The following is a 57,671-nucleotide window of genomic DNA, read 5'->3' on the forward strand; positions in this document are numbered from 1 at the left end:
CGGGGGGCGAGATCCCCGAGGATGCACCGCGGCCCGCGCCCAAGCCCGCGGTCCCGGCAACCCCCGGCGGCACCAAGGCCAAGACCACCTTCCAGATGGAGCGCCCCCAGGGCCGGGCGAAATGCACCGCGGCCAACGGGCGGCTGGAGATCCGGTTGGAGAGGGATTTCTCGGCGCTGGAGCGGCGCAAGCTGGAGCAGGCCGTGCGCCTGTTTCTGGACCAGCTCGACTGAAAAAACCTCCCCCGCGGGGAAGGTTTCGGGGCGCAGGCGACCGAGGGAGGGCGGCCGCCCGCGCCGAACCGGGCCGGTCAGACAGGATCGGGAGAGGGATCAGGCGGTATGCCGCGCCCCCCTTGGCCCGGCGAACAGCCAGATCAGGAAGCCGATCAGCGGCAGGATCAGCACCAGCAGGCACCAGATCACCTTGCGGCCGGTGGTGGCGTTGGACGAGATGATCGACACGAACGCCCAGATGTTGAGAACGAGGAGGATGAAGCCTCCGATGCCGGTGATTTCAATATCCATGGGGGTCTCCTTTGACAGGGTACAGGGTCAGGCGGGGCGCACTTCGGTGCAGCTCTTGAGCACCTGGTCGCCATCTTCCTGTTCGATCAGCAGGGCAGGGGTGTCGTCGCTGCCGTGGCGGGTGACCTCCGAGCCCTTGAGGGTCCTGGTCACCGTTTCGGTATAGATCTGGGTGATCTTGCCCTCGGCGGTGCCGTTGCCCCAATCCCAGGCGACCTGTTGTCCGGTTTGAAACGCCATGTTGTCCTCACTGGTTGCGCAGAGCGTCGATGAGGTCCGCCTTGCTCATGTCGGACCGGCCCTGGATGTCGAGTTCCTTTGCGCGGTCGTAGAGCTCCGATTTGGTCCACTCTTCATAGGGTGGGGCGGACCCGCCTTTGGACGCGGGGTTTTGGGTGTCGGAGGCCTGTGCATTGGCGATCCGGGCGGCCTTCGCCTTGGAGGCACCGTCGTCGCGCAGGGCCTCGTAGGTGTCGTCATCCTTGATCTGGGGGCCGTGGTCGCCCATGGCATGTCCTCCGCAGCTTGCATGTCGCGGGTGTAACGCGTGGGTGGCGGCAAGGTTCCCGGCTCAGGCGTCTTTCAGGGCCTTGGCGGCGGTCTCCAGCGCCTCGGGCGTGCCGGCGAGCAGCAGGCAATCGCCCGGACAAAGCTCTGTCTCGGGATCGGCTAGGGCTTCGACCCCGTCGCGGATCCGGGCCACGGGGCGGGTGTCGTCAGGCAGGTCCAGCCCGGAAACCTTCCCCGCGGGGAAGGTTTCGGGCAGGGTCACTCGGCTGGGGACTGTTGCATTAATCGGGTGAGTACACACCGGATCTTTTCGAAAGCCTGCCATAGCTCGTTGCCGGATCACACAGAGCGATTCTGACCAAAACACTTAGCTCGATGTTCAAACCACGACCCTCTGGCGGCATCGATGAACGCAAGCATTGGCGGCGGCGATCCTCTCTCAATGAATCGAGAAGGTCCCTGTCGCTGGATCTGATCACAACGGTCTAATCCTTGATCCGCCACATCCTGAATCGTCCTTGTTGCGTCACTTCTCGGATCAGGCCTCGCTCTTCCATCCATGCGAGGTTCCTTTGAACAGCCGCGCGACTTGCGCCTGTTAGGGCCTCCGCCATCGGGGCCGACACCAAAGGCCACTCTGTCAACACAGACCGAAGAGCAGCCGGAGTTCTGCCCGAAAGCTGAGACATGGCTCCTTCCGCCCGAACACTCCATGTTTGGGTACCATCTAGATGGCGCATCGCCGTCAGAATTGCGCTGTTCATCCCATCCAGCCAGCGGGCCAAACGTTCGGGTGGCAAGCCCGAAACACGCAGCCCCCCTGCCCCGCCCATGGCGAGCGGTGCGAAGACGGCGCCGCTTCCGTCTCTGGCCGCGATCCTGGACGCCGTGACGGCGGCTTCGATCTGGTCGCCCTGCCCACCGAGACCCGCCAGACTCCAGAGATGAAAGCCCATGCAAGCCCGCGTGATCGGGTGGAGCTCGCCCGCAGCCGCCATGACGTCCAGCCATCCAACCGCGCGATCTTTGAAGCGTTCCGCGCTGTCTTCAATGTTCTCGGGATCGCGGCGATCCAGGAAGGCGGCCAAGTCAGCCTTCGGTCCGGGACCGCCTGTCAAGCGCCGAACAGCCCATCCAACGCGTGCCAGCGCATCCGGGTCATCCTGTGCACCCGACAGCCGCATCGATATCCAGAGCGCCAGACGATCAGAACTCACCCGGTCCCCTGCGAACCAGCTAAGATCCGCCGCCTCGATAAGAGCGAGGCGGTGCCGCCAGCCTTCAGGACCGCGCAGTAGCCGGTCATCCAGAGCACCCAGGCGTCCAGCGACCCGTGCCAGTCGCGCAGCGTGAATGCCTTCTGCCTTTGCCCAGTCATCTACGACAGCAGTGTCTGGCGGTTCCGCCCGTGGCCCGGGAGGCAAATCATCCGGTTCTTCCTCGAGTGGCCCAGGCAGAAACCAGAGATCGTCTTCGTGAGCCTCTTCATCCTCCTCGATGGTGTTGAGGGGGTCATCGAAATCATCAGTCAAAGTAGAGGCTTGCATATTCATATATGCAAAATACTGAAGTTTTGCACATTACCCAAGTGATTTTGTGGCGGTTGCCGTCGCTCTTTATATAGTACGCGCGCGCGACTGCCGGTGAAGCCTCTCAGACCGCGCTCAGCGCAAGGAAACCAAGGAATTTTGGATGAGCACGATCAGAGAGCGCCTGCTTGCATTTGTTTACAAATGGTCGTTTATTATTGATATCTTAAATTGCAAACGGCCCGATTTCATGTCCCTGATAGGCTATGCCCGTGTTTCCACAGAGGATCAGACCCCCCTGCCCCAGTCGGAGGCCCTTCAATCTGCGGGATGTTCCGAGATTTTCGAAGAACACGCCTCAGGCGGCAATCGCGCGCGGCCGGTGCTTGCGCGGGTCTTGGAGCGCATTAGCAAGGGCGACACTCTGGTTGTCGTTCGGATCGACCGGCTTGCACGGTCCTTGTCGCACTTGCTGGAGGTGATCGAGCGGTTGGAAGCCAAGGGAGCTTTTTTCCGCTCCCTGCAGGATCCAATCGACACCGCATCGCCGCAGGGCAAGTTCACGCTGCAGGTTCTGGGCGCCGCGGCCGAGTTCGAACGTGCCCTGATCCGAGAGCGCACCAAGGCCGGGCTTGCCTCGGCACGCGCCAAGGGTCGCGTTGGTGGCAATCCTGGGCTTCGCAACAAAGACCCCGCTGCGCTGCGCAAGGTGCGGCTGGCGCGACAGGATGGCTATATGGAGCGACTGAACGAGACCGCGCAGGATTGGGTGCCCCATGTGCGCCGCCTGCGCCCCGATATGGCTTGGGAAGACGTGCTGCGGATCATTAATGGCCCCCTGCCCCACGGCCGCCATTGGACGCAAAGCCGCCTGCTCCGCGCCGTGAAAGCCTACGTCCGGGACGGGTTCCTGCCCGCTGAAGTGCTTGGGCGCGCTGGACGCCGCGAAACTGACGACCGCCTGCCTGCGATTGTCGCTGCAATAAAAGGTGCTGACCCCGAAATCACATTGCAAGCGATTTGCGACCGGCTGGAAGCTATGCGCGAACGCACCCCCCGAGGTCGCACGAGCTGGCAGCCGTCGTCGGTCAAGATGTTACTCGAACGAGCAGAGCGATTGGAGTTGTTTGACCAAGGTACCTAACCGCGAAGCTCACCACCCCCTGCAATACCCTGCGGGCATGCGCCCGCCTACCCTTCCGCCCCTATGCGCGCCCGCACGAAGCCCAGGAACGCCTTGTCGGCGCTGCGCAGGCGCGGACGGCCCGATCCGGCCCAGTACGCGCGCCAGTCCGCCTCCAGCCCGTAGACATCCCAGCCGGGTGCCAGCGCCCGGGCCTCCTCCAGGGTCTCGGCCCGCAGGGGCGGCAGGGCCGCACCCAACCCGGGGCCCGCGTCCTCCACCAGCCCGCCGCGCAAGGCAAACGCGATCTTGTCGCCCGGCACCTCGACCATCTCGTAATCGGGCAGATGATCGGCGGCGATCATGTCGCGCAGCATCTTGCGAAACACCCGGCGCGGGGAGGCCGAGCCCGACTTCTTCAAGAGCAGGTCCACCGACACCACCCAGCGCGCCTGCCGGCCACAATGCTTGCGCGCCAACTCGTAGATCCGCCGCTCCAGGGGCTTGCGCAGCCGGAAGTAATCCCGGCTCAGCGTCAGCACCGATTTGCTGACCACCGCATTGAAGAGCCATTCCGACAGCGTCACGCTCACGCTCACCATCCGCCCGCCGCGCGCCTTGCGCACGATCTCCCAGCTCTCGATCAGCCCGAAGCCGCGCGTCACCTCCTGCCCTCCGGTGGTCAGGTTGGTGGTGATCCGCGTGCCTGCCAGCCGCTCGAACGCCTCGCGCAGCCGCCGATACGCGTCTCCGGATGTCTCGCGGTTCGTCGCCACCAGCAAATCATGGGCCTTGATCTGGAGCGTCCGGCTCACCGCGCGCCCCGCGTTCAGCGCCGCCATCAGCTGGCTGATGCAGAAGATCAGGATGTCCTTGTCGTGGATCGTGGCCAGCCCCTTGACGCTCGGGGTCACCTCGATCTCCACCCCGTTATGGGCATAGGACAGCACCCGCCTGTCCGGCCGGGTAGCGAGGCTGAACACCGGGTGCTCCATGGTCGCGAGATCATCCTTGGGGATCGCGTCGAAGATATCGCAGACGAAGAAATCCGCCTGACGATACCGATCCGGCGCAAGCCCGCGCCCGGCGTTGGAGATACTCAGATCCGATGTCACTGCCCGACTCAGATTTATCGTGGTTTTAGTGACACCACGCTAGGGTTATCCACAGCGCCCGGCAACCGCCTGCATCGGGGGTTCGGAGTCGCGCGAGCGTGGGATCGGAATCGCTTTATCGAGGGTTCGGAGTCACCTGCGTCGAAAAAACCACCATAACCCACTGTTCCAAAGGGAGTTCTCAAACCGGCCGGATCGCTTAACACATATATAACACGACTCTAACAGGGCTGTTTTTTTCCAGCACCCTCTCCCCAGACCCCAGAAACAGGGCCAAACCTGCGGAAATTGCTGAGAAAACCGCAGTGGTGATGTGGTTTTCCTTTCATGTGCGGTGTTTTTGCGTATATTTACCAAAACAGCGAACATGAGGCCGTCATGGCACGGGATCCGGCAGAGCAGCAGCCCCCCTATTTCAACATCGACCCGGACGCGGCTCTGGCCGAACTGGGGCCGCCCACGGACAGCGCGGGCTTTGCCGCCATCGCCGAGGCCTGCGCACGCGGCCGCACGGACCTCGCCTCAAGGGGGCTGAACGAAGCGGGGCGCAAGGAGCTGCGCCTTTTCTCCACATGGGAGATCACCCGCTACCTGATCCCCGTCGCCCAGGCCCATTTCCGACGCGTGCTGAAACAGAACCCCGACCTGCCCCAGGGCCGCAGCGAAACAACCGGCGGCGCCAAATGGTTCACCCTCGACGAGGTGCTGACCTTGCGCGCGCATTTCGCCGCCGGGGGATCGAAGGCCAAAGAATACCGCCCCTACCGCCCCGAGGGGCTGCCCGCCAAGCTTGTCGCCGTGGCCAATTTCAAGGGCGGGGTGGGCAAGACCTCCACCGCCGCGCATCTGGCGATGTCCGCCGCGCTGGACGGCTACAAGGTGCTGGTGCTCGATCTCGACAGCCAGGGCTCCATGACCTCAATCTTCGGCGGCCAGGTCGCCGATGAATGGGCCACGGTCTTTCCGCTGCTGGCGCGCCACTACGCCCGGCACCTGCGGGGCGAGAACCAGCGCCGCATGGACAGGGGCGAGCCGCCCATCCCCTTTGACGACACCCTGTCGGAGGCCCTCGATGTCACGGCGCAGAGCCTGATCCAGCCCACCCATTGGCCCAATATCGACCTGATCGGTGCGCAGCTGAACCTCTACTGGGCCGAGTTCCAGATCCCCGTCTGGCGGATGCAGGCGCGGACCTGGAAGCTCTGGGATGCGCTCACCGAAAGCCTGGAGGCGGACGGCATCCTCGACGCCTATGACCTGGTGTTCATCGACACGCCCCCGGCCCTTGGCTACCTGACGATCAACGGGCTTGCGGCCTCGGATATCCTTCTGGTGCCCATGGGGGCCTCGTTCCTGGAATTCGACAGCACGGGGCGGTTCTTCGACATGCTCCATTCCACCTTCCACTCCATCGAGGAAGGCGAGAACATGGCCGCCCGCGCCCTCGGCCGGGACGAGCTGGCGTTCGAATGGGACGCGGTCCGCGCGGTCGTCACCCGCTATGACGGCGCCCAGCAGGCGGAGCTTGCCGGGCTGATGCAGGCCTATCTCGGTCGCACCCTCAGCCCCCACCGGCAGGATTTCACCGCCCTGATCGGTCAGGCAGGCGAGCAGGTTTCGGGCATCTACGAGGCCGATTACCGCGACTTCAACCGCGAGACCTATGTCCGCGGGCGCGAGACCTTCGATGCGACCTATGCCGCGTTCAAGCGGCTGCTCATGGGCGTCTGGCGGCGCGAGGAACTGGCCGCGCGGGAGCGGGCGGCGTGACCGCGACAGGCTCTAAACGGCGGTTTAGAGCCTGGTGGGCGTGTGCAACGCGCGCTGGCCTTACCCGATTTCAAGACAGATCTGCGAGGCCCTGAGGCCAATATTCCTCACGGAGAGACATCATGGCGAAACGCAAACGGCTCACCCCCGCGCAGCCCGGCTTTTTGGAAACCAAATCCGCAGGCGCCGACCCCGGCCCCGGCCTGACCCCCGGTTTCGCCGCGCAACAAACGCCCGTGGCCCATACGCCCCCCGCCCCGCCGCCCGCACCCCCCATCGCCCAGGTGGCCCGCGACAGCTCCGCCTCCGCGGCCCTGGCCGAGGTCTCGGCAGAGCTGGAAAGCGCTCGCGCCGAGGGCCGGCTGATCCAGGCCCTGCCCCTGCACTCCATTCGCCGCGATCACCTGGTGCGCGACCGGCTGCTGGTGGACCCCGACGAGATGATCGTGCTCAAGCAATCCCTGCGCAGCCGCGGCCAGCAGACCCCGATCGAGGTGGTCGATCTCGGCCCGGAGGCCGAGCCCCGCCGCTATGGGCTGATCTCCGGCTGGCGGCGCCTGACCGCCCTGGACGAGCTGCATGGCGGCACCGGCGAGGCCCGGTTCGGCACGGTCCAGGCGATCCTGCGCAGCCCCGAGACCGCCGAGGCCGCCTATACCGCCATGGTCGAGGAAAACGAGATCCGCGTTGCGCTGAGCCCCTATGAGCGCGCGCGCATCGTCGCGAAATCCGTCGAACAGGGGGTCTTTCCCAGCACGAAACAGGCGCTCCAGACCCTGTTCGCCGCCGCGTCACGGGCCAAGCGATCCAAGATCGGGTCGTTTTTGCCCGTGGTCGCGGCGCTGGACGGGGTGCTGCGCCATCCCGCGGCCCTGACCGAACGGCTGGGCCTGCGGCTGTCGAAGCTGCTGGAGGACGATCCGGAGCTGGGCCGCGACTGGCGGGTGCGCCTGCGCAAGGCCGAGATCGAGGATGAGCCCGCCGCCGAGATCGCCTGGCTGGAGGCCGCGGCGGCCGAGGCCGAAGCGGGCCCGGGGGCGTCGGCGCAACCCGCGTCGCCCCCTGAGACGGGCACTCGGACAGCCCCCGCGGCGGCGCCGGACACACCGCCCGCCCCGCCTGCCCCGTCCGCGGCGAAACCGGCCACGCCCGCGCCGGAGGGTGCCCGGGAAATCATCAAGGGCGTCTATCTCGAACAGGGCGGCGGCTTCATTCACCAGACCCTGACCCTGTCGGGGCCCAAGGTGGATGCGGCCTTCAAGGCCCGGCTGATCGCCTGGCTCCAGGACCAGTCCTGACACCCTGCCCGGGTGTTTCGCTGCGAAACATTCCAAAAATTGAATGTTTCGCATGCGAAACAAATCTCTAGAAGCCATTGAAAACAAACGATTTCGCAAAAAAATTTGTCGGCAGATTTTGCGTCCGCTGCGAAACATCGCCGAATTTGGCCCCGATTTCGCCCCGTTTGCCGCCCTGAGACGCCCGCCAGATCGGGCGCATCCCTCACCCCGGCGGTGGCCCCGCCTTCCCGGCTCGGCGCATTTTCGCAGATGCAGCATCTCCTGCCTTGTGCCGTAACGTCAGCATCCGTTAGAAGAAATCGAGAGAGAATAGGGCAATTGGTGAATTTGGCGGCAAAGTCGGGGGTGGGCTTGAGCCGCGATCCCACCGTCACGTTTTATGCAGTATCCTGAGGGCGGGGTAGTGTGAATGGATTGGGTTGCAGCGTGCTGAACTTCGTCAAATCCCTGACATTGGGACAGAAGGCGATCACCTTGCTGGTGGTGGACCTGGTGCTGATCCCGCTTGCCCTGATCGTCACCTTCGCCTTGCAGCCGATCCCGGTGTCGCCCGGCGAAACCATTGCGCTCATCCTGCCGATCCTGCCCTACCTGCTGGCCGCCAGTGCGCTCGTCGCCTTCTGGCTGGGCATCCCCTATATCCGGCTAAACGCCTACGAAGCCCGGGCCGTGGGCAAGACCGCCCAATACGCGGCGGCCAACGGGCTGATCGCGCTGGTGCTGAGCAAGATCGCCGGGCTGGGCCTGACCACCGGGCTCTACGTGATCTTTGCAGGCTGTTTCTTCCTGTTCTCCGCCGCCAGCCGGGTGGTGATGCTGCAGATCCTGACCGCGATCTACCGCCGGGACGAAGGGCATACCCGGGTGATGATCTACGGCGCGGGCACCACCGGCACCCAGCTGGTTTCGGCGCTCAACGCCCACAAGACGATCTACCCGGTGGCCTTCGTCGATGACAACGCCGCGCTGCACGGGCTGACCGTGGCCGGGTTGCCGGTGCATTCGCCGGTGCGCATCCGCGAGCTGGTCCGCGACAAGCAGATCGACCGGGTGCTGCTGGCGGTGCCGTCGCTGAGCCAGCCGAAACAGGCGCAGCTGGCGCGCCGGTTGCAGAAACTCGGGCTGGAGGTGCAGGCCCTGCCCTCCTTTTCGCAGCTGATCGGCGAAGAGGAACTGGTCGACAAGCTCAAGCCCGTCGAAAGCCATACCTTCCTCGGCCGACAGCAGGTCTGCACCGAGCTCGAGCGCGGCTGCGAAAGCTATGCGGACCGGGTCGTGCTGATCTCCGGGGCCGGGGGCTCGATCGGGTCGGAATTGTGCCGGCAGGTGCTGGCCTGTCGCCCTGCGAAACTCGTGCTCTACGAGCTCAACGAACTGGCGCTCTACAACGTGGACATGGAGCTGCGCTCCCTGGCGGAGGTGACCGGGACCGAGCTCGTTCCGGTGCTGGGCTCGGTAACCGATCCGCGCCAGGTGCGCGGGGTACTGGCAGAGCACAAGGTGCAGGTGGTCCTGCATGCCGCCGCCTACAAGCATGTCCCCCTGGTGGAGGCGAACCCGCTGGCGGGGCTCGCCAACAACGTCTTCGGCACCCAGACCCTGGCCCGGGAGGCCGCCGAATACGGGATCGAGCGGTTCATCCTGATCTCGTCGGACAAGGCGGTGCGGCCCACCAACGTGATGGGCGCGTCGAAACGGCTGGCCGAGCTGGTGATCCAGGACCTGGAGACCCGGTATACCGGTACGGTCTTCACCATGGTGCGCTTCGGCAATGTGCTGGGCTCGTCAGGCTCGGTCGTGCCGCTCTTCCAGGAGCAGATCCGCCGGGGCGGGCCGGTCACCGTGACCGACCCCAAGGTGACGCGCTATTTCATGACCGTGCAAGAGGCCGTGCGCCTGGTGCTGACCGCGGGATCCATGGCCCGGGGCGGCGAGGTCTTCGTGCTCGACATGGGGGCCCCGGTGCCGATCGTGCAGCTCGCCCGCCAGGTGATCGAAAGCGCGGGCTACACCGTGCGCGACGATGCCACCCCGGACGGGGATATCGAGATCGTCTTCACCGGGCTGCGGCCGGGCGAGAAGATGTTCGAGGAACTGACCATCACCGACGACCATATCGGCACCCGCCATCCCAAGCTGTTCTGTGCCCGCGAGCAAAGCCTGTCGGAGATCGAGATCGCCGGCATCCTGCGCAGCCTGCGCCAGGCCGTGGCCTCGGGCGATCCGGATGCGGGCCGGGCGGTCATCACCCGTTGGGTCGAAGGCTACGTGCCCGGGGTCAAAAGCGTGCCGTTGTGAGCCTGCGGGCTCCATGCGTGGGGGCAGGGCAGGGCGCATGCCCGCGCGAGACGGGGCAGGGTGCATGCATCCGCGAACCCACACAGCGTGCGCGCAAGCGCGCAACAGCCACCGCCCAACTGCCCCTGCCGTCGAGAAATTCCTTGATGCCGACCGGTCCGGAAGGCACCCCTTCTTGAAAAGAGGAAATTGGATCGCGTGCCCGGTCCGCATCGCCATGGGTCATCTGTCGCTTCTCTCCGTCCTTTCCGCATCCGGATCCCTTCCGGGGGGCGGGGACATGCGCGCGGGTCGTTTCGCGGCGAAATACCGCCTGGCGCGGGGCGGTCTGCTGGCGCTGTTGCTGTCGGTCTCCGCCGCGGCGCTGCAGGCCCAGAGCACCGAGCAGCTGCTTGCGGTGCAGGGCCCGTCCGAGCGCGGGGCCAGCGCCGCCGCTGCCGGGCCCGAGGGCGCGTTCCGCCCCAGCCCCGAGACCATCTTTCGCCAGCCGAGCCTGAACTTCTACGGGGTGCCGGGGTTGATCGACCTGCCCTCCGGCGAGGCCATGCCCGACGGCCAGCTCGCGGTGGGCGTGTCGACCTTCGGCGGCACCACCCGGACCACGCTCAGCTTCCAGCTCACCCCGCGCATCTCGGGCAGTTTCCGCTATTCGGCGATCCGCGACTGGGACAGCGACGGGTTCGATACCTATTACGATCGCAGCTTCGATCTGCGCTTTCTGGCCCTTGAAGAGAGCCGCTTTCTGCCCTCGGTGACCATCGGGTTGCAGGATTTCGCGGGCACCGGGATTTATGCCGGGGAATACATCGCCGCCACCAAGACTTTTGCCGGGGGCCTCAAGGGCACGGTGGGCCTCGGCTGGGGCCGGTTCGGCAGCGCGAGCTCCTTCGGCGGGCTGATTTCCGACGAGCGGCCGGCCTTCGATCCCAACGATACCGGCGGGGAGCCGAGCACCGACCAGTGGTTTCGCGGCCCGCAATCGGTCTTTGCCGGGATCGAGTGGCAGCCCACGGACCGGCTGGGTCTGAAGCTGGAATATTCCACCGATGCCTATGAGGCCGAGACCGTCGACCGCGACGTGTTCGAGCGCGAGTCGGACTGGAATTTCGGGCTGGAATACCAGGTCAGCGAGGACTGGCGGCTGGGGGGGTATTACCTCTATGGGGCCGAGTTGGGCGTGATGGCGCAATTCCAGCTCAACCCGCGGCGCCCGGCGGTGCCGATGCGGGTGGCGGCCCCCGACCCGGTGGACCCGCGCCCGGACCGGGCGGCCAACCCGACCCTCTGGTCGGCGGACTGGATCACCATCCCCGGCGCGCAGGAGACCCTGCGCGACGCCCTGGAAGCGCCGCTCGCCGCGGAAGGGATCGAGTTGCAGGCGCTGGCGGCCACGGGCACCAGCATCGACCTGCGCTATCGCAACGCGCGCTACCTGTCCTCGGCCAACGCGGTGGGGCGGGTGGCGCGGGTGCTGGCCCGGGTGCTGCCGCCCTCGATCGAGACCTTCCACCTGACCCCGGAGGTGTCGGGCATGCCGGCGAGCCGGATCACCCTGCGCCGGACGGCGCTGGAGGAGCTGGAATTCACGCCCCAGGCCGGGGCGCGGCTGCTGGCGCAGAGCGAGATTTCCGAAGCGCCCCCGCTGCCGGAGACGGCGGTGGCCTCCGAGACGGTCGCGCCGCGCTTCTCCTGGTCCCTGGGGCCCTACCTGGAGCAGAGCTTCTTCGATCCGGACGAGCCCTGGCGGTTCGAGATCGGGCTGGATGCCAGCGCGTCCTATCAGATCACGCCGAACCTGAGCCTGTCGGGGTCGATCACCAAGGAAATCGTCGGCACCATCGCCGACAGCACGCGCGTGTCCAACAGCCAGTTGCCCCCGGTCCGTTCGAACGGGGTGCTCTATGCGCGGGAGGGCGATCCGGGGCTCGACAACCTGGTGCTGGCCTATACGTTCCGCCCCGGTCAGGATCTTTATGGGCGGGTCAGCGCGGGCTACCTGGAATCCATGTTCGGCGGGGTCTCGGCGGAGCTGCTGTGGAAACCCGTGGACAGCCGCCTGGCCCTGGGGGTGGAGCTGAACTATGCCCGCCAGCGGGATTTCGACCAGCGCCTCGGCTTCCAGGATTATGACGTGATCACCGGGCATGCCTCGGCCTATTACGCGTTCGGGGATGGCTACCTGGGGCAGGTGGATGTGGGCCAGTACCTGGCGGGCGACAAGGGCGCGACCTTCACCCTGTCGCGGGAATTCGGCAATGGCTGGAAGCTGGGCGGGTTCTTCACGCTGACCGATGTCTCGGCCGAGGAATTCGGCGAGGGGTCGTTCGACAAGGGGATCATGCTGACGATCCCGGCGGGCTGGATCCTGGGCCAGCCGAACCGCACCGCCCTGTCGACCACGATCCGGCCCCTGCAGCGCGACGGCGGCCAGCGGCTGGAGGTGCCGGGGCGGCTTTACGACCCGGTCCGCGCGCAACATGCCCGCGCCCTGACGCGGCAATGGGAACGGGTATGGCAATGAGCGGGCATCGGATCGCGCGGCGTGCGCTGCGAAACGCACCGGGCGCCGGTCGGGGGCTGAAAGCGGCTCTTCACAAGGGGATCGGCCGGATCGGCGGGGCCTTGGCGCTGGGGCTGCTGCTGGCGGGTTGTGCGTCTGACAATATCGCCGAGGATGCGGATCTGTGGGATGACCTGGTCGCCGTGGTGCAGACCCGCCTCGAGCCGGACCCGGCGGCCGGGACGGAGACCCGGATCACCCGCGCGATGCTGGCCGGTGTCACCGACCCGCTGATCCGGGTGACGCGCCTGCCCGACGGGCCGGTGGCCACCCTGGTGCCTGCCGCACGCGGCGGCCCGGCGGCGGCGCCGCTGATCACCTGGCGCGGGCGCGATCCGGTCACGCTGACCACCCGGGGCGGGCTTCTGGTGGCGACCCGGGGGCTGGGGCGCGACCTGATGTCTTCGGACCTGCGGGGGCTGGCTCAGGCCCTGCGGGCGGGTGGCGGGCGCTACGCACGGTCCCATGTGGTCCTGGTGGGCAATACCGATGCCCTGACCCTGAGTTTCGACTGCACCCTGCGCGCCGAGGGGGCCGAGACCATCACCATCCTGGAGCGCAGCGTGGCCACGACCCGCTTCACCGAGGCCTGTGCGGGGCCGACGGGGACATTTGGCAACACCTATTGGCGCGGGGCAGGGGACGGCACCCTGTGGCAGTCGCAGCAATGGGCGGGGCCGGACTTCGGCCATGTCCGGATCGAACGGCTGATCAAATAGGCATTTGCCTGCCGACGTGGCAGGAATGTCGCGAAAAACCGCTAAAACCTTCGCGATCTGCAGGGTTCGCCATTGTTCGGGACGGGTTCCCTCCGTACTCTGGTGCGAATTCACGAATCTTACGGGGTAAGTCATGAAAACTGTTTCCACACTCGTCGCGAGCGCGGCCCTGGCCGCATCGGTCGTCGCACCGGCCTTCGCGGAAGAGACCAAGACCATTCCGCTCAACGTCACGGTGTCCACCCAGGCGACAGAGGGTGCTCTGGCGGCCGGGGGTCTCGGGACCGTCGGGGGCGCCGCCTTCGGGGCGGTCGTGGTTGCCGGTTTCGTTGCGGCAGGCTCCAACGGCTCCAGCAGCACCACCACCACCGAGTGAGATGGTGCGGCCCGGGGCCCGGTCGGGTCCCGCGCCGGTATCACAGATCCGGGGCAGCGATACCCCTGGCGCGGGTCCCTTGCGGGGTCCGCGTCTGTCGTTACGAGGGCGGCTGCGCCCTGTGCCGCAGGTGACCCCGGCGATCTGCCCCGATAACCTGCGAGCAGGGCCCTGGGCCCCTTGCCTCTGGACTGCGCGGACGGACCCTTCATGAAAATTGCTGTTGCCGGGATCGGGTATGTCGGGCTGTCCCTGAGTGTGCTGCTGGCCCAACGCCACGAGGTTGTGGCGCTCGACATCTCTCAAGAGCGGGTGGCGCGGCTGAACGCGGGGACCGCGCCCATCGCCGATCCGGAGATCGAGGCGTATCTGGTGGAAAAGACACTGGATCTGACCGCGACCACCGACCCCGCCACGGCCTTTGCCGGGGCGCGGTTCATCGTGGTGGCCACGCCCACCAGCTATGATCCCGAGACCAACCGGTTCGACACCTCGTCGGTCGAGCAGGTGGTCGAGACCGCCCTGGCCCTGGCGCCCGAGGCCACCATCGTGATCAAGTCGACCATTCCGGTGGGCTTCACGCGCGCCTTGCGCGACCGGCTGGGGGTGGAGAACATCCTGTTCAGCCCCGAGTTCCTGCGCGAGGGAAAGGCCCTGTGGGATAACCTGCACCCGTCACGCATCGTGGTCGGCGGCGCGGGGGAGGCGGCCCGGGTCTTTGCCGATCTGCTGGTGGAGGGGGCGCTGGACAGGGACGTGCCGGTGCTCTTCACCCGGCCCACGGAGGCCGAGGCGATCAAGCTTTTCGCCAACACCTATCTCGCCATGCGGGTGGCCTATTTCAACGAGCTCGACAGCTATGCCCTGGCGCACGGGCTCGACAGCCGGTCGGTGATCGAAGGGGTGTGCCATGACCCGCGGGTGGGCAACCATTACAACAACCCCTCCTTCGGATACGGGGGGTATTGCCTGCCCAAGGACACCAAGCAGCTTCTGGCGAATTACGCCGCGGTGCCCCAGAACATGATCTCGGCCATCGTGGAGGCCAACACCACCCGCAAGGATTTCATCGCCGAGCAGGTGCTGGCGCTGGCCCCCAAGAGCGTGGGCATCTACCGGCTGGTGATGAAGGCGGGCTCGGACAATTTCCGCGACAGTTCCATCCAGGGGATCATGAAGCGGCTCAAGGCCAAGGGGATCGAGGTCACGGTCTTTGAGCCCGAACTGCCCGACGAGACCTTTTTCAACTCCCGGGTGGAGCGGGATCTCGCGGCCTTCAAGGCCGGCGCGGACGTGATCGTGGCGAACCGGATGGACGACGCGATCCGGGACGTGGCGGAAAAGGTGTTCACTCGGGATCTTTTCGGGGAGAGTTGAGAATATGACATCCTATATCATGACCGCCGCGCAACAGGCGCCGGATGGTGATGCCAAGGACCTGAAACAGGCTCTTCAAAAGGCTTTTGAGAGGCATGCGGGCCGTCTTCCCGCTGATGGATCAGAGGTGATGTCCTCGATCAACGCCTCGGTGGCGGTCCGGCTCTTTGCCTTGATGTACATGCGCGGTGTGCAGCATCGCCTGATGCCGGATAACGAGAGTGCGGTCCTGTGCGAGGCTTTGTGCAAGACGGTCTGCGAGGTCGAGATCACCGATAAGTTCGACGACATGTTCGTGTCGAACTTCGTGCTGGGGCTGATCGTGTTTCTCGATCTTGTGCAGGATGATTTGCACCCTGACACGCGGGCCGGCCTGGTTGCTAAGATCGCCGAATGCCGGGACTGGTTGTCCGAGGCGCGTCATCGCAAGGTATTCGGCACGCGCGAGACCGAGGGCACCTATGCCTGGAATCACTCCGCCTGCGCGGCGGCGGGCCTGGCGCTGAGCGTGATCTGGACCCGGGATAGCCAGGCGGACTGGACCGACACAGACTTTCACGATGTGGATTTCGGGCTGCGCCGGATCGAAGACTATTTCCTGCACGGCATCCGCGAAACAGGGGTCCCCTATGAGGGGTTCTATTACTGTGGCGCGGTGTTTCGGGTGCTTGGCCCCTTCGACATTCTGGTGCGCAAGGACGCCGAGGTAGAACGCCGCTATCGGCGCATCCGGGATCGTCACAAGCGTAAGCTTGGCCAGTTGCTGGACTGGTACGAGAGTGGCACCATCGTCAACCAACGCGCGCTGCTCAGCTACAATCATTCGCTTTATGACGCTCACCCGGCGGTGAACGGTTTTCTGACCTTCTTTCGGTCCGAGTTCGAGGTAAAGGCGGGCCGCATGTGGTCTCGGCTGATGGCGAAAGGCACGTCCCTGCAATTCGTCGAGCGCAGCCGGGACTGGGGCGACAACACTCTGCACGAGGCTTTGTTGTTCCTGCATCCCAAAGGCTATTCAGCACCGCGTAACAAGGTGCAGACCCTTCTGTCGCGGACCGAAGGCTATGGGCTGCTGGTGTCGGAGGACGCCTCCAGCCGACTGTTCGTGAAGGCCAGCAAACTGCTGATCGGGCCGCATAACCAGTCTGATGCGGGCCATGTCAGTTGGGTCTGTAATGGTGATGCGGTGTTGATCGACGCCGGGCCGGGCCGCAAGGTGCGCGATGCGTCGAAGAAGTGGGCGGAGTATTCCAAGGGCACCTACCGGACCGAAGGCAGCGGCGCTTCGTCCTATGGCCATAACGCCGTGCTGATCGACGGGCGGGGGCAGTTGCCCTCTGGCGAGGGGGACGGCATCGAGGGGCGCCTAAGCTATGTCCGTCAAACCGAAGATTTCTGGTTGCTCGGGACCGATGCCAGGGCGGCCTACAATAAGGATGAGTATAACCCCGTCCAGGTGGCCGATAGGCATGTGGCGTTTTCCAAGGCGGCGGGCGCCTATCTGATCCTGATCGACCGGGTGGTACCGCAGGCGCCGGGGACCCATCGGTTCCAGCGGCTTCTGCAGTTTGCAGACCCCGCGCAGGTGGTTGAGGAGGATGGTCCCGGCCGAATGGCGGTGACCAGCGGGGGCACGGTCTATGACCTGTGGACCCTGAGCCCGACCGGGCCCCTGAGCACGGTCTACGAGGAAGAGAAATTCCAGATGCCGATCAAGACCCGGGGCGTGCTGGCCCATGGGGTCGAGGCCGAGGACCTGTGGATGTATACGGTCCTCGCCGCCCGCGGGAGTGCCGGGGTGCCGACGGATGTGTCCCTGCGCCCGGCCGAGGACGCGGCCTTCGGGGCCGCGCTGCAGCTGGTGCTGGAGGGGGGCGACACCCGGCTCCTGGCCCTGTCGCGGACGACGGGGGAGCTTGAGCGGATTTCCGACGACGGCTGAGGGGACGCGCCCCGTGGCCGCGCGTTTGGCTCCGGCCCCCCTGGGCCGTCACTCCTATGGGGTGACGGTCAACCGATGCGGGATCTCGTTGGCGTCGAACCAGGCCACAAAGTCCCGGAAATAGTCTTTCTGCCGGGCATTGAAGGCGTCGAAATCGGCCTCGGCGAGGATCGCGTCCGGGTCGATCTTGGGCCGCGACATGAAATCCTCGGCGGTGATGGTCGGAATGCCGGCAAAGCGGCCCATTTCCTCTGTCCGGTTGTCATGGGTGATCAGCACCCCCGGTGTTCCCGAGAGCAGCCCCACGATCACCCCGTGCAGGCGGCTGCCCAGCACCAGGTCATGATTCGCGCAATAGGCCATCCATTCGGGAATATTCGGGAAGGCCTGGATATGGCGTTCCAGGTAGGTTTTCAGAATCGCGCGGTCCGGCTCGTCGAACACGTAATGCAGGAAGTCCCAGCTGTCTTGGTCGTCCTCGGCGAGCTCGCCCAGATGGGCCTGCAGGAAGGGGCGTTCGTTCTGCACCACGTAGTCGCAGCCCCAGGCCATGGCCTGCAGGAGGGTGAACCGGGTCAGCTTGACCACCTTGCCTGGGGTCTTGGGGATGTCGAAGCGGTGCAGGGTGCCGTTGAGCGTGACCCGGCCGACCCGGCCGTCCCGGGGCAGGCGGGTGATCTCGGCGGGGTGGTCCCGGTGCCACAGCAGCGACGGGCAGCCGGTGACGGTGACATTCTGGATGCCGTAGTGGTTGAGCACCTCGGCGCTGAACGGGCCACGCACGGAGATCGAGTGGGACCGCTCGGAGACCACCTTGAGCAGCCGCAGCATGCCGGGCAGCAATTCGGGGATCTTGCCGCCGGAGCTCTGGGCGCCGATGCCGGTGATCGCCGCGGGCACGTTCGCCTTTTCGATCTGGTCGGCCAGGCCGCCATAGTTCTGCTTGGGCTGAAGCCAGTTGGCCGCCGCGATGACGATCCCGTCGCATTCCGCGGCGATGGTCTTGAGGTCGAGCCGGCGAAAATCCCCGCGCGGGTGGGTCGTGGTGCGCACGATCCGGCGGACCGAGGAGCAGAACATGAAGTTGCCCAGGTTGTTGCCCGCGCATTGCAGGTACTCTTGCGTCTTGGGGAAGGGCGGGCCGGGGACCTCGGGGTAGAGGCTGGAAATATAGGGGTTCTTCATGTCGGTCCTTTAGGTCTTACCCAAACTTCGGCATCTCGCGCCAGGCGCTGAGATCTAGGCCGGTGAGGTCTTCGGTCTTGGTGATGTCGTCCTGGAACATGGCGTGGATCTCGTGCAGCTCCTCGGGGGTGAAGACCGGTTTGACCTGGCCCGGCTCGGGGGTCTTGGCGATGGTCAGCACATCGTCCTCCCACACCAGCGGCAGGCCTGCGTTCACCAGCTTGTCGGGGATATCCGTGGTCGGCGCCACGCCCAGGAAGTCGGTCGCGGCGGTGACGAATTTGCCTGGATCCTCGCGCAGCCAGTCGAAGTTGAGAAACAGGAAGTCCTCGCGCGGGTATTCCGCCAGCCAGCGTTTGATCGAGGGCGCATAAAGCCCCGTCATCAGCGGCGAGAAGGCGATGGGCATGGGCACGGTTTCGGTGATCGTCTGCCCCGGCGCGTAGCGGTCACGGCGCCAGTTGTGGATGAAGAAGGAGACCGATTTCTCGGTCTGCTGGCGCAGGCAGACGATGAATTTCGGTCGGCCCGGCACGAAGCGTTTGATCTGGGGCAGGGCCTCGGGCCATTGCAGGTAGGTGGTCGAGCCCTCGCCGCGCCAGGGCTGGTCCTCGGCCTCGGCGAAATAATCCAGCAGGTAGGTGCGGTAGTCCTTCCTGGTCAGCCCGGGCTTGTGGAAGAACAGCAGCTCCTTGGGCTCGGAGAAGAAGATTTCCGGATGGTGGGAGAAGGCTTTGCCCAGGTAGGTGGTGCCGGCCTTCTGGGCGCCGAGGATAAACAGATTGGGGGCTTTCATGCAGGTCCTGTCCTGGCGGTCTTGTTATGGTTTTGCCCGAATGGCGAGAGTTTGCGCCGCGACTGCGGCCCTTTACAAGGCCAAAAGCCCTTGTTCGGGCATGGGGACCGGGCGCGTGTCATCTATTCCGCTGCCTGCGCCGCAAAGGCCCGCAGGTTCGAGAAGTCACAGCCGGTTCCGGCCTCCGCCTCGTCGATCAGCGCCGCCACCGGGATCTCGGTCACGGGGCGGACCTCGGTGGCGGGGAGCCGGCGGGCGATGTCCGCATAAGGGTCTTCGAGGCCAAGGCTCTCGAACAGGCCGGAAAGTTCGCGGTCGTTCCCCTGCAGGATCCGCGCCCGGTCCCGGGGGCCGATCATCGGCGTCGTGTCCTCCGCGAAAGCGTCGAACAGGGCCGTGCAGACCCGCCCGCGGTCGTCGGCGGGCCAGTCGGCCAGCTTGAGCAACCGCAGCAGCGCGATCGCCTTCGCCGGCTTGCTGCGGTTCGGACGCATTTTCGGGGGGATCCCGATTCCGCTGTGAATGCCGAGATCGCCCAGCAGGGTCACGAGCGGGTTGCCCGCCTCGTAGGCATGCACGCGCGGCGGCGTCTCCGGGAACACCCGGGCCCAGGTCAGCAGGTTGGTCCGGAACGCCATCTCCCGCGGCCAGAGGGTCCTGTCCGCGATCATGTCCTTGATCGAATGGGTGAAGACCTTCGTGAACTTCTTCATCCGTTCATTGTGGTAGGACAGCAGAAAGTCGTCGGATCTGCGCACGAAGGCGATGATCGTCACGGGCAGGTCGCCGAGCGCGGTCCTGAGGGCCGCGATCGCACCCTCGGGACAGATGAAGAATTCCTCGCTGGACAGGATCCCGAACCGGGCCCGGGTGCCGTCGATCTCGGTGGTCAGGCTGTCCAGCTCCGCCGCCAGGTCGATCGGCTCATGGGTTTGCGGGTTGTCCTCGCCCTGCATGGCGAAGGCCAAGCAGTGATGCCCCGCATAGAGCCGCGATGCCTCCAGGTAGACAAAATCATGGGCGGCCAGCGCGTGCGCGGACTTGCTCAGCACGTGCTGGATATAGGTCGTGCCAGTCTTGGGGGCGCCGATGTGGATGTAAAGCCGTTCCACCTCATCCTCCCTGCGCGGGCGGGACCGCCGGCCTCGGGGGTCTCAGGCGCGGGACCCGGACAAGCGGCTCTTTGCAAGGCCCTTCGCCGGCACATGCCGGGGTGGGCGGGCTCATTGCGTGTCTCCGGCGCGGGTATAGAGGCCGATCTCGATCCAGTCGAAGCGCAGCACCGCCGAGCAGGGGCGTTTGCGCCCCGCGGGCGTGAAGCCTGCCGCGGTGATCTCGGCCTCCAGCGTGTCGAGCGGGGTGGCGCCGGCCACGAAAAGCGTGGCCCCCGGCGCCAGCAGGCGCGCGGTCTCGGCCAGGGCCGCCCCGCGCAGGGCCACGTCATCCAGCACGTCGTTCAGGCAGGCCAGCTGCAGCGCGCCCGCGCGGTTGGGTAGGGTCTGGCCGCGGCTCAGGGGGTCCGTGAACGCCTCCAGGGGCAGCATCGGGCCCTGGAACTGGTCCGACCAGAAACCCTGCAGCGGCGCGGGCAGGTTCACCCCCAGCCCCGGCAGGCGGCGATAGAGCAGGATGGTCTCGGCCAGCACCCGGTGCAGGCTGCGCGCGCGGCGGTCCGAGCCGCACCCGGCGCAGCGTGCCTCGGCATCGCCGCCCTCGAAGGCGGGCGCCTGGTGGCCGCACATGTTGCAGTGGCGCACCTCGCGCCGGGCGATCCGGTCGAGCCAGGGCAGATCGTCGAGATTGGGCGGATGCAACGCGCCGTGATGTTCGTCCACCCGCGCCTCCAGCCCGGGCCGGGTCTTGTTGAACAGCGCCATCAGCCCGGGCACCGTGCCAAGCTCCCAGCCGCAGCTTTCCACGTAATAGGAAAACTCCACATCCGTGTAGCTGTGGGGGACCGCGTCGGAAAACCCGCCGATCTCGTCATAGGTGGCGCGCCGGATGACGAAGAACCCGCCCTGGACGTGAGAGAACGGCCGGTCGGGATTGTCGGCGGCAAAGCCCGGGTTGCGGAAATCCGGGAACAGCGCCACCCCCTCGGGGTAGTCGCGCCCGAAGAGATAGCTGGGCGAGTAGCACAGGGTGCCGGCCTGGCCCACCCGGGGGTGGGCGTCCATGTAGGTGACGAAGGATTTCTCCCAGCCGTGGCGGGTGGTCATGCCTTCCTTGCCGCAGACATAGATCATGTAGTCGGAGTCGCCTTGGGCGATGCACTTGTTGGTGCCGGGGCCGACGAAGGCGTTCTCGCGGTTCAGGATCAGGGTGAAATTCGTGCGCGCCGCATAGACCGACAGCAGGTGCGCCAGCGCCGGCGGGTCCGAGCCATTGTCGCAGACAATGAGGTGGAAGGGCAGGTCGGTATATTCGTAGAGCCGCCGGATCACCTCGCGGGTCTGGGCGAGGTTGTTCCAGGACACGATCATCAGGTCGATGGTCTCGCCCGCCCAGAAGCGCAGGAGCGTGTTCACGAGATCCGGGCCGTTATGGTTGCGCCGCAGCAGGGCCTCGGCATCCTCGATCATCACCTGCACGGCGATCTCGGGCAGGGCGTAGAATTCGCGGATCTTGGCGGCCAGCGCCTCGGGGGTGGCATCTTCCGACAGCATGCCGGTGATCCCGTCGCGCACCAGGTCGGGAATGCCCGCGACGGGCGTGGTCAGAACCGGCAGGCCGGCGGCCATCGCCTCCATCAGGGTGGTGGGGATGCCGTCCATGTCCCCGTCCAGCGCGCGCACCGAGGGCACGGCGAACAGATCATGGGTGCGGAACACCTCCAGCAGCGCCGCGCGACCCTCCACGGGGCCGTGGATGGTGACATTGGTGATCTCCTGCTCGGCGATGATCTGGCGGTAGAGATCCTCCAGCGGGCCGTAGCCGTGGATATTGATGGTGATCCCGTCGTCTTCCAGCAGCTTGCCGGCGCGCACCAGCACCTCCAGCCCCTTCTTGTCGGCAAAGCGCGAGACCGCGGCAACGGATCGGGTGCGGCGGGCCGGCCGGTCGGGGATCTTGCCGCCCGAGAACAGCTCCGGGTCGATGCAGTTGGAATTGATGGTCACCTTCTCGGGGCGCACGCCGCGGTCCACCAGGTATTGCCGGTGGAAGCGCGACAGGGTGAAGATCTGCCGGCAGAGGGGATCGGCGCTGATCTCGTCGATCCGGTTGGCCACCGCGTTGCGGTAGCGGAAGATGTCCTGGGCATGGGCGATGCAGGTGAAGGGGATGTTCGCGATGCGTGCCGCGGGCCAGACCATCTCGGTGACCGTGGGATAGACGAAATGGCCGTGGACCACGTCGCGCCCGGTCTCGGTGAGCCGCCGGGCCAGGTGGTCGGCATCGTGGACCTGCTCCCAGGTGATGTCGAAATCCGGCGTGAAATCGGGGTAGGGGGAGTCCCGGCAAAACACCGTCACGTCGATGCCCTGCGCCTTGAGGATGCGCAACTCGTTGAGCACGAAGGTTTCCGAGGGCACCGGGAAGTGCCAGCAGAAATAGGCGACCTTGAGGGTGTCGCGTGGGATCTTCACCGGCAGGTCGCGCGCGCGCAGCACCATCTGCTCGGGGCGGTGGGCATCCCGGGCCAGCTCCTGCAGCAGCGGCGCATAGGCCGCCGCCATGGCCGCGTTATAGGCGGTGCGCCCAAAGGTGGTCTCGGCGTGGTCGGCCGCCCGCAGCCCGTCCACCAAGAGCCGTTTGCGGTCGCGGCCATAGGCCAGGACCTGGTCGGCCACGGCCTGGATGTCGCCGAAGGGGACCACTTGGCCGGTCTTGCTCGACACCACCAGTTCCGGCGGGGCGCCATGGTCATAGACGATGACCGGCCGGCCTGCGGCCATGGCCTCCAGCACGGTGCGCCCGAAGCTTTCCTGGAAATGCGACAGGCTGAGCACCAGGTCGAGCTCGGCCATGGCCTCGGCCGGGGTGTCGCGATAGCCCGCGACCCTGAGGCTGCGCGGCAGGGAGCCGTCGGCGATCCGGGCCTCGATCGCCTCGGTATGTTCGTGTTGCGGGCCGATCAGCAGGAATTCCGCGTCGGGCAGTTCGGCGGCCACCAGACGGGCGACCTCGGCAAAATCCGCCAGCCCCTTCTTGGGAACATTGGAGCTGACCATGCCGACCCGCAGGGGGGCTTCGGCCGGGGGCGGGGGCAGCGCCTGCAGCGCGGTCATGTCGGCGGTGTTGTAGACCACGGCGGAGCGGCGGGTTTCGGTGTCGAAACAGGCCGCGGTCGCCCGGGAATTGGCGATCATGACATCGCAATTCTCCCAGAGCGCCGCGATGATCTCGTCGGCGCTGAGCCCGATGAGCTCCAGCAGCTTGGCATCGTGACGGATCAGCTCGCGCGCCTGCACCACGGCCGGCAGCCCCAGGCGCCGGGCCGCGATCAGTGGCTCGCGCAGCATGATCGTGTTGGCATGGACGATGTCGATACGTTCTTCCGTGATCACCCGGGCGAAGGTGGCGATGACGGTTTCGTCGGGCGCCGTGCCCGCCCGCCACCAGCCATAGGACAGCACGCTGACCGCACAGGCGCGGGCGCGCAGCAGCTCGATATAGGCCTTGTTGCGGGTGCTGGGCACGGCGACGATCACGTTGGCATCCATCGCCGCCAACCCGTCGAGCATGTCGAGCAGGCTGCGTTCGGAGCCGTAGAGCTGGTGGCCCACGATATGTGCCACCAGCAGCACGGTCGGGTGTCCCGGGCGGCGGGCCCGGTGGCCGGTCAGCCGTCTGAAGGGGGCGCTTGCCCCGGCGCTCTCGGCCAGGGGCGGTATGGTGAGCCCCGGCGCGCGGGCCTTGCGGCCCTCGGGGCGGCCGTAGCGGATGTAATGCAGCACCGGATTGTAATCGGCCCGGGCCACGTCCGCGTAATCGGCCCGGTAGGCGGCCGCATCGAAAGTCGGTCCGGGGCTGCGATTGAGCCGGGCGCCCAGCCACAGGAAATGCTCCAGCGGGTCCATGCCCAGTTGCGCCACATCCGGGTATGTTTCCAGGTACCATGCCGGGTCGAAGAGCCCGGAGGCCTCCAGGTCCGTGCGGTCGCGCTGCATGCTGTCGGCGTTGGCGTTCATGGGCTCACTCGGCCTCGGGGGGCTGGTGCGGCACGCGCAAATCCCGGGGGGCCCGGCCCTCGGCCAGCCCGTACTGGAGGAAATGCCGGGCCGGGTCGCTGCCGCTCTCGGCCACGTCGGGGTTGGTCATGTTGTACCAGTCCGGATCGAACGCGCCGCTGGCCACGATCCGGGCGGCATACTCGGTGTACTCCTCTTCCGAGAAGGGCGCTCCGGAGGGGTGGCTGAGCAATGGTCCCAGCAGCGGCGCGAGCCAGGTTCCGGCTGCGTGGACTGCGCGGTCGCTGTCGTCGGCGCGGGCTTCGGCCTCCGACAGCAGCCGGGACAGCTCCACGATTTCCTGGGCCTGGGTGGCGAGTTGCTGGGTCTGGCGGGCCACGGTCTGTTCCAGGTCGGGCAGATTTCCTGCTTTGGCGCGCGCGGTCGCGAGCTCCTGTTGGAGCATTTCGAGATGGCTGTTGCCGCTGCCTTCCGCCTTGGTGAGCCGGTCGGAGAGCTCGGCGATCCGTGCGGCGTCCTGGTCGCGGTGCTCCTGCATCCGGGCCAGCACACGGGTGAGTTCCAGCACCTCGGTGCGGGCTTCGGCGAGCCGGGCGTGGGCGGCATCCCGCGCACCTTCGAGGATGCGGATTTCCACCTGCGCGGCATAGGCGTCGGTCTCGGCGCGGTCCGCTTCGGCCCGCGCCGCGGCGAGCTCGTCTTCCAGAGCTGAGATGGTCCGGGTACGGGTGCCCAGGGCAGTTTCGGCCTCCAGCAGCTTCTTCTGGGTCTCGAGGAGGATTTCGACGACTTCGGCCTTGGTCGCGGAGACCCTGGGGGGTGTCGATCCCCCGGAGCCTGTCGCGGAGCGCCGCCTCGAAGCGGCAACTGTCTTGGTCGTCGAAGTCTTGGGCATGCCCGGTCCCTGGCAGAAAATGGATTATGTGTGATCGGTCTCGTTCTAATGCATCTGATCGGACAGGACAGCCGGTTTCTGTCGCAGCGCAGCATTTAGGCGGAAGGTGTGCCTCGGGGCCGGTACGGGCCGTCCTGGCGGGGGGGCGTGGGGCGCCCGGCGGCATTGGCCTGCGCCCGGGCCTGGATCCAGGCCCAGCTGCTCGCGCACATCTGCGCCAGGTCCCGTTTCGCCTCGAACCCCAGCAGCGCGCGGGCACGCTCCACCGTGGCGCAATAGATCGGCACGTCGCCCGGGCGGCGGTCCACGATGCGGTAGGGCAGGGCGCGCCCGCAGGCCGCCGAGTAGGCCGCGACCATCTCCAGCACGGAATATCCCCGCCCGGTGCCGAGGTTGACCAGGTGGCTCTCGCCGGTCTCCAGCAGGGATTTCAGCGACAGCACATGGCCCTCGGCCAGATCCTCCACATGGATGTAGTCGCGCACGCCGGTGCCGTCGGGCGTCGGATAGTCATCGCCGAAGACCTGCAGATGGGGGCGCTGGCCCATGGCGACCTGGGCGATGTAGGGCATCAGGTTGTTGGGGATGTCCGACGGATCCTCCCCGATCAGCGCCGAGCCGTGCGCGCCCGCGGGGTTGAAATAGCGCAAGGTGCCGAAGGCCCATTTCGGGTCCGACGTCGCGAGCGCGTCGAGGATCAGCTCCCCGGTGATCTTGGTCAGCCCGTAGGGGTTCATGTGCCGGTGGGGCGCGGTCTCGGGCGTCGGGGTGACATCGGGGATGCCGTAGACCGTGGCCGAGGAGGAAAACACCAGCCGGTGGACGCAAGCGGCCTCCATTTCCTGCAACAGGCCCACGAGGCCCGTGCAGTTGGTCTCGAAATACGCCAGCGGCATCGCCACGCTTTCGCCCACCGCCTTGCGCGCGGCGAAATGGACCACCGCGTCGATCCGGGTCTCGGTGAAGAGCCGCGCCAGCAGGCCCCGGTCCAGAACCGAGCCTTCATAAAGCCGCACCGGCGCGCCGGTGATCAGCTCCAGCCGGTCGGGCACATCGCGGGCGGCATTGGAGAAATCGTCCAGGATCACCACCTCGAACCCGGCCGCCTTCAGCGCCACGTAGGTGTGCGAGCCGATATAGCCCGCGCCGCCGGTCAGAAGGATGGTCTGGGTCATGAAAGCCTTCGGGGGTCAACGCAGTGGGGATGCTGCCCTTCTGCCGGGGGGGCGCGGCTGGGTCAATGGGCGGGGCCGTGTCGGGGCGGGGGCGTGCCGGAGGATGTCGGCGGGGTGGTGGTTTGTGGCGGCTGCAGGCGATGGGGAATGCCCACCGCGTCGAAGAACCGGCAAAAGGCGCTGAAATAGGCTCTTTGCCGGGTGTTGAACCGGTCCGGATCGACCCGGGCCCACAGGGCGCGCGGATCGATCCGGCCGGCCTGGCGGACCTGCGCGAAGGGCAGGGCCGGAAGCCCCGCCTGGCGGGCCATTTCCTGCGTGCGGCTGTCATGGGTCAGCAGCAGCGCGGGCGTGCCCGCCAGCAGCGGCGCGATGACCCCGTGCAGCCGGGTGCCGATCACCAGGTCTCTGCCACGGGCCCAGTCGATCCAGTCCGGCGCGTTGCCGAAGATGCGCAGACGCCGCGCCGCCCAGGCCGCGGCCTCGGCCCGGTTGGGCCCGTCCAGGGTCAGATCCACATCCAGGGCTCGGGCCAGGTGCGGCCAGTCGGCCTCCTGCGCGGTCCCGCGGGCCAGCCGGACCAGGGGCAGTTCGGTCTGGGCCACGTACGCGGCCCCCAATCGCCGCGTCTCACCCAGCATGAAGCGGGCGAGGTCCATCCGGGGGCCGTCGCGCTGCGGCGGCAGCAGCCCGTTCAGGCCCAGCCGCAAGGGGCCGTCGCCCGGCGCGCGCGCGATCGCCGCCGGCCGGTCCAGGTGATAGAGCAGCGAGGGGCATCCGGTCACCGTCACGTTGGAGATGCCGTAATGGTCCAGCACCTCGGCGCTGAAATCGCCCCGGACCGAGATCGCGCCGCTGCGCTCGGAGACCACCGCCAGCAGCCGCCGTGTGCCCGCGGGCAGTTCGGGAATGCGCCCGTCCTGGGCCTGGGCGCCGAGGCCCACCAGCACCGTGGGCTTGTCCACCTGTTCGATCAGCGCGGCCATCTCGCCGAGATCCCGCCCGGGCTGCAGCCAGTTCGCCGCCGCGATCACCACGCCGTCACAGGTCTCGCGCAGGCGTGCGAAGGCTTCCGGCCCGGTGATGTCGAAGTCTGCGCCCCGCACCAGCCGCCGCAGGGCGGCCGAGAAGATCAGGTTGCCGGTATTCTGCCCGGTCGCGTCGAGGAACGCCTCCGGCGCCCGGGTGGCGTCGTCGCCGGGCAGGGGCGAAATGGCCGAGATATAGGGTCTTTTCATGGGAATTTGCGCGGGCCGCAGATCCCTGACCGGGTGTTGGCGTGCCCGCAAGATTTTCTGAAATTTAACATAACCTTGATTACCTGACAGGCTTTCGGAACCGGGTGGGAGCACGCCCGCAGGGCCACGCCTGTCGGCAACCAATGGGTTGTCTCGGGGTGCGATCCTGCCACGGGTGCCGCCGACACGCAACTTGGCCCGCAAGATCGCTGCCGCGGCGCAGGTCGGTGGCCCGGCCCGGATTGCAGGCCCCTCGAACGCACCGGACATCCCCGTGCCCCGCCCGCTTGGGGGGCTTCGCGTGATGGCGTCCCCCGTGTTCGATACCTGCTTGGAGCTGGGGCGGTCGGGTGCCGCGCCGCATCGAAAACAGGGTCTTTTCGGGGCTTTTTCGGGGTCTCTGCTCCGCCCGGGTCGGCTCCGACCGGTCGGACTCAGGGCGTGACGGGAAGGGTGTCGATCGGGATCGCCAGGGCCCGGGGGCCGTCCGGGGTGGTGGTCACCGCCGACAGGACGCCGCGGATGGCAGGGCCGGTGGGGGTCATGACCAGAAGCGGCGCACCGCTGTCGCCTTGCATGGCGGCACAGGAGGTTGCGAGGATTTCCGCCCCGCCCGCCCGTGCACTTTCGAGCGGACAGGCCCGGGCGCGGCTCAGCACATGGGGGCGCAGGCCCGCATAGCCGGCCAGCGTGATTTCGCCCGCGGCCTCGGGCCCGGCCAGCGGCAGCGTGCCGACCGTGGCCCCGAGGGGCGCGTCCAGCACCAGCACGGCCCAGTCCGTGGCCACCGCCCCGTGAAAGACCGGGCTGTCGGGATCGTGGACCGGGTCGAGCACATATCCCGTCACCCCCGCCACGCCGATCCCGGTGCTGCGCTGGTATCCCGCCACGAAGCGCAGGCTTTCGGGCGGCAGCCAGCGTTTGCGCGCGGCGTTGTAGAGGCAATGGGCGGCGGTCAGCACCCGGTCCTCGGCCACCAGCGTGCCGGTGCAATGGCTGCGTTGGCTCAGCCCGCCGAAATTCACCCTTCCGATGGCCGACCAGGGCGGGGCGGCGGCGTCGAGGATCTCGCGGGCGCGGATCGCGGCACAGCCCGCGCTCTGGCGCTGACCCAGGGCACAGATCGCGCTGAGCCCGGGGCGGTAGACCCGATCGTTTCCGGGGTCCGGCGCCGGAGGCGCCTGCGCCTGGGCGAGGCCGGTGAGACAGAGCAGAAGAACAGCGACCAGACGCAGCATGAACCCTCTCTTGGATGCGGTTTCCCGCGCGGCAGTCGGCCACGGGTGTACTGTCCGGGCAGCATACAGCCCGGCACAGTGCCGTGCTGACACGAGGACCTTACCCGAACCTGCCGGGGAAACCGCCAGGTTCCCATTTTTCGAAGCATAGCCGGATCACCTTCTCGAGGAAACGCTCCGGCGGCCTGTATGCAGAGGCGGACATGTCGATGCAGACCATACCCGAGGGCCAATAGCCCGAGGTCTTCCGCTCGGCACCCAGCCACGCTGCATGGGTTGCCTGCTGGCTGCAAGGCCAGCTCCGGAAAAGAATAAATTTTTCCGAAATAGACACAGAGACACCAAAAGAAAGCGCCTCTCAAGCCGTGTGGATCCGCGAAGAGATAATCTTCGCGCCGAGGAAACCACATGGCTCAATTTTCCGAAATTACCGCAGACCACTTTGGTATGATCTACACAGGAAATATGCCAAACCGCGTAAGTCTCGAAAACTTCATAGAAATCACGAACTATACCGGGATTGAATCGATCCGATGGCCTGGAGGAACCCTGTCAGAGATCGGATTCAGGAATGCGGGCGATGAAAATTATTATGACCTGACAGCAGACAATCTCCTGGAGAATCAATCGGGTACTGGCGCAATCCCTGCAGGGCTTTCCGAGATATTAAGCGTCGCTGTAGAAGAGGATCTCGGAGTTTCAATAATCATTCCTACACTTTGCTACACTGATCCTATTAAGAATGGAATGATGGAATCGCCCAATCTTGACCTTGCATTTCAAGAATATTACGATTTCTTGGAGAAGCTCTTGGTAGAGAAGGCCTGGGGCAAGGTTCCTGCGAATTTTACGCTTGAAATCGGGAATGAGGCGTCTCTTCATTTTGGAGAAAACCAAGATAAGTATGGGCAAATAGCCAATACGTTCCTCGCGGCCTATGACAAGATTCTGGGCGACTATGCGATGGACGATCCAGTCGATATAGCGATTCAAATGGGTATCAGTCAGAACCAGAGCATGAACCAGATCGTGATTGCACAGATCGATGACGATTTCAGTCACCATATCGATGCTGTCCGCAATCATGAGCTCAACAAGAACCACGGTCTTTCATGGGACAAGGGGTGGGCAGGGCTGAACGATGCGTCCAAGCAATATTTCGATGAATGGCTTGAAAAGACCGGTAAGGATGAGCGCAGTCTCGATCATTATGTCTCTGCCTGGAATACGGGAACACCAACCGTAAGGGATCAAGACGGAAATGTGAAGGAGCCGGATCCGATTGCCGACGATTACGGCATGAAGGAACTGAGTGCAGTTGTTGAAATGTTTGCGAACTTCAGCCTTCTTGGGGTCGATAAAGCCTCTCATTGGGGTGTTGCCGTCTCAGAAGCTCACCCGAACGAAACATCTTCCGTGAACAGGGACGGATCTCTCAATTACACGCCCAAAGCGGAAGTGATACGGCTTGTCCACGAGAGCCTGATCGGAACGACGCTGTCCCATGACATTACCAAAGATGCCGATGGCAACCAGATCCGCGCAGGATATTTCAGGTCGGATATCGATGGAGAAAATGATCCAACGCCATATCGGGTTTTCCTCTTCGAGGATGACAGTAAATACGTCATGTTCATTGCGGCAAATCGTTTCGAAATGGCCGAGACCGATGTCGAGATGGAAGTTGAAATAATCCTGTCGGATTATATCGGCGATCCGGATGTCATCGGTTTTGCGTGGAGCGAGCAAATTACGGTCGATGATCCCGTCTTCAACTTTTCCGACACGCTTGATGAAACGTCCGTGCTTGCCACGCGGCACAGTATTCAACATTGGGATGAGGGGTTTACGGTAAATCTGTCTCAGAATTACGAACTCGTGCGAGTTATCGCGTCAAAGCAATCTCCTGGTAAAGGAAATCTCCATCTTTGGGGAAGTGACGCAGGTGATGCTCTTCAAGGCGGGGGTGGAAGCGACACCCTGGAGGGCAACGCCGGAACGGACATGTTGTTTGGCGCAAATGGCGGTGACATTCTGCGCGGCGGCGCAGGCGACGACACGCTGTTGGGTGAGGCTGGCGACGATGATCTGCAGGGTGGGGATGGCGCAGATATCCTCCACGACGGTGACGGTCGGGACGATTTGCGTGGTGGCACCGGCGCGGATCTGTTCGTGCTGGCTGCCGATGGTCTGGAAGACGTGATTTGGGATTTCAACCCCGAAGAGGACCAGCTTGATCTATCTGCATGGACGACATTGCGAGCGACGTCGCAAATTACTTTCGAAGCAACTTCCACGGGTGCGCGTTTGCTCCATGGCAACGAGGTGCTGATACTCCACAGCTCCGGCGGCACGTCCTTGGATCGCACGTTCCTGCCGAGCATTTGGCTGCTGAATTCCCGGGAAGTGCCATTGCCCGACACAGTGCCTGCAGTATTCGAACAGGCAGGAGCCCCAATGCCGCGCGCATTCCAAGCCAACGCGGTTCATGGCAACGACCATTACAACATCACGGGCAATGGCACGGATGAGAATGTGCGCGCCGGAGCCGGGCGTAACCTGCTGGTCGATGGGGCGGGCGCGGACCGGATGGTTGGAAGCGCGGGGGCCGATATTTTCGTTCTTGTTGCCGATGGCGCTCTGGACGAGATTGTCGGTTTCAATCCAGATGAGGACCGGCTCGACCTGTCTGGCTGGGAGATGCTGCGCAGCACCATGCAACTTTCTATTGCCGCCATCGAAGACGGGGCCCGGATCACCTATCGCGATGAAACCTTGGTGCTGCGCAGCGTGGACGGTGCGCCGCTTGATCCGGGCGTGCTTGCCGGGCTCGACATGCTGGAGCTCAGCCGGGTGCCGATCTTGCCGACGGTGTTGCAGGAGTCGTTCCAGGGTAGCTCTCTCGAGGAGTTGCTGGAGGGAAATGCCGGGGTCAACATCTTGCGCGGCCGGGCTGGCAATGATCGGCTAATGGGTCACGGCGGTGACGACTGGATCGAAGGTGGGATCGGCGCGGACACCCTGGAGGGCGGGGCCGATGACGATCTGTTGTTTGGCAATGCTGGCCACGACACCCTGCTGGGCCAGAGCGGCAACGACTTCCTGGAGGGCAATGCAGGCAATGATCTGATCCGCGGTGGTTCGGGCCATGACTGGCTGACCGGGGGCCAGGGCAACGATCACCTGTTGGGCGAGATCGGCGACGACATCCTCTGGGGCCTGGGCGGCAGCGACACTCTGGAGGGGGGCGACGGCGCAGATCAGCTAGAAGGTGGCGATGCCAATGATTGGCTGTTCGGGGATGCGGGCAATGACACGTTGAATGGCGGGGTCGGGTTCGACTGGCTCGACGGCGGTGACGGCAATGACATCCTGACCGGACTGGAAGGGTTCGACAGCCTCTTTGGCGGCGCGGGCGATGACAGCCTGTCGGGCAATGCGGGTAACGACCTGATCGAGGGCGGCGCGGGCGATGACACCCTGCAGGGTGGCCAGGGGATCGATGTGCTCCGCGGCGGCGCAGGCAACGACCTGATCCGCGGCCAGACCGGGTTCGACGAGCTCTTCGGTGGGGCGGGCAATGACACTCTGCAGGGCGGTGAGGGCAATGACCGGCTGGCCGGCGAGGCGGGCAACGATGTCCTGACCGGCGGGATTGGGGCGGATGTGTTCGTCTTCGATGCAGGCACCGACGTGATCACGGATTTCTCGCTCATGGTGGACCGGCTGGCGCTGGACGGCGCGGCGCTGGGGATCGCAGGGCTGGACGGGGCGACCGTGCTGGAGCGGTTCTCCCAACGGGACGCGGAGGGGGTTCAGCTGCGCTTCGAGACGGGCGACGGGCTCGATCTGGAGGGGGTGTTCAACCTCACCCGGCTGGCGGACCTGATCGATATCTTCTGAGCATGCCCGCCGGATACCGCTCTGCCCTGTCTCCGGGACTCATTTGACCGCAATTCAGTAATTTCTTTATTCTCTCGGCACATGATCTTGTGTGGTGCCTGTATTCGAGATTCCCCAGAAGGAGATTCCCATGACAACCTATAATGTGCGCGGCATTGCCGTGACCTATGACGCTTTCGTGGGCTCTGATCTTCCGATCAATCTTGGCAGCGCCATCCTGCAACTCACCGGGTCGGACGGGGCGACGTTCAGCTACGAGCTGGGCACGCCGCCCGAGCCGGGTGCACCGCCCCGGGCCGTTCTGGACACCAGTGAGATCATCGGCGCCCGGCTGTCCGGGGAGCCGCTGGACAGCGAGGAGGAGTTCATCCTGAACCTGCGCTGGCGGGATGGGCCCATAACCCGAGAGACAACGGTTCTGGTTCTCTATGTCGAGGACAGCCCGGAATTCGGGGTGGACACCGATTACATCTTCTACCTGGGCGGTGCCCCCCTGCCCGAGTTGCGGACCGTGCAGGACTGGGAGGCTTTCGACGACACCATCCTCAGCATCGCACCCCCCACGTCGGGACCCTTCGCGCCCGGCGCCGATATCGTGATCGAGGACCTGCCGAGCCTGCTCGGCCCTACCAAGACCTTTACCCTGCAAGGCACCATGATCGTCTATGACGATAATGTCGGTTTCGGCGAGGCCGACGATGTGATCCCCGCCGAGGTGGTGTTCACCGCCCCCGAGGATGCGGTCTTCAGCTACACGGTCGAGGAAACCGGCGATCCGGACACACCGTTCATCTTGACCCTCGACAGCGGTCAGATCCTCGGTGCCATCTTCAATGGAAATCCCGATATCGAGATCGCCGGAGAGCTGTTTCTCGACGTCACCTGGCAGGACGCGGGCAACGTCACCCGCGAGACCACGGTGCTTGCCCTGTTCGGCTTCGATCCGGACAATTTCTTCGTGAGTTTCGACTATATCTTCTACCTGGACGGGCACCCCCTGCCCGACTTCCAGACCGTTCAGGACTGGGAGGATTTCGACGACAGTGTCACCGCGGTCGATGTCCCCTCTTCCGGCCCCTTCGCGCCGGAGACCGACATCGCGCTGGCGGATCTCTTCGGGGTGGTGGTGGCCGATGCGCCCGGCAACATCATCCTCGGCACGGAAGGCGACGACAATTCCGACCTGCCCCCGGGCGAGGACATCTTCGGCACAGATCTCGACGACGATATCCGGGCGCTGGCGGGCGACGACTTCATCAACGTCAGCTTCGGCTTCGACCTCATCGATGGCGGGACCGGCTTCGACGTCATGAACTACGAGGGCAGTGGCCCGGTCTTTGTCAACAACACCGGAGCCACGGTGATCGATGACTGGAACGGGGAGGAGGCCGAGGTCGGCCCCTTCCAGGTTCTCAAAGGCTTCGGCGGGTTCGAGGGCGTCGACGGGTTGACCGACATCGAGGCCTTCGAACTCAGCCAGTTCCACGACGTGGCCTATCTGGGCGACAATGCCGACGGGCTGACCTTCGCTTATGACCTGGCCGGGGACGACAAGGTGGTCGCCGCCCAGTCCGGCCTGACCGCGACGACCTTCATCGCCGGGTCCGGCAACGATATGTTCATCGGGTCCTCCAACCCGTTCGATTTCCTCGATTACGGCGAACAGGCCGAGGACGACGATGATGCGGCAGGCCCTGCCTTCCGGGGCATTTTTGTCGAGTTCACTGGCGGCGGCAACGGCACGGCCACCGATCCCTGGGACGGGTTCGACATGTTCGAGGGGATCGAGTTTGTCGGCGGCACCCGGTTCCAGGATATCTTTGTTGGGGACGAGACCGACAACATCTTCCACGGCGAGGGGGGCGACGACATCTTCATTGGCGGCGCGGGCAATGATTTCATCGATGGCGGCCCGGGCGAGACCGAGGACGACGAGGATTTCGACACGCTGATCTACGCCAACGAGACCGGCGAGGCAGGCATCTTCGCCGATATGGGTACCGGGCTGATCGTCGACACCTTTGGCGATACCGACACGGTTGTCAGCATCGACCGGGTCATCGGTACCATGGACGAGGACGTCTTTGTCGGCTCGGATTTCCAGGACTTCATCCAGTATGTGGGCCTGGCGGGCGAGGACGTGTTCTTCGCCGGGGCGGCCTACGAGACCCTGCGCTACCGGGAGGACGACGATTTCGGCGCGCTCCACGGGGTCTATGTGGACCTGGCGGCAAACTTCGCCATCGACGGCTTCGGCGACGAGGACACGATCATCACCGATGACGGTGAGATCGACCGCGTCCGCGGCTCGGACTTCAACGACGTACTGGCCACCAGCAATGTAGGCGCGCGGCTCGAGGGCGAGGACGGCGACGACTTCCTCAAGGGCAGGCTGGGCGAGGATCGGCTCGAGGGCGACGCAGGCAACGACACGATCCTCGCGGGCGCAGGCGACGACCAGCTCAGCGACGGGCGCGGCTTTGACTACCTCAATGGTGGCGCGGGTTGGGACCTGTTCTTCCGGGACATCGGGCAGGACTTCGAGGATTTCTCCTGGACCCCGGTGGTCGACCTGACAGAAGGCAAGTTCTTTGATCCTTCCGAGGATCCCGCCCTATTCGACATCCTGGAGAATATCGAGGCGGTCTCACTCGAGGGCAATTTCAACATGACCCTGATCGGGGATGACGGGGACAACTTCCTCGAATCCGACGCCGGCAATGATCTGCTCGAGGGCAATGGCGGCGATGACGAGCTTGATGGCGGCGATGGGGACGACACGCTCAATGGCGGGGATGGCAACGACCTGCTGTTTGGCGGCGAGGGCAATGACGGCCTCTATGGCGACGCGGGCGATGACGAGCTCTATGGCGAGGCGGGCGACGACACGCTCGAAGGCGGCGACGGCGACGACTACCTAAATGGCGGCGGCGGCAACGACGTGATCAATGGGGGCGACGGGGACGATTTCATCGACATTGGCGGCTCGGGCGTGGCCACGGTGGATGGTGGCGAAGGCTGGGACACCTATTTCGTCGACCTGACCGGGTTCAACCCGGGCGATTTCATCTACGAGCTGAACCTGATCACCGGCTATGCCGGGGTCTTTGGCAACCCGTTCAACTCGGATTTCGTCGCGGATGTGGAAGAGATCCTGGTCGAGGGCGACCTCGAGACGCGGCTCACCGGCACCAATGAGCGCGAGATCTTCAATGGCGGTGACGGCAATGACGAGATCACCGGCAATGGCGGCGATGACGAGCTGATCGGAAATGACGGCAACGACACCCTGATCGGCGGCGACGGGCGCGATTTCCTGGCCGGCGGCGATGGCGACGACACGCTCGACGCCTCCACGGGCGCCGCGAGCACCCAGGGCTTCGGGGATTATATCCGCGCGGGTCTGGGCTCGAACACGATCATCGGCCATGCGGCCCTCTTCGCCGCGGGCGAAGGGATCGACATCTCCTACGCGGACCTCGCGGGCATCGGCGGGGTCACGATCACCGTGGGCGCAAACGGCACCGGCACCACGGTCAGCGGCACGCCGGGCCAGGTGGATGATACCTTCACCTTCGCCCATTACTTCGAAGGCTCCCGGGACGGCGACACCTTCACCGGCTCGAACAATGCCGATTTCGAGGGCTGGGTCGGTCTTGACGGTGCGGATGACTTTGACGGTGGCGGCGGCTTCGACGTGCTATTCTACGACACGGACGAGGCCTATGGCGGCGCGGGTGGAATCATCGCAACTTTCGCCGATGGCGCCGGCACGGTCGAGGACAGCTGGGGCAATCTCGACACCTTCACCGATATCGATGAGATCGTCGGCTCGCAAAGCGACGATGTCATGGAGGCCACAGGCAGCACCGGGGTCCGCTTCGACGGCGAGGATGGCGACGACCTCCTGATCGGCACGGACGCGGACGATGTCCTCAGGGGCGGCGATGGCGATGACGAGATCCACGCCGGGCTCGGCACCGACGAGATCGATGGCGGCGAAGGGTCCGATACGCTGGTCACCGATGTCACCGGCCTCGGGCCGGACCAGATCACCGTGGATCTCGACCCGCTGGCGGGCTCGCAGACCATCGCGGGCGAAGGCCCCGGCGCGGCCGATACCCTGGTGGGGACCGAGAACTTCACCCTGACCGGGGACTGGGACGCGACCGTCATCGGCTCGGACGCGGCCAACATCATCACCACCGGCGGTGGCGCGGACGACATCACCACCGGACTTGGCCGCGACACGGTCAATGCGGGCGCGGGCGACGACGTGATCGACGCCTCCGCCGGGGATCTCGCCTCCGAGGGCTTCGGCGATCGCATCCGGCCGGGTCTCGGGTCGGACACGGTGCTGGGCTCGGCCACGCTCTATGCCCAGGGTGGCGGCATCAACCTGGCCTATTTCGACGTCTCGGGCGTGAGCGGGCTCACCATCACCGTGGGGGTCAACGGCTCCGGCACCGTGGTCAGCGGCACCGCCGGGCTGGTCAACGACAGCTTCACCTTCGCCGATGTCTTCGGCGGCAGCCAGGACGATGACGTGATCACCGGCACCGACCGGGCCGAGTACGAAGGTTTCCAGGGCTATGGCGGCAACGACGTGATCGACGGGCGCGGCGGGTTCGACGAGGTCTATTACCTCAATGCCTCCGGCGCGGTGCAGATCAACCTGCAAAACGGATCGGTGACCGGGGCCGACGGCACCGATACGCTGCTGAACATCGAGAGCATCTTTGCCTCGCACCATGACGACACGATCCAGGGCAGCACTGCGCGCGATCAGGTCAACGGGGGCGACGGGGATGATGACATCAACGCCCGCGGCGGTTTCGATCTGATCGATGGCGGGGCCGGCAATGACACCATCAATGGCGGGGTCGGGTCCGATGTCCTGAACGGGGATGGCGGCAATGATACGATCATCGCCGGGGACGGGTTCGACGAGGTCGATGGCGGCGCTGGCGATGACCTGCTCAAGGGCAATGCCGGCAACGACTTCATCGCCGGCGGCGCCGGGGCCGACCGGATCGAGGGCGGCATCGGGCGCGACATGCTCCATGGCGGCGATGACGACGACGACATCTCGGGCGCCGAGGGCTTCGACGAAATCTTCGGCGATGCCGGAGATGACCTGCTCAGGGGCAATGCCGGTAATGACACGATCGAGGGCGGCGCTGGCGACGACCGGATCGAGGGCGGCATCGGAGCCGATACCCTCCGCGGCGGGGTGGGCAACGACGAGATCGTGGCCTCCGAAGGCTTCGACGCGCTTTTCGGCGAGGATGGGGACGACACGCTTCTGGGCAATGCCGGCAATGATCTGCTCGAAGGGGGCGCCGGTATGGACGCGCTCTTTGGCGGCCAGGGGGCCGATACGCTGCGGGGGGGCGATGGCGACGATATCCTGCGCGGTGAAACCGGGGCCGATACGCTGATCGGCGGGGTCGGAGATGACGAGCTGCGCGGCGGTCAGGGCGGTGACCGGCTCAGTGGCGGGGCGGGCAATGATATCCTCGTGGGCGGCTCCGGCGCGGATGTGTTCGTCTTCGAGGGCGGGGTGGACACGATCACCGACATGTCGCTGATCGTGGACCGGATCGAGATCGACGGGGATGCGCTCGGCATCGCCGGGCTCACCGGCGCGCAAGTGCTCGACCAGTTCGCCGAAGCGATCGGGCCCTCGACCCAGATCGTGTTCGACGCGGCCAACCGGATCGACCTGCAGGGGGTGACTAACCTCACCCAGCTCGAAGGCCTGATCGAGGTGATCTGAGCGCCACAGGGCTAAGGCCCTTGCAAGGGCCTTAGCCCCTGCCCTACCGCGGCGATCAGCGGCGCGGCGGGGGGACGCACTCCAGCCGAGCCATCCGGTCGCGCCACACCGCCGGCAGGCCCGCGCGCCCGAACCGGGCCTCGGCAAAGGCATATTGCGCCCGCAGCCCGTCATAGAGCCGGGCCTCGGCCTCTTCGGGCAGGCGCAAGGGCCGACCGGGATTGGCCACCTTGTCCGGCGCGGCCGTCACCGGCGCGATCCCCAGGAAGGCACAGATCCGGTCGGCGCTGGCCTGGCAGAACAGATCCTCGAAAAACAGCGTCAGAAGCTGGGTGTCGCGGGTCTCGACCGGCAGGGCATTCTCGAGCTTCTCCAGGGTGCGGGCGTAATCGGCCCGGTGGATATTCTCGATCTTGTCGGTGCGGTGCCGCTCGCGCACCCAGGCCAGACAGGCCGCCTCGAAGTCGGCGGGATCCTCTGGCGCCTTGGCCCGGGCGGCCACGCCCATGCGCACTTGGGACCACAGGCGGTCCACCGGGTCGCGCATCAGGAACAGGAACTTCGCCGGGGCCACGCGCTGCATCTCCTTGTAGATGATCGTGTTGAGCACCCCGTAGGCCGGGGTGATGTCGCAGATCACCTTTTGGTTGCGGTAGCTGTGAACTTGATCGCTACTTGGCGGTCTTTTTTGAGCGTTAATTGGCGTTTCCGATGACGAGGGTCTGAGCGGCGGCCTCTACCACATCTTCGGTGATTGCGGCCATTTCGTTGATGCGGGCGATGCGTTCGATCTGCATGAACAGGCGTTGCAAAAGACGGAAGTTGCCAGCTGTCAGTCGGATGATGGCAGCAGCAACACGGTCGTCGGTGAAATCTGCATCATCCTGGCCAAAGCCCCATTTCCTCCATTGCCGCTGCAAAACGAATTGCATCTCATCCTTCGAAAGCGGTGGGTATTCATGCACAAAACCTATTCGGCTGTAGAGTTGCGGGTATTGCGACATCCGTTTTTCAATGCCGGGCATACCGATCAGGATCAGCCCAGCGTCACTGCGATCGAACTGGTCGCGCAGGAACTCCAGGCCGGTCATGGTAAGGCGTTCGGCTTCGTCAATGATTACCAACTCTATCAGGCCAAGCGGTGTTAGAGGTCGCTCCGCCCACTTGGGGTTCCCGTAGCTGTCAATGCAAACGCATAGTCGCATGATAAATGGTTGAATGTCCTTGCGCAGCGCCGAGATACTGCCGCCCACCGGCGGTGTATAGAACAAGGTACGGGCGCGGGACGAGGCTGCATACACTTTCTTGTCCGAGTCTTCACGCCTACCCCATGTCGTTATCAGCGGTTCGATCAGGTCCCAATTGGCATAGCGGCGGGCTGACAAGGTTTTGCCAACGCCCGCCCGACCATGACACAAGCCGATGGTTGCGTTGCGGCGCACAGCGTTCGCGAATTCGACAAACCGCTTATGTTCGCGGGTGACGAGGAAAGTACCGGTCCGGCGAGTCTGGCGGCTCATGGCGTCTTGTCCGTTTTATACAGGACCAGCTTTTGGCGCGGGGCGTCAGGCGATACGGGATTTTGCTTTTCACGACTTGGAGGTGGCGCAGGTTTGGGAAGAAACTCGGTGATCTGTCTGGATTTTACCGTGATCTCGTTGCGCAAAGCCTTCCGCCTGGCGGTGCGGGCCTGTTGGATATCCTTGAGTGATATTGTGTGATGCGCATGATGGGCGCTGACAGCGCGGCACAAAAACCGGTCGCGGTGGAACACGCGCAGTTCGGTAATGTCGCGCGGGTCATAGCGGATGTTGACCGTTTTGCCGACATAGGCTGCAAGTGTGGGATCGGTGTAGAGCAAGCCCTGAAACCGAATGCCGTCACGGCGGACCTGCCGGGTTTTTAAGGCCATTACCAGTAGCAGATCGAGCTGTTCCAGACTGTTCGGCATACGAGGTAGCCAGCCGTCACCCCGCCAAGCCTCATTAGGTGGCACATCGATTTCGCTATGCTTGCGCGCGTTGTACACTGCGGTGACGAAAGTCTTTACGGCAACCTCCAACTCGCCGAGCGACAGGCGTGGCGGGGAGGCTGGTTTTCCGTTCGACAAAGCCCCCGGTAACTCAGGCAACAGCTCAGTGTTGATGGTACCGAAAAACCGCTCGATCTTGCCACGCCCCTGTGGCCGGCCAACCGTGGAAAACACAAGCTCAATGCGCAGGTCAGCTGCGACCTGCTCAAGGTGCTTGCTGGTGAAGTCGCTGCCGTGATCGGTGTATAAAACATCCGGCAGGCCACAAATCGGCCAGGAAGGCGTATCCTTTCGCCAGATAGCTTGCCGCAGGGCAAGAGCGGTCTGGATAGCAGAAGGTGCGCCGACAAAGACGGCGTACCCAGCCACTGCACGGGAATGATCATCAAGCACGATGGTAAGCCACGGCCGCACCGGCGCACCATTGGTATCCAAGATGATTAGATCGAGTTGTGTGTGGTCTGTCTGCCAGACAGCATTCGGCCTTTCGGCCCGATGACGATGAATCATTTCGAACCGGTCACGATAGGCGGCTGCGCCATCATGAGCGAGCGTGACAAGCGCGGGATCAAGACTATTCACGATTGAATGTATCGTGGCATAAGAAGGGACAGGCCAGTCACGCGATTTTACAATCGGGATGATGCGCCGGTGGATTGCGGCGGTAGAGAGACGGGGTTTGTGTAAGGCCAGCCCTTCAATCAGCTCGACCAGTTCAGATGATAGCCGCCGTTGCCCGGCATCAGATCGCGGTGCTCTTGCAAGTCCGGCAAGCCCAAAGCGCTGATATCGGGACGTCCACCTTTGCAGCGTGCGCAGTGGGATACCACTGACACGGGCAACTTCCGTCAGGGGGACTTCGTCGATCAGGTGCTGGCGCAGTATGTTGAACCGGCGCAACGCCTCGGCGCGTCGGTCTTCGGGCAGCGCAGTCAGACTGTCCGTAAGGGGATCGGTGACCGGACGCCGGATTATCAACGAACTGCTCCCAGTGTTTGCAACGGAAAACGATTCTCATTTGACTGGTCCGGTTATAGTATCATTGGAGGGGCCTTTTGCGTTACATACGATCACGATCAAGACGAAGCTCGGCCAATTCTGGCCCAAGGATGTATCATGACCAAAACCCGCGTCGGTTATGCCCGCTGCTCGACCGACAAACAGGATCTCGCAGCGCAACGGACAGCGCTCCTCGCTCTCGATGTCGCGGAAGACCGGATCTACACCGATCACGGCCTGACCGGCACGAACCGGGAGCGGCCAGGTCTGGCCCAGGCACTCGCAGCAGTCCGCGAAGGGGACACGCTTGTCGTGCCGAAACTGGACCGGCTGGCGCGGTCGGTTCCCGACGCCCGGGCTATCGCTGATGAACTGGAAAAGCGCGGGGTGAAACTGGCATTGGGCGCATCGGTCCATGACCCGACCGATCCGATGGGTAAGATGTTCTTCAACATCCTCGCCACATTTGCCGAATTCGAGGCTGATCTGATCAGGATGCGCACCAAGGAAGGTATGGCCATCGCCCGCGCCAAGGGACGACTGAAGGGCAAAAAGCCAAAACTATCGGATCGTCGTCAGGCAGAATTGCGCCGCATGTATGACACGGGTGACTACTCGATCAGCGATCTGGCAGAGCTGTTCGACGTATCGAGGCCCACCGTCTATCGGGTCTTGCAGCGGACACCGAGCGCCGATGCGTCTTCGGCTGCGGTATAGCTGCCGATCGCTGCGCTGCACATGAACTCACACAACGCGGGACTTTTTTGCCGTTCGCTGCAGGCGCACCAATGTCTGGTTCAGCAAACCGTTCAACAAATGGTGGTTTTTGAACGAGCTGTGCTGCTTCACTTCCGGTAAAAGTGAGCGGCTACCATATTGATATTGAATCACACCCTTACGGATGACATTAATTTCTGGCTACATTTAAACCCCCTGAGGCCTGATAAAACTGGTCCGTCAGACCGCCACGGGAACAGCAGTTGACAAAGCCCCCCTTGGCGCACAACGTAGTCCTTTCTCACCCGGGGGGTCCCGACAAGGGGCTGAGAAACTGATGGTGCGGCAACGCATAGCGCAGTGACCCGACGAACCTGATCCAGTTCATACTGGCGTAGGGATGGTGTTCGGCTGTGCGGCATTGCCCTGCCTGTTTTTTACAGGCGTTTATCGCGTGGCTATTCTCCATTCAGTACGGCGGAGCTGGATCTCATTGCTATGAGCACGGAGATACTGACTCATGAAAGATCTGACACCAACCGTTACTACTGGACCCTTACCGGCATCCCGGCGCGTTTATCAGCCCGGAACGCTGCATCCCCAAATTCGCGTCCCTATGCGCGAGATTGATCTTCACCCTTCGGCTGGCGAACCGCCGGTTACGGTCTATGACAGCTCTGGCCCCTATACTGATCCCAGCGCTAAAATCGCTATCAACGGTGGCCTGCCGCGCCTGCGGGCAGACTGGATCGCCGCACGCAACGATATCGAGCTTTATGAGGGTCGCCATGTGCGTCCCGAGGATAATGGCTTTGCTGAGGGTGCCCGGCTGGTGCCCGAATTCCCGGTCCGCCACAAGCCGTTGCAAGCCAAGGCAGGACGCGCGGTCACGCAGATGGCCTATGCCCGCGCCGGGATTATAACACCCGAGATGGAATTTGTCGCCATCCGCGAGAACCTTGGCCGTAAGGCCGCGAAAGAGGCTCTGGTACGTGACGGCCAGGATTGGGGCGCGGCCATCCCCGATTTTGTGACTCCCGATTTCGTGCGCGAAGAAGTCGCCAGGGGCCGTGCGATCATCCCCGCCAATATCAACCACCCCGAGGCCGAGCCGATGGGGATCGGGCGTAATTTTCTGGTCAAGATTAACGCGAATATCGGTAACTCCGCCGTCACCTCCTCGATGGAGGAAGAGGTGGAAAAGATGGTCTGGGCCACACGTTGGGGCGCGGATACGGTGATGGACTTGTCTACGGGCCGCAATATTCACAACATCCGCGACTGGATCATCCGCAATTCTGCCGTACCCATCGGCACCGTTCCGCTTTATCAGGCGCTGGAAAAGGTCGAGGGTATCGCCGAAGACCTAAGCTGGGAGGTGTACCGCGATACGCTGATCGAACAGGCTGAACAGGGGGTGGATTACTTCACCATTCATGCTGGCGTGCGGCTGCATATGATCCCGATGACGATAAAGCGGGTGACCGGGATTGTATCGCGCGGCGGCTCGATCATGGCGAAATGGTGCCTGCATCATCACCGCGAAAGTTTCCTTTACGAGCACTTCGCTGAGATCTGCGAAATTGCCCGGGCATATGACGTCAGCTTCTCTTTGGGGGATGGGTTGCGTCCCGGCTCTATCGCGGACGCCAATGATGAGGCGCAATTCGCCGAACTGGAGACGTTGGGCGAACTGACGCAGATCGCATGGAAGCATGACTGTCAGGTGATGATCGAAGGACCGGGCCATGTAGCCATGCACAAAATCAAGGAGAATATGGACAAGCAGCTGGAGGTCTGCGGCGAGGCGCCGTTTTATACGCTCGGGCCGCTTACCACGGATATCGCACCGGGATATGACCACATTACCAGCGGTATTGGTGCGGCGATGATAGGCTGGTTCGGCACGGCGATGCTTTGCTATGTCACTCCCAAAGAGCATCTAGGTCTGCCTAACCGTGACGATGTGAAGATCGGTGTCATCACCTACAAGATTGCGGCTCATGCTGCCGATCTGGCCAAGGGGCATCCGGGAGCGCAGATCCGAGATGACGCGTTGTCACGCGCGCGGTTCGAGTTCCGCTGGGAGGATCAGTTCAACCTCTCGCTTGATCCCGAAACCGCGCGCTCGATGCATGACGAAACCTTGCCGAAAGAGGCGCATAAGGTCGCGCATTTCTGCTCCATGTGCGGACCGAAGTTCTGCTCGATGCGGATCAGCCACGATATCCGCGCCGAGGCGCAGAAGGACGGCATGGCGAAAATGGCCGAGAAGTTCCGCAAAGGCGGTGATCTTTATGTTCCTCTTGATAAGGTAAAGGAAATATAAGGGGTGACAGGTTCGCCGGAAGCGTAATATCGGAAAGACCTGTCACCAATATGCGGCTGGCGCAGCGCATCCCCAGCCAGATTGTCATGCACGTCGCCGCCAGCGTCCTGTTGGCGGCGAATTATATAGAGGTGATGCACCGTATCCAGTGGGAGTTTAGCCGCTCAACAAACGCTCGTTTTTTGCACCTGCGCAAACCGCCTCGTCCAACGCCGCCAAAAACCCCGTTCAAAACCCAAACAGTTGTTGAAGGTTTTTTGGCTTGCTGTTGATAGCAGACATTCGTAGTCGATGCAGCACCGGTTACACTGGGCTGATTCCGTTGAAAAACTCGTTTCGATTTGGCACTTTGGGGTTGGTTGTGGCCTAATTTTTGTTCGGCAATCTGAGACGGTGCCGCTTGTCATTCTGTGGCCGGCACCATGGGTTTGAGTTTTGCTAGTTTCCGAAGGTTTTGGGCGGTGGCTGCGAGGGTAAACTCGTCTTGGACGCCGCATGGGCCACGTAATCGGAGCCGGCCCAGGCCGAGGATGCGTTTAAGGTGGGCAAAGAGCATCTCTACTTTCTTTCGCCGCCTCTGGGCAGTTGGATTGTACTCTGAGGCGGTGCATTGGCGGGCGAAGTCTCGGACGATCTCATATTTCTCGCGATGGATCGCACGGACCTCCGAGTTGGGGCAGCATTTGGCCTTCAGCGCACATCCCGTGCAATCAGACTTCCGCGTCCGATATCTGCGGGCTTTCCAAGCTGGTGCATTTCGCGCGGGATCGGAATAGGTCCGCCATGTGTGGCGCATCTCCTTTCCACTCGGGCAGATGTAGCGATCGTTCTCGTCATCCCACGTGAAGTCGGACCGCGAGAAGGTTCCGTCGGTCCGTTCACCTTTATCAAAGACAGGGATGAAGGGGAGGATCTGGCGCTTGAGTGCCAGCCAGACCAGGTTGTCTGACGATCCGTAGGCGGTGTCAGCAGCGATCCAATCGGGCTTCACGCCAAACCGGTCTTCGGTCCGGTCGAGCATCTTCCGCATGGCACCGACCTCGGCGGTCTTGTTCGACCGGCTGGCGTCCACGTCAACGATAATCCCGTGATCGGTGTCGATCAGGTAGTTGTCAGAATAGGCAAAGAATGCAGGCCCTTTGCGCGCAGCCGTCCATTGACTGGCCGGATCGGCATGGGCGGTGAACTTGGGTTTTGCTGTTGTCGCTGCACCGAAGGCTTCATCGTCCAAAGTGTCGAGATACTCCCGCACCGCGCGGGGCGCATCCGTGGGATCAATCTCGCGGGCCGCCCAGCCTTCGGGATTGCTCGAGTTCTGCTTCTGGACATCCGCGCTGATCAGGCTGGCATCGACCGCAAAGCCCTGGCCGCCGACCAAACCCTCTTCAATGCAGCGCGCAACAGTCGCCTCGAACACATGACGCAAGAGGTCACTGTCACGGAAGCGGCCGTGCCGGTTCTTGGAAAATGTCGAATGGTCCGGGATGCGGTCTGTCAGTTCAAGGCGGCAGAACCATCTGTATGCCAGGTTCAGATGCACCTCTTCGCAGAGCCGCCGCTCTGACCGGATGCCAAAACAGTATCCGACCAACAGCATCCGGATCATCAGCTCAGGATCGACAGATGGACGCCCCGTGTGGCTATAGAAATCTGCCAAATGCCCCCGGATGCTGCTCAGATCGAGATGCCGATCAATCGATCTCAAAAGGTGGTCCTGCGGGACATGCTCCTCCAGCGAAAACTCGTAAAACAGTGCCGCCTGTGCTTCCTGCCTTGGCCCCATCATTGTAAGTTCTCCCGCTCAATAACTGAATTGAATCAGTCAATTGGGCGTCGATCAAGGAAGAGTTTTTCAACAATATCGGCTCAGACCAGACTTTCGCGGCATCACGCCCGAACGTCTGCTCTACTTCTCTTCCAGATATCTCCCCCAGCACGCCACTTACCGCTGAAGAAATTGCGCCAGATTGTGGTAAAGGTCACAGGGGGCGCTGCTTTTACGGTAGATGACCGTTTGTTTGTTGGGATCGCACACTGACAGCGGCGCTCTGCATGTCAGCGGGGCGGGGGAGTGTTGCGCAACTGATCGTTTTTGGCATTCAAAAAAATCTAGCCACACCACTTTAACGTGCGTTAACCTTCTGTGGACCACACCGTTATCTAATATTTTGCTAGGGAGCTCTAGATTGTCCATTGACTACAATGACTTGCAAAGCAAAGGGGTTGATATAGCCGCCGCTATCAATGAAACTTTCCTTAATAAATTTGCCACTAGTCACCACACTGCTAATCCAAGCCTATATTCTGGCAAGCAAAGGTTCACTCAGTTTGACAACGATATCGAGATTGCCTTCAAGGCGAACACGCCCCTAACTTTTGATTTTTCCAGACAAGTATCGCGCGCCCGCTTCAAGCGCCTTTGGCTCCAACACCTTAAAATTAAGGGCGTTCCTGAGAGTACGAAGCTCGATGAAGTGTTGACAACTCCACCTAATGTCTCTCTTGGATGCGAGAGTGTTATTTTTGAGGTTAAGATATTTGATGGCAAGAGTAATGATGTTCTACTAACCGTTGATTTTGATTGGAGCCTACTTACTCTGGCCGCCATCAGCCTAGATGACGGCAAACTCTCAATGGAACCAGTTCGAATAGGCTTCTCGCAAAGAATGGCGATCATTGAAGAAGCAATTGCCGCTAGAGTTTCGTCCAAATTATCAACGTTAGGAGTTCAACAGAAGCCTGAGCGACCCGCTACGTTTGGCGACCCATCCGACCCCGTCTGGTGCGCTAAACTGGAAAAAATGATTATCCTATTGCTCAACCAGGTTCTGGCTGTACAGATCGCAAATTTTATTGCTGAGTTTGAGTTGCCTCGAGCGATTGAGGTAGCCGATGGCATCGCAATAGATGCCAGGTTATTTGGCGATACACAACGACAATCTAGTGGTCGGCGCTCGCATTACCGCGCAACCGACTGGCATGGCAGCTCTATAGTCTGAAATCTCCAGCCTTGTTGCGCATTTTCACGAACGGGCCGAAGAAGAGTTTTGGGCACTGAGCGACGATGAACTTAAGCTATGGTCACCAGACGCTTCGCCTACGGTCAACTGGCTCAATGAAACAGCTAGGGGCTACGAAGAGATCGCAAAACAAGAAGCGCTGGTCTCAAGCAAAGCACCTGTACGGGCTTTCGACCGGAATATTCAGCTACTCTTCAACGACCGGCCTTTCGATCTCATAGCTAAACAATTTCTTAGTATAAGCGAGGGCGATAAATGCGGTGTGAAGCTTGATCGTCTGATCAGAGCCGAAGCAGAATGGTGGCTACGTGTAGAAAATGCCAAAGCAGGGGTTGTTACTGGTGGTGTCCAACTAGAGGCAGATGTCGCCGTCGGAGGTGGACTAAAAGTATCGCACTTCAACATTGATCCCAAGAAGTTTGGACAGTGGAAGGATTACGGAGTTGGAATCGAGCTATTCCCCATCCCGAATTTTGGTGTTCAAGCCTTTCCGACCTTCCCAGCATCTGGTGTCTTCATAAACGGCAGACTTCTCACAACGGGAATTGGACTTCGGTTCCTTGGACTGCCTTCGTGGGCGAACGATCTCATTTCGTGGATAACTGGATTTCTCACTGCCCCCCTTTTGGCAATCATACGTGCTGTCATTGCTCGCTTTAGAATACGTATCATGAAGTATCCAAAGCACTTCCCTGGGACTGGGCTTGAATGGACCCCCAATTTGAATGAGCGACTAGAAAATGTCGGTCCTTATCTACTTCTTTCAGGAGATCCAGCATTTGAATAGCGTTCCGCGACTTCCTGATATATCCCTCTGAGCTGTTTGCTTGGAAAACTACTCAAGAAAAATGACGAGGTTACTTATGACAGATACTAATGCTTTTCTCAAGTTTCTCCAGGAGCAAGATACCATTGAGTGTGGAGAAAGCTTTACCGTTTCCGTATCGCACTCAATGAGCGTGGAGGACTGTGGTAATTACTCCGATGACGAGCAACAGAAAATGTTTCGCGCTCTTAGACGTGAGATTAATAGGAAAACAGAGGCAGTTTGCGCGGAAAACGTATCTTGTCCGTTCCCCAGCGTGACAGAAGTAAAGGAGTTGAGTAATGATTGCGACGATGGTGTTTGGACCATAGAGATGGAAGTAACCGCGAAGTGCGAAAGCTAAGATTCAGTATTTTCTTTGATTTTCGGGCTAGTCGGCCGGCTTTACAAAGCGTTTGTGCTTTCCTTTTGTTATCGGGATGTTGCGCACAGCTTCAGGGTGACGCTATGTCCCCTGAAGCTTTAGAAGCCAGAGGGGCCGTCTGTGAGGGGACTCTGAACGAAAGCGACGATGCAGCGCCCCTTGCAAGCGCTGCGATCAACTCGACTTGCCCTACGAATGGCCCGGCGAATGGTGTAATACCGAATGGTTCCGAGTGTAATTTCTTTATGCTGACAGAAAAGCTTTGCACATATAATTCAAATGGACAGTTCAACGGCGAGAAGTCGAACGTTGTCGGCGCCTGTGCTTGCACATCGTTTCCCTAGAAATTTGCTGTAGCTACAGCGGATGCGACCGTTTACGTCTCGGACGCCTGCCCACGCTCACGCTCCTGCCACCTCTCTTACATATGTCCGATGTGCTCGAACGAAGACAAGTCCCCAGCGCAATCTAAGCTGTTAGGAAGGTTTAAGACACTCGGAGCGCAGGGCATTGATGGCAGAGTTCGATCCAGATAGTAGCGATGTGAGCCCCAACGGTCGGAAGACCGGCAAGACATCATCCGAGCAAAGGCAATCGGACAGCAATCCTGACAAACAGGGCGGCGGCAACGGGCGCGATCATAAGGCGACGGCGCTCGCGATCCTGGATTCGAAGATCACGCGCTTCCTTGGTCTCTGGGCGCTGGTCACAGTTCTTCTGGTCCAGATCATCAAGCTCTTCAGCCGGAGCTTCAGCTTCACGGAGAACTATTCCGGCATTCTGGCCATCACATTCATTCTTGCGGCTGGAATCCGGTACATGGCTGCGCAGAAGCTGGACCTCGCCGGAGCGGTTGCTGTCGGGGTCGTTCTGGAAGGGACTGTTGCATTATTCGGTTTGGTTGGCGAGTTTCGGCGTTTTGGAGGACCATCATGCCGCACCAATCGCCATTCAAGCACCATCGCTTCCCACGAAACATGATCCTTTGCGTGGTGCGCTGGTACCTGCGCTATCCCCTGTCCTACCAGGATGTCGTGGATCTGCTGGCCGAGCGCGGCGTGACTGTTGATCGATCGACGGTTTATCGCTGGGTCCAGAAGTTTGGCCCGGAACTTACAAAGCGCACCGAGCGGCATCTGCGCCGGACCAGCGTTGATTGGCACGTGGATGAAACCTACGTCCGCGTCGGCGGCAAATGGCGCTACCTCTGGCGGGCGGTGGATGCCAACGGTCAGATGGTCAATTTCCGGCTGACTGCCAGACGGGACGCGAAAGCGGCCAAGGCCTTCCTCAACAAAGCCATCGAGCGGGTCCGGCTGCATCGACCAGTCACGATCTGTACTGACAAAGCCCACACCTATCGGCGGGTTATCCGGGAAATCAATCATCGCTATGACCCGCACTTCGACAGCATCCGGCACACTGACCGGAAATGGCGAAACAACCTGATCGAGAGCGATCACGCGGCGATGACGCGCCTGCTCGGGTATCGTCAGAGCTTTCGGTCTTTGCGAACCGCCAAGGCAACCCTGAGTGGCAGCGAAACGATCCGAACCATCAAACGCGGCCACATCCACAACAAACAACCCGGCGTCAAAGGCGAGATCGCGTTCATCGCCAGCCTGTTCGCAGTGGTTGCATGACCGGGCGGCATCTAGCAGGCGCAGATCAACCTGTCAAAATTAATGCAACAGTCCCGGTTCTTTATAACTGGTGCAGACAAGAGGCTGCCCATGAGTGATCAACGCCCGAGCATTTGCAGGGTGCCCCAGATAGTCCCGCCGATAATCACGGCGCCCAGCACGAGGCGGCCCGTCGGGATGTTCCATTCGGCGATCTTGGGGCCGAACAACTTGGCCAGGACCGCGAGTCCGAAATAGCGCAGCCCCCGCGAACTGGCGATGGCGGCGAGGAAGATCAGGAAATTGCCATGGCCCGCCCCGGCCCCCAGTGTCGCGATCTGCATCGGGGCGGGTGAGAAGGACACAAGAAAGATCGTCCAGAACAGACCGTCGCGCCCCAGATCGTCCAGAATGCTTTCGAACGTGGATCTCAGCCCCAACCAGTCGAGGATCGGCAGGACGACAGGCTCTGCCAGCCAGACGCCGAGGCCGAAGAACAGCGTCGCCCCGGCAAGGCAGCCGAGCCAGATCGCCAGCGCGATGGTGGTCGCATGACGATGCTCGCCGACCATGAGCGGTGCGACGATTGTCTCCAACGGGATCGGCACCACGGTGCTCTCGGCAAAGGACATGGCGGCAAGGCCGGTCCGGTGGCGGGCCAGACGTTTGGTCCAGGCTTCGCGCTTATCCCCGGGCATGGCGGTTCCTCCTGAGGTGTGCGAGCCGGTCGCTGGGGGCGCGGATGGGCAAGGCGCGCAGAGCTAGGAGGCTGTTGGCCTGGGCAAATACCATCCCGAGCCATGCGGCGATGACGTTTGCCGCGACCGCGGCCAGAAGGATGCCGGTGAAGCCGAGGGTGAGGGCACCGAGCCATGCGAGTGGCACGTAGATCACGCCGATCCGCGTCAGGCTGAGCCCTAGCGCCCATCCGGGTTTCGACCGTGCGGTCAGAGCCGCGTTCACCGTCACCACCAGGCCGTATCCCCCAAGGCTCCACCCGACGATGGTCAGGTATTGCGCGGTATAGGAGGCGGCCGTGCCGTCGTCGGTCATCAGCTGTGCGATAGGATCCGCCAGAATCCAGAGGACTATTGCCGCGCAAAGGCCGTAGCCCAAGGCGAAACCTGCCGAAAGGCGCAGCGCATGGCGGGCGCGGCCCTGCATGTCGGCGCCCCAGGCCTGGCCGATGATCGGCGCAAGGCCCGTTGACAGTGCGAAGAACGGCACGAGGCAAAGGGCCTGCACCCGTGCAGCGGCGCCGAAGCCTGCGACCGCCGCATCGCCCAGTGTCGCGGCGGCGGCCGTCACGAGCGCCATACCCGCCGGATTGACGGCCCGGGATGCGGCGGCGGGCAGGCCGATGGCGGCGATGTCGCGCACGGATCGGGTGAAGCCCCTGGCGGTGTGCGCGCCGAAGGCGATCGTGCCGCGCCGAACGGCTATACCCAGTGCCAGAACGCCAACGAGCATGCGCGCCGCGAGGGTCGCGATCCCGGCACCGGCCATGCCCAGCCCCTCGATCGTGCCGATGCCGAACACCAAGAGCGGTGTCATCGCGATGTTGACCACCGCAGTCGCAACCATCAGTGCCGATGGGGTCAGCCCGTCGCCCCCCGCGCGAAACGCCGCGTTCAGGATCATCGTGACCACGAGGATCGGAAAGCTCGCGGCCCACCAGGGCAGGTAGGCCAGAATGGCCGCGTGTACTTCGCCCCTGGCCCCGAGGGCCGTGAACAGGACCGGCGCGACCAGCCAGAGGGCGGACCCGACGCCGAGGCCGATCAGGGCGCCGAAACCGACCGCGTGGAGGGCCCGGCACGACAGGCTGTTGCCGCTTTCGGTGCGGCCGATGGCTTGCGACAGGACGGTGTTCGCGCCCGCGCTCATCCCGATGGAAAAGGCGCTGACGGCCACGATGACCGGATAGACGAAGCCGACAGCGGCCAGTTCGACCTCGCCCACGCGCGCGAGAAAAAAGGCGTCCGCGAGCCCCACCATGAGGACGCCCAGAATGCCGAGAGACATTGGCGCACTGACGCGCCAGAGCAGGCCGCCCACGGACCCTTGGGTCATGTCGGTGTCGCGGCTGCTCATGCTGTGGCCTTTGCGGCGGGGCGGTTCGGGGAAGGGGGGTTATCGACGCAAGTCATTACCAACAAACACCTGGAGCCGCGGTTGGTTCCGCCCGGCGCGCGTTGGGCGGAACCCTTTGGGCGCAGCGGGGTTGATCATCGGAACGTCGCGTATGATCAAGACCAAGGACCGACCAAATGCTCACGTCACAAGATCGTTCGCACCAGGCGGAGAACAGCGACGCCAGAATTCAGGTGCTGATCACGGCGGCCGAGGCATTTCCCGAGCTGGAACGTGCCTTTCTGGCAGCGTCATCGGAGATCTGGGCGAGCTTTCGAGTGTTTGACCTGCGCACGAAACTGCGCAGCGATGCCGCGAAGGCAATAGGCGAGACCTGGTTTGATCTGGTCGAACACACGCTGTCCCGTGGGGTGGCGATCCACATGGCGATCTCAGATTTCGATGCCATCATGGCCCCGCGCCTGCACAATCACACATGGAATTCGATGCGTGCCTTTCTGGCCGCGGCGGAAATCGCCGGCCCGCAGGCGTGTCTGGACGTGGTGGGTGCGGCGCATCCCGCCCGGGCGGGGCGCCCGCATCGTGTGCTTGTCTGGCCTTGGGTCTATCGCCGCCTGGCCGAGGTGGTCGAGGATCTGAACGCGGATACGCCCGACCGGCGCGCCCGACGGCTGGAGCATTTGCCGGGTCTTGCGCGCCATGTCGAGAAGGATGACGACGGGTTTGTCCGTGCCAAGCGTTGGCCGCCCGCGGACCTGTTGCCGGTGACGCACCACCAGAAGCTTGCCGTCTTCGACCGCAAGACCGTGTATATCGGGGGGCTCGACCTCGATGAGCGGCGTTATGACGACCCCGATCATCAGCGCGGCCGCGACGAGACATGGCACGACGTGCAGCTCATGGTGGAGGGAGGTGCGCTGGCCCGCGAAGCCCAGAGCCATGTCGAACAGTTCCTGAAGGTCACCGCCGGTCGTGGGGACCCGCCTCCGGCGACCGAGCTTTTGACGACCGTATCGCGGCGGCACCGGGTGACGACCCCGTTTCTGGGACCAAAACCCGTGCGCAATACGCTGCTGGAAGCGCATCTGGCGCGTATTGAATCGTCGGAGGATCTGATTTATCTCGAAACGCAGTTCTTTCGCGACATTCGCATTGCGGACGCACTGGCCAAGCGCAAGCGGGAGGCGCCATCGCTCGACCTCATCGTGGTGCTGCCCGGGGCGCCGGAGGATGTGGCTTTTGATGGCGCAACCTCGAGCGATGCGAAGTTCGGCGAGTTTCAGCAGGTACGCGCCTTTGACCGGGTGCAGCAGGCCTTCGGCGAGGATTGCATCTTTTGTGCGCCGGTGCGGCCCGAGGCTTATGATACCGGCAAGCGGGATTGTCTTGCGGGATCGCCGATCATCTACGTGCATGCCAAGCTGGCGATCTTCGATACCACCCGGGCCATCGTGTCCTCGGCCAATCTCAACGGGCGGAGCCTGTCCTGGGATACCGAGGCGGGGCTCGAGCTTGATGATCCCGAGATGGTAGCCCACCTGCAAAGGCGGACCTTCAGCCATTGGTATGGAGAGGATGCGCCCGAAGCTTTTCTCGCCCCTGACACTGCTGTCTCGGAATGGCGCAAGCGAGCGATGCGCAATTTGCAAGCCAAGCCCTCGGCTCGGCAGGGTTTTCTCGTGCCCTATGACCCTGAACCGGCGCGTGCGTTTGGACGATGGGTGCCCGGTGTGCCGGATGCGCTCGTCTGACGCTCAGTCCTGAACGCTGGTGTTCCCACAATTCTTCTGTCCAAGCGCGGCGACCGCCCCCCACGTGCATCGGTCGCGCCCCTGTTTCGCCGTTCAGGTGAGCGATTGCACGTTAAGGCGTGTCCCCCCATTTCATCAGCAAACAGGCCAACGGTCAGTCTGGACACCTGGCACTTTTGGAACCCGGGCGGCGGTTTGGGCATTCGCCCAAGAGACGCTTGTTCATTCAGAGAGGGATCTTGCTCATGTCCAATGGTGCAACCGAACACACCACCGAGACGCCCAATGCCGCCGAACGCAAGGCGTTCGTGGCCGGGCGCGAGGCCGGGTCGAACCGGTGGCTTCTGTACATCGTGGGCGGCGTGTCCATCCTTGCTGGGGTCATTGCGATTGCCATGCCGTTGCTGGGCACCTTGACGGCGGCAATCGTGGCTGGTGCGGCGCTTATCGCCAGCGGGCTCGCGGGATTGTTTACCGCGCTTCGCCGTCACGAAGGATGGCACGTGGCCGCTGCCTTTGCCTTGGCGCTGCTGTCTATTCTCGTCGGCATCATGATCTTTTTGCAGCCTATCGCGGGGATTTTCGCCCTCACGACGCTCGTGATCGCGTGGTTTGCCGCGAGCGGTGTGCTGCGCGTCTATTACGGCGCGCGCATGGTGCGCGACGGGGGCGGCTGGATGATCGGCACCGGTGTGCTGTCCATTGCGGTCGCGCTGCTCTTGTGGTTCGGTCTGCCGTTCAGCGCGACCTGGGTGCTGGGGGTCGTGTTGGGCGTGGACCTGATGCTGTGGGGGGCGTTGTTGATCGCCTATGCCGTTCGCGCGGGCAGGTGGACCGCCGCCGACCCGCAAGAGGTGGGCTGAGGGGTCATGGCGCTGGCGCGTCGCGCAGGTTCTGGACCTCCTCGGGTGTCAGGTTGCTGTCATAGCGGTTGCCGAGGTTCTGCTGGATATAGGTGACGACTTCGACGATTTGCTCGTTGCTCAGCCAATCGTTGAAGGCGGGCATCGCACCCATGCCGTTCACCACGATCCAGGCCGGATACCGTGCGCTTTGCAGCCGCGGATTGGCCGCGAGGGTCGGGTATTGTGCAGCGCCCAAAGCGCCCTGGCCCTGCGGCTGGTGGCAGCCGGCGCAGGCGACCATGTAGATCTCTTCACCGCTGTTCACGAGGAAGCCGTCCGTGCTTGCCGAAAGGGCCTCGGTCGACTCGTGTCGTTCGGGATTGCCCTGGGCAAATAGCGCCGTCGCGGCCACGATGCAGCCGACGGCCAGTGTCGTGATACGAAACGGGTTCATTGGTTGCCTCCTTGCGTGGAATACAGGCCCGAGGCGGCCACGTCGTTCAGGCGCCGGATCGCGTCGAGCGAAGACAGGATCGAGCCTTCCTGCCAACCGGGCAGGTAGCTCAGATGTTCGCCCGCACAGACGATCCGCCGGTCGACCCGGGCCGCGGCACGGTAGCTTTCGTCGCGGGTGTCCCAATTCGAATAGCACCCCAGCATCCAGGGCACACGGTGCCAGCTCAGCGCGACACCGGAGCTGAATTCCTCGGCTGCCTGGGGGTGAATGATCTTCAACTGGTTGCGGATGCTCTCTATTCGTTCTTCGGGCGACATGGAGTTGTAGGCATAGGCCTGAGGCCCATAGACATACGCGGCCAGCAACACGCCCGGTCCGGTCGAGTGCATTTCGTTCGAGGGATAGCCGATCTCGGCGATCGGCAGGTCGGTCAGGGTGATGCCGCCATAGATCGCGAGATCCTGTTCCCAGAAGCGACGCTTCATTTCGAAGCCGGCCTTGACCGACTCGTGATAGTGCAACTCGCGCATGGCCGCGCGCATGTCGGCGGCGACATCGATTTCGATCTGGCTGAGCACCGTGAAGGGGATCGTGCAGACGCACCAGTCGGCGGTCGACCGATGCTCCTTGCCGCTGACGCCGGTTTCGGTCCAGTCGACGGTGACGCCTGCGCTGTCCTGCATGATCCTGGTGACCCGCGCGTTGTGGGTGATCAGATCGCCGACCTCGCGTTCGAAGGCATGGGCGATCTCCTCCATTCCGCCCTTGGGCTGGAACATCGGTGCGTGATGGCGATAGGTCGTATGATTGCGCAGGTACTGCCAGAACCGGCTGTCGAGGATGTCTTTCAGCTCGATTGGCTTTTCCGGGGTGGGGGCGGCGTCGAGCAGCCCACCGCCCGGCGCGCCGGAGTTGGGGTAGCCGCGATAGCTCGAGACCTCGAGCCGCTCGGTATAGCGGTACTGGCCGTCGAGCACGCCGAAGGACTTGAGGCTTTCAAGCAGCATCTCGGCGTCCTCGGCGGTGATCTGGTCGGCGAAGGCGCCCTGGTTTACGCTTTTGGCCAGCATCTCGGTGATGCCGCCGACGTAATCGGCCCAGATGTTGTGGTATCGCTGGGGCTTGCCGCCGAACGCGTCGGGGGAGTGCAGGAAAGCGTTCTGGTCCTCCTGCACGAAGATCTCAAGCTCCACCCCGAGGCGCTGACAGTAATCGAGCACCGCGCGGTGGTGGTGCGGGATACGCCAGGGGCCGATGTTGATGTACTGGCCTTGGCTGAAGTTGCAGGTCTGCTCGTATCCACCAAGCTCACGGAAGCTGTCGCCGCCCTTGAGCGTCCAGCACCTGCCGCCCGCGCGGCTCTGGTATTCGAGGATTTCGACCTCGTAGCCCGCGCGCCGCAACTCAAAGGCCGCGACCATGCCCGCAAGGCCAGCGCCGAGCACGAGGACCTTCTCGCCCTGGGGGGCGCCTTCGAGGGCCGGTGGGCCGTCATAGGGCGAGGGCAGGCTATGGCCCATCGTGGTCATTGCGCCCATCATGGCACTGGCGCCGCCGGCGACACCGATCAGCTGAAGCAGGTCGCGGCGGGACATCTGAAACCGGGGGTCGTCTTGCATGGCTGGTCTCCTTTTGCGGGGGTCAGCGGGTTTGCGTCGGGGCCGGCCCGGACGGTGTCTCTTTGAAGAACCGCAGGGCCAGGGAAGCGATGGAGGTCAAGAACAGCGCCCCGCCCGCCACCCACATCAGGGCTCCTGCGAGTTGCTGATCGGCCAGGGCGGTTAGCCCGTAGTTGAGGGTCGTGGCCAGGTGCCAGTCGTGCCAGGCGACGGGTGCAAGGGTCAGCATCGAGGCGTAGACCGTCAGCTGTGCGCCGGTCAGCGCCGCGGCGCCGAGCGCCATGTGTGGGCGCGCGCGCATCGCCGCAAAGAGCAGGGTGGCGGACCCGAAAAGGCTCAGATGCATGGACCAGTAGCCCAGATCGCTCTCGAGCGTGGCCTGATAGGGGCCGGGCGCGTGCCAAACCCAGAACAGCACCGCGAACAGGATCGCGCAGGGCAGGGCGGGCAGGCGCATCCTTGGCAGAGCCGCGGCCAGGATCGGCGCGGCGACGAGCGTCAGCAGGAT

Annotated in this window: 44 protein-coding genes and 1 riboswitch (2 of these 45 cut by a window edge); of the genes, 21 read left to right on the top strand and 23 right to left on the bottom strand. The window is 63.5% G+C overall.

What is annotated here, in order from left to right; all coding sequences use genetic code 11:
• Nucleotides 1–233, top strand: partial view of a ParB/RepB/Spo0J family partition protein gene (locus DSHI_RS19410; RefSeq protein WP_012187238.1) — the 3' portion only. 892 nt of this gene lie to the left of the window's left edge; 233 of the gene's 1,125 nt are visible here — the last part of the coding sequence; the start codon falls outside the window, past its left edge; it ends in the stop codon at nucleotides 231–233.
• 99 nt (nucleotides 234–332) lie between these two features.
• On the opposite strand, the gene DSHI_RS19415 is transcribed toward DSHI_RS19410, so the two are convergent.
• The 5 genes from DSHI_RS19415 to DSHI_RS19435 form a co-directional block, all read right to left on the bottom strand.
• A complete protein-coding gene (locus DSHI_RS19415; protein WP_012187239.1) occupies nucleotides 333–527 on the bottom strand; it encodes a PLD nuclease N-terminal domain-containing protein in 195 nt (64 codons plus the stop codon).
• A gap of 27 nt (nucleotides 528–554) precedes the next feature.
• Complete coding sequence (locus tag DSHI_RS19420) at nucleotides 555–767, bottom strand: hypervirulence associated TUDOR domain-containing protein (protein WP_012187240.1); 213 nt, start codon at nucleotides 765–767, stop codon at nucleotides 555–557.
• A gap of 7 nt (nucleotides 768–774) precedes the next feature.
• On the bottom strand, nucleotides 775–1,035 hold the full coding sequence (locus DSHI_RS19425) for a DUF7218 family protein (RefSeq protein ID WP_012187241.1): 261 nt from the start codon (nucleotides 1,033–1,035) through the stop codon (nucleotides 775–777).
• Between the two features lie 63 nt (nucleotides 1,036–1,098).
• The gene (locus DSHI_RS19430) at nucleotides 1,099–1,299 is read right to left on the bottom strand and encodes a TrkA C-terminal domain-containing protein (protein WP_044029444.1); all 201 of its coding nucleotides are present in this window, start codon (nucleotides 1,297–1,299) and stop codon (nucleotides 1,099–1,101) included.
• 223 nt (nucleotides 1,300–1,522) lie between these two features.
• A complete protein-coding gene (locus tag DSHI_RS19435) occupies nucleotides 1,523–2,590 on the bottom strand; it encodes a hypothetical protein (RefSeq protein ID WP_012187243.1) in 1,068 nt (355 codons plus the stop codon).
• Nucleotides 2,591–2,816: 226 nt separating this feature from the next.
• Here DSHI_RS19435 and DSHI_RS19440 point away from each other — a divergent pair, with 226 nt between their 5' ends.
• On the top strand, nucleotides 2,817–3,710 hold the full coding sequence (locus DSHI_RS19440; RefSeq protein ID WP_044029463.1) for a recombinase family protein: 894 nt from the start codon (nucleotides 2,817–2,819) through the stop codon (nucleotides 3,708–3,710).
• Between the two features lie 47 nt (nucleotides 3,711–3,757).
• Here the strand turns inward: DSHI_RS19440 and DSHI_RS19445 are convergent, their stop codons facing one another.
• Entirely contained in the window at nucleotides 3,758–4,804 is a 1,047-nt protein-coding gene (locus DSHI_RS19445; protein ID WP_012187245.1) for a replication initiator protein A, read from the bottom strand.
• Nucleotides 4,805–5,182: 378 nt separating this feature from the next.
• On the opposite strand from DSHI_RS19445, the gene DSHI_RS19450 reads away from it, so the two are divergent.
• From DSHI_RS19450 to DSHI_RS19485, 8 genes are all read left to right on the top strand, one after another.
• Nucleotides 5,183–6,574, top strand: a complete 1,392-nt coding sequence (locus DSHI_RS19450) for an AAA family ATPase (protein WP_012187246.1) — start codon at nucleotides 5,183–5,185, stop codon at nucleotides 6,572–6,574.
• 122 nt (nucleotides 6,575–6,696) lie between these two features.
• Nucleotides 6,697–7,872: a ParB/RepB/Spo0J family partition protein gene (locus tag DSHI_RS19455; RefSeq protein ID WP_012187247.1), complete on the top strand. Its 1,176-nt coding sequence runs from the start codon at nucleotides 6,697–6,699 to the stop codon at nucleotides 7,870–7,872.
• Nucleotides 7,873–8,301: 429 nt separating this feature from the next.
• The gene (locus DSHI_RS19460; protein ID WP_044029445.1) at nucleotides 8,302–10,173 is read left to right on the top strand and encodes a polysaccharide biosynthesis protein; all 1,872 of its coding nucleotides are present in this window, start codon (nucleotides 8,302–8,304) and stop codon (nucleotides 10,171–10,173) included.
• A 280-nt stretch (nucleotides 10,174–10,453) separates the two neighbouring features.
• Nucleotides 10,454–12,694: a YjbH domain-containing protein gene (locus DSHI_RS19465; RefSeq protein WP_012187249.1), complete on the top strand. Its 2,241-nt coding sequence runs from the start codon at nucleotides 10,454–10,456 to the stop codon at nucleotides 12,692–12,694.
• Nucleotides 12,691–13,452: a YjbF family lipoprotein gene (locus DSHI_RS19470; RefSeq protein ID WP_012187250.1), complete on the top strand. Its 762-nt coding sequence runs from the start codon at nucleotides 12,691–12,693 to the stop codon at nucleotides 13,450–13,452. The genes DSHI_RS19465 and DSHI_RS19470 overlap by 4 nt, the downstream gene beginning before the upstream one ends.
• Before the next feature lie 133 nt (nucleotides 13,453–13,585).
• The gene (locus DSHI_RS19475) at nucleotides 13,586–13,828 is read left to right on the top strand and encodes a hypothetical protein (protein ID WP_012187251.1); all 243 of its coding nucleotides are present in this window, start codon (nucleotides 13,586–13,588) and stop codon (nucleotides 13,826–13,828) included.
• 210 nt (nucleotides 13,829–14,038) lie between these two features.
• Nucleotides 14,039–15,205 (top strand): nucleotide sugar dehydrogenase, encoded by a 1,167-nt coding sequence (locus tag DSHI_RS19480; RefSeq protein WP_044029446.1) that lies wholly within the window; start codon nucleotides 14,039–14,041, stop codon nucleotides 15,203–15,205.
• Between the two features lie 4 nt (nucleotides 15,206–15,209).
• Nucleotides 15,210–17,147, top strand: a complete 1,938-nt coding sequence (locus tag DSHI_RS19485; protein WP_012187253.1) for a heparinase II/III domain-containing protein — start codon at nucleotides 15,210–15,212, stop codon at nucleotides 17,145–17,147.
• A 54-nt stretch (nucleotides 17,148–17,201) separates the two neighbouring features.
• Here the strand turns inward: DSHI_RS19485 and DSHI_RS19490 are convergent, their stop codons facing one another.
• From DSHI_RS19490 to DSHI_RS19525, 8 genes are all read right to left on the bottom strand, one after another.
• Nucleotides 17,202–18,332 (bottom strand): polysaccharide pyruvyl transferase family protein, encoded by a 1,131-nt coding sequence (locus tag DSHI_RS19490; RefSeq protein ID WP_012187254.1) that lies wholly within the window; start codon nucleotides 18,330–18,332, stop codon nucleotides 17,202–17,204.
• A 16-nt stretch (nucleotides 18,333–18,348) separates the two neighbouring features.
• Nucleotides 18,349–19,128 carry a sulfotransferase domain-containing protein gene (locus DSHI_RS19495; protein ID WP_012187255.1) on the bottom strand — a complete coding sequence of 260 codons (780 nt, stop codon included), beginning with the start codon at nucleotides 19,126–19,128 and terminating at the stop codon, nucleotides 18,349–18,351.
• Nucleotides 19,129–19,250: 122 nt separating this feature from the next.
• Entirely contained in the window at nucleotides 19,251–20,240 is a 990-nt protein-coding gene (locus tag DSHI_RS19500) for a hypothetical protein (protein ID WP_012187256.1), read from the bottom strand.
• 111 nt (nucleotides 20,241–20,351) lie between these two features.
• On the bottom strand, nucleotides 20,352–24,260 hold the full coding sequence (locus DSHI_RS21545; RefSeq protein WP_012187257.1) for a glycosyltransferase: 3,909 nt from the start codon (nucleotides 24,258–24,260) through the stop codon (nucleotides 20,352–20,354).
• A gap of 4 nt (nucleotides 24,261–24,264) precedes the next feature.
• Nucleotides 24,265–25,155 (bottom strand): hypothetical protein, encoded by an 891-nt coding sequence (locus DSHI_RS19510; RefSeq protein ID WP_012187258.1) that lies wholly within the window; start codon nucleotides 25,153–25,155, stop codon nucleotides 24,265–24,267.
• 95 nt (nucleotides 25,156–25,250) lie between these two features.
• Entirely contained in the window at nucleotides 25,251–26,330 is a 1,080-nt protein-coding gene (gene galE / locus DSHI_RS19515; protein WP_012187259.1) for a UDP-glucose 4-epimerase GalE, read from the bottom strand.
• A 62-nt stretch (nucleotides 26,331–26,392) separates the two neighbouring features.
• Nucleotides 26,393–27,568, bottom strand: coding sequence for a polysaccharide pyruvyl transferase family protein (locus DSHI_RS19520; protein WP_012187260.1), 1,176 nt, complete (start codon nucleotides 27,566–27,568; stop codon nucleotides 26,393–26,395).
• Between the two features lie 434 nt (nucleotides 27,569–28,002).
• Complete coding sequence (locus DSHI_RS19525; RefSeq protein ID WP_012187261.1) at nucleotides 28,003–28,806, bottom strand: trypsin-like serine peptidase; 804 nt, start codon at nucleotides 28,804–28,806, stop codon at nucleotides 28,003–28,005.
• A 408-nt stretch (nucleotides 28,807–29,214) separates the two neighbouring features.
• Between DSHI_RS19525 and DSHI_RS23015 the strand changes: the two genes are divergently transcribed.
• Together DSHI_RS23015 and DSHI_RS23020 are read left to right on the top strand one after the other, a co-directional pair.
• Entirely contained in the window at nucleotides 29,215–32,709 is a 3,495-nt protein-coding gene (locus DSHI_RS23015) for a calcium-binding protein (protein ID WP_012187262.1), read from the top strand.
• 130 nt (nucleotides 32,710–32,839) lie between these two features.
• Nucleotides 32,840–38,488, top strand: coding sequence for a calcium-binding protein (locus DSHI_RS23020; protein ID WP_044029447.1), 5,649 nt, complete (start codon nucleotides 32,840–32,842; stop codon nucleotides 38,486–38,488).
• Nucleotides 38,489–38,543: 55 nt separating this feature from the next.
• Here the strand turns inward: DSHI_RS23020 and DSHI_RS19540 are convergent, their stop codons facing one another.
• From DSHI_RS19540 to DSHI_RS19550, 3 genes are read right to left on the bottom strand one after another with little or no spacing between them, the layout of a single operon-like run.
• Nucleotides 38,544–39,128 carry a sulfotransferase family protein gene (locus tag DSHI_RS19540; RefSeq protein ID WP_012187264.1) on the bottom strand — a complete coding sequence of 195 codons (585 nt, stop codon included), beginning with the start codon at nucleotides 39,126–39,128 and terminating at the stop codon, nucleotides 38,544–38,546.
• A gap of 55 nt (nucleotides 39,129–39,183) precedes the next feature.
• A complete protein-coding gene (locus DSHI_RS19545; RefSeq protein ID WP_012187125.1) occupies nucleotides 39,184–40,008 on the bottom strand; it encodes an AAA family ATPase in 825 nt (274 codons plus the stop codon).
• Nucleotides 40,005–41,456, bottom strand: coding sequence for a Mu transposase C-terminal domain-containing protein (locus DSHI_RS19550; protein WP_229941942.1), 1,452 nt, complete (start codon nucleotides 41,454–41,456; stop codon nucleotides 40,005–40,007). The genes DSHI_RS19545 and DSHI_RS19550 overlap by 4 nt, the downstream gene beginning before the upstream one ends.
• Nucleotides 41,457–41,636: 180 nt before the next feature.
• On the opposite strand from DSHI_RS19550, the gene DSHI_RS19555 reads away from it, so the two are divergent.
• From DSHI_RS19555 to DSHI_RS22440, 3 genes are all read left to right on the top strand, one after another.
• A complete protein-coding gene (locus tag DSHI_RS19555) occupies nucleotides 41,637–42,236 on the top strand; it encodes a recombinase family protein (protein WP_012187123.1) in 600 nt (199 codons plus the stop codon).
• A 296-nt stretch (nucleotides 42,237–42,532) separates the two neighbouring features.
• Nucleotides 42,533–42,655: riboswitch (TPP riboswitch) on the top strand.
• 101 nt (nucleotides 42,656–42,756) lie between these two features.
• Nucleotides 42,757–44,565 carry a phosphomethylpyrimidine synthase ThiC gene (gene thiC, locus DSHI_RS19560; protein WP_012187122.1) on the top strand — a complete coding sequence of 603 codons (1,809 nt, stop codon included), beginning with the start codon at nucleotides 42,757–42,759 and terminating at the stop codon, nucleotides 44,563–44,565.
• Between the two features lie 50 nt (nucleotides 44,566–44,615).
• Nucleotides 44,616–44,837, top strand: a complete 222-nt coding sequence (locus DSHI_RS22440; RefSeq protein ID WP_157865441.1) for a hypothetical protein — start codon at nucleotides 44,616–44,618, stop codon at nucleotides 44,835–44,837.
• A gap of 131 nt (nucleotides 44,838–44,968) precedes the next feature.
• Here the strand turns inward: DSHI_RS22440 and DSHI_RS19565 are convergent, their stop codons facing one another.
• Complete coding sequence (locus DSHI_RS19565) at nucleotides 44,969–46,351, bottom strand: IS1182 family transposase (RefSeq protein WP_012187121.1); 1,383 nt, start codon at nucleotides 46,349–46,351, stop codon at nucleotides 44,969–44,971.
• A 400-nt stretch (nucleotides 46,352–46,751) separates the two neighbouring features.
• Here DSHI_RS19565 and DSHI_RS21970 point away from each other — a divergent pair, with 400 nt between their 5' ends.
• The 4 genes from DSHI_RS21970 to DSHI_RS19575 all read left to right on the top strand — a co-directional run bounded on the left by DSHI_RS21970 (nucleotide 46,752) and on the right by DSHI_RS19575 (nucleotide 50,418).
• On the top strand, nucleotides 46,752–47,564 hold the full coding sequence (locus DSHI_RS21970; RefSeq protein WP_012187265.1) for a hypothetical protein: 813 nt from the start codon (nucleotides 46,752–46,754) through the stop codon (nucleotides 47,562–47,564).
• 283 nt (nucleotides 47,565–47,847) lie between these two features.
• A complete protein-coding gene (locus DSHI_RS21975) occupies nucleotides 47,848–48,372 on the top strand; it encodes a hypothetical protein (RefSeq protein WP_012187266.1) in 525 nt (174 codons plus the stop codon).
• A gap of 916 nt (nucleotides 48,373–49,288) precedes the next feature.
• Nucleotides 49,289–49,756 carry a hypothetical protein gene (locus DSHI_RS19570; protein WP_012187267.1) on the top strand — a complete coding sequence of 156 codons (468 nt, stop codon included), beginning with the start codon at nucleotides 49,289–49,291 and terminating at the stop codon, nucleotides 49,754–49,756.
• A complete protein-coding gene (locus DSHI_RS19575; protein WP_012187268.1) occupies nucleotides 49,708–50,418 on the top strand; it encodes an IS6 family transposase in 711 nt (236 codons plus the stop codon). Before DSHI_RS19570 ends, DSHI_RS19575 begins: the two co-directional genes overlap by 49 nt.
• A 98-nt stretch (nucleotides 50,419–50,516) precedes the next feature.
• Here DSHI_RS19575 and DSHI_RS19580 read toward each other — a convergent pair whose 3' ends face one another.
• Both DSHI_RS19580 and DSHI_RS19585 read right to left on the bottom strand, forming a co-directional pair.
• Nucleotides 50,517–51,095 carry a YqaA family protein gene (locus DSHI_RS19580; RefSeq protein ID WP_012187269.1) on the bottom strand — a complete coding sequence of 193 codons (579 nt, stop codon included), beginning with the start codon at nucleotides 51,093–51,095 and terminating at the stop codon, nucleotides 50,517–50,519.
• The gene (locus tag DSHI_RS19585) at nucleotides 51,082–52,491 is read right to left on the bottom strand and encodes an MATE family efflux transporter (RefSeq protein ID WP_012187270.1); all 1,410 of its coding nucleotides are present in this window, start codon (nucleotides 52,489–52,491) and stop codon (nucleotides 51,082–51,084) included. The genes DSHI_RS19580 and DSHI_RS19585 overlap by 14 nt, the downstream gene beginning before the upstream one ends.
• A 176-nt stretch (nucleotides 52,492–52,667) precedes the next feature.
• On the opposite strand from DSHI_RS19585, the gene DSHI_RS19590 reads away from it, so the two are divergent.
• Together DSHI_RS19590 and DSHI_RS19595 are read left to right on the top strand one after the other, a co-directional pair.
• Complete coding sequence (locus tag DSHI_RS19590; protein WP_012187271.1) at nucleotides 52,668–54,242, top strand: phospholipase D-like domain-containing protein; 1,575 nt, start codon at nucleotides 52,668–52,670, stop codon at nucleotides 54,240–54,242.
• 245 nt (nucleotides 54,243–54,487) lie between these two features.
• Nucleotides 54,488–55,105, top strand: a complete 618-nt coding sequence (locus tag DSHI_RS19595; RefSeq protein ID WP_012187272.1) for an HdeD family acid-resistance protein — start codon at nucleotides 54,488–54,490, stop codon at nucleotides 55,103–55,105.
• A 4-nt stretch (nucleotides 55,106–55,109) separates the two neighbouring features.
• Here DSHI_RS19595 and DSHI_RS19600 read toward each other — a convergent pair whose 3' ends face one another.
• The 3 genes in view from DSHI_RS19600 to DSHI_RS19610 are tightly spaced (at most 22 nt apart) and all read right to left on the bottom strand, a layout consistent with a single transcriptional unit that may run on beyond the window.
• Nucleotides 55,110–55,541, bottom strand: a complete 432-nt coding sequence (locus tag DSHI_RS19600) for a c-type cytochrome (RefSeq protein ID WP_012187273.1) — start codon at nucleotides 55,539–55,541, stop codon at nucleotides 55,110–55,112.
• Complete coding sequence (locus tag DSHI_RS19605) at nucleotides 55,538–57,163, bottom strand: flavin monoamine oxidase family protein (protein WP_012187274.1); 1,626 nt, start codon at nucleotides 57,161–57,163, stop codon at nucleotides 55,538–55,540. The genes DSHI_RS19600 and DSHI_RS19605 overlap by 4 nt, the downstream gene beginning before the upstream one ends.
• Nucleotides 57,164–57,185: 22 nt before the next feature.
• Nucleotides 57,186–57,671: the 3' portion of a cytochrome c oxidase assembly protein gene (locus DSHI_RS19610; RefSeq protein WP_012187275.1), read on the bottom strand. 234 nt of this gene lie beyond the right edge of the window; the window shows 486 of its 720 coding nt (coding positions 235–720); its start codon lies beyond the right edge, outside the window; its stop codon occupies nucleotides 57,186–57,188.

The organism is Dinoroseobacter shibae DFL 12 = DSM 16493 (assembly GCF_000018145.1).
In the GTDB taxonomy this organism is placed as follows: Bacteria; Pseudomonadota; Alphaproteobacteria; order Rhodobacterales; family Rhodobacteraceae; genus Dinoroseobacter; species Dinoroseobacter shibae.

Coding starts and splice junctions, on each gene's coding strand:
- DSHI_RS19415 (WP_012187239.1), bottom strand. CDS start 527: ATGGATATTGAAATCACCGGCATCGGAGGCTTCATCCTCCTCGTTCTC.
- DSHI_RS19420 (WP_012187240.1), bottom strand. CDS start 767: ATGGCGTTTCAAACCGGACAACAGGTCGCCTGGGATTGGGGCAACGGC.
- DSHI_RS19425 (WP_012187241.1), bottom strand. CDS start 1,035: ATGGGCGACCACGGCCCCCAGATCAAGGATGACGACACCTACGAGGCC.
- DSHI_RS19435 (WP_012187243.1), bottom strand. CDS start 2,590: ATGAATATGCAAGCCTCTACTTTGACTGATGATTTCGATGACCCCCTC.
- DSHI_RS19440 (WP_044029463.1), top strand. CDS start 2,817: ATGTCCCTGATAGGCTATGCCCGTGTTTCCACAGAGGATCAGACCCCC.
- DSHI_RS19450 (WP_012187246.1), top strand. CDS start 5,183: ATGGCACGGGATCCGGCAGAGCAGCAGCCCCCCTATTTCAACATCGAC.
- DSHI_RS19455 (WP_012187247.1), top strand. CDS start 6,697: ATGGCGAAACGCAAACGGCTCACCCCCGCGCAGCCCGGCTTTTTGGAA.
- DSHI_RS19465 (WP_012187249.1), top strand. CDS start 10,454: ATGCGCGCGGGTCGTTTCGCGGCGAAATACCGCCTGGCGCGGGGCGGT.
- DSHI_RS19470 (WP_012187250.1), top strand. CDS start 12,691: ATGAGCGGGCATCGGATCGCGCGGCGTGCGCTGCGAAACGCACCGGGC.
- DSHI_RS19475 (WP_012187251.1), top strand. CDS start 13,586: ATGAAAACTGTTTCCACACTCGTCGCGAGCGCGGCCCTGGCCGCATCG.
- DSHI_RS19480 (WP_044029446.1), top strand. CDS start 14,039: ATGAAAATTGCTGTTGCCGGGATCGGGTATGTCGGGCTGTCCCTGAGT.
- DSHI_RS19485 (WP_012187253.1), top strand. CDS start 15,210: ATGACATCCTATATCATGACCGCCGCGCAACAGGCGCCGGATGGTGAT.
- DSHI_RS19490 (WP_012187254.1), bottom strand. CDS start 18,332: ATGAAGAACCCCTATATTTCCAGCCTCTACCCCGAGGTCCCCGGCCCG.
- DSHI_RS19495 (WP_012187255.1), bottom strand. CDS start 19,128: ATGAAAGCCCCCAATCTGTTTATCCTCGGCGCCCAGAAGGCCGGCACC.
- DSHI_RS21545 (WP_012187257.1), bottom strand. CDS start 24,260: ATGAACGCCAACGCCGACAGCATGCAGCGCGACCGCACGGACCTGGAG.
- DSHI_RS19510 (WP_012187258.1), bottom strand. CDS start 25,155: ATGCCCAAGACTTCGACGACCAAGACAGTTGCCGCTTCGAGGCGGCGC.
- galE (WP_012187259.1), bottom strand. CDS start 26,330: ATGACCCAGACCATCCTTCTGACCGGCGGCGCGGGCTATATCGGCTCG.
- DSHI_RS19520 (WP_012187260.1), bottom strand. CDS start 27,568: ATGAAAAGACCCTATATCTCGGCCATTTCGCCCCTGCCCGGCGACGAC.
- DSHI_RS19525 (WP_012187261.1), bottom strand. CDS start 28,806: ATGCTGCGTCTGGTCGCTGTTCTTCTGCTCTGTCTCACCGGCCTCGCC.
- DSHI_RS23015 (WP_012187262.1), top strand. CDS start 29,215: ATGGCTCAATTTTCCGAAATTACCGCAGACCACTTTGGTATGATCTAC.
- DSHI_RS23020 (WP_044029447.1), top strand. CDS start 32,840: ATGACAACCTATAATGTGCGCGGCATTGCCGTGACCTATGACGCTTTC.
- DSHI_RS19545 (WP_012187125.1), bottom strand. CDS start 40,008: ATGAGCCGCCAGACTCGCCGGACCGGTACTTTCCTCGTCACCCGCGAA.
- DSHI_RS19555 (WP_012187123.1), top strand. CDS start 41,637: ATGACCAAAACCCGCGTCGGTTATGCCCGCTGCTCGACCGACAAACAG.
- thiC (WP_012187122.1), top strand. CDS start 42,757: ATGAAAGATCTGACACCAACCGTTACTACTGGACCCTTACCGGCATCC.
- DSHI_RS22440 (WP_157865441.1), top strand. CDS start 44,616: ATGCGGCTGGCGCAGCGCATCCCCAGCCAGATTGTCATGCACGTCGCC.
- DSHI_RS19565 (WP_012187121.1), bottom strand. CDS start 46,351: ATGATGGGGCCAAGGCAGGAAGCACAGGCGGCACTGTTTTACGAGTTT.
- DSHI_RS19570 (WP_012187267.1), top strand. CDS start 49,289: ATGGCAGAGTTCGATCCAGATAGTAGCGATGTGAGCCCCAACGGTCGG.
- DSHI_RS19575 (WP_012187268.1), top strand. CDS start 49,708: ATGCCGCACCAATCGCCATTCAAGCACCATCGCTTCCCACGAAACATG.
- DSHI_RS19580 (WP_012187269.1), bottom strand. CDS start 51,095: ATGCCCGGGGATAAGCGCGAAGCCTGGACCAAACGTCTGGCCCGCCAC.
- DSHI_RS19585 (WP_012187270.1), bottom strand. CDS start 52,491: ATGAGCAGCCGCGACACCGACATGACCCAAGGGTCCGTGGGCGGCCTG.
- DSHI_RS19590 (WP_012187271.1), top strand. CDS start 52,668: ATGCTCACGTCACAAGATCGTTCGCACCAGGCGGAGAACAGCGACGCC.
- DSHI_RS19595 (WP_012187272.1), top strand. CDS start 54,488: ATGTCCAATGGTGCAACCGAACACACCACCGAGACGCCCAATGCCGCC.
- DSHI_RS19600 (WP_012187273.1), bottom strand. CDS start 55,541: ATGAACCCGTTTCGTATCACGACACTGGCCGTCGGCTGCATCGTGGCC.
- DSHI_RS19605 (WP_012187274.1), bottom strand. CDS start 57,163: ATGCAAGACGACCCCCGGTTTCAGATGTCCCGCCGCGACCTGCTTCAG.